Here is a 57,671-nt window from a genome sequence, read left to right as displayed (position 1 = left end):
TATACGGATTCGATTGGAAACTTCCATTCAAAGAAGGAAATCCGCCTGCAAAAGCAATTAGCTCTGTCGCAGCTGTTGCACTAGCTCGTAAATACAATGTTCCGATCCGCTATGATTTCACAGCACAGGCTCCTCATTTTAATTATTTCGATGAAAATGGTGTACAACACGAAGTTTGGTTTGAAGATTCACGGTCTGTTCAAAGTAAGTTTAATTTAATGAAAGAACAAGGTATAGGTGGTATTAGTTATTGGAAGATTGGTTTACCATTCCCGCAAAATTGGCGTTTACTTGTTGAAAACTTTACGATTACGAAAAAGGGCTGACAAAAGTCAGCCCTTTTTGTACATTCTGTTAAGATTCATCTTTGATTTCACTTTTTAATGAGTCAATACTTTCTAAACGTCTTTGATTTTTTGCTTCAATAGCAGAACGGTCTTTTTCATTAGAAAGCTCCGCTGTTTCTTTTGCTTCATTAAAGTTATCAATTGTATTTTGCACCATTTCTTGTAACTTTTCAGCGTTATCACTTCGATTATCTGGATTTGGCATGTACTTTCCTCCTAATATTGTATATACACACCATCTTAAATTACCTATCTTCCCTCAAATTTATACATAAAAAAGGAGAATACAATATTCTCCTTTTCTTTAACCGTTATCAACAATCGGTTGTTTACCCGTTTGGTCTTGCATTTGCTTCCCTTTATTGCCACCAGCTTTTTTTGATTGTGTTCCAATATGATTCGGTGCAAAGTCTTTTGAATTCTTTTTCGGATTACCCATTACTATCGCCTCCTTAACACTAGTATCGTACTAGTGTTAAGAATTATTCAGCTTGCTTAAAAAGTTTCATTTCATAACGTTTTTCAATACGCTCTTCAATACGATCGATTGCATCACGATCGCTTAATAATTGTTGTTTATTTTCTTTCACAAGTTCGTCAAATGATTTGCGACGACTTCTTCTCATGCTGTTCACCCTCTCTCCTTCTCATTCTTACTATACATAGTATGAGCAAAGGAAAAACTCTTTAATCAGATTTGCAAGAAAATTTTATGTTTTAATACTCCTAAAAAAACTCCGTGTACAATAAAACGTACACGGAGTTTTTCATACCATAATATTTAAATACTCTTTTAACTTTTCATCTGCATTCATTTCACTTTGTTTATAATCATGCAGCGCTTGCAGTACGAAATCATACTGTTCTAAAATATAACTTTCTAATTTCAGGACGTCCTCTAAGCAATTAAGCATAATTCTCGTGTTACCAACTTCACTTTTTAACGCCGGTTCACAGGCTAAACTCGTACATATTTCTTTCACATCATCTTCTAATATGTCTGTTAATACGTATTTCTTTCGCCCTTTTACCTTTAATCTCATAACTGGATAAAAAGCTTTTATATCTAAATAGCTTCCTACATTCATGCAACGAATCCATTCAATATCACGTTTATTTCGTACAAGTATCTCTTTTACCGCTTCATATACTGCTGTCTCATCAAGTACTTCTGTATTCGATTTCCTTTTCGCCTCTTCTTCAATAGAGGCACATTTTTGATAAACTGCTGCACACGTAATACAATCATCAAATGCATTATGAGAACTCAAACGAATTCCAAGCATTCGCTTTAACGTTTCAAGTTTATGATTAGGAGCGTGCTTCATATATTTCTTCGCTAAAAATACAGTATCAATCACTTTATTTTTCGGTTCCGGTAAACCAAGCATATTCACATTACTTTTCAAAAAGCGCATATCAAAAGATGCATTATGAGCGACAATTACATTTGTATGTAAAAATGCTAAAAATAAAGGTAACACTTCTTCAATCGTCGGTGCATCCGAAACACGATAATTTGTAATACCTGTTAAACTCGTTATTCGGTCCGGGATTGGACGCTTCGGATTCACATAGGAAACAAATTGATCTACTAGTTCATGATTACGATATTTCACTGCCGCCACTTGAATGATTTTATCATTATAAGGGTTAAATCCTGTTGTTTCAAAGTCAATTACAACATAATCTAACGGTAAGGATATATTCCCCACTTGAACCCCTCCTTTATCTCTAAACGTTTATATTTCTTTTATCATAACATGCTGCTATCACTACGTGAAAAAGAAAAGGCAGAAATGGCTACTTTCCACCTCTACCTTTTCGCCTTTATTTTAATTTAGCAATTCGTTTCTCCATCTCTTTTTGCGTCATCGGTCCAATGAACTTATCTTGAATAACACCTTTCGTATCTATAAAATACGAAGTTGGGATCGTAATGACTTTATAGGCTGTTGTTACATCAATGTTCTTGTCCAATAAGATAGGAAATGTAATTCCTTTTTCCTTCGCAAAATTACTTACCTTTTCTACTCCTCCACCTTTTTCGGAAGGCGTATAATTTATTGCTAAAATTTCTACGTTATCTTTATGTTTTTTATAGAAAGCTTCCATATCCGGCATTTCTTGCTGGCAAGGTCCACACCACGTTGCCCAAAAGTTTAAAATCACCTTTTTTCCTTTCAAATCCGATAACTTTATATTCGTTCCATCTAACTTCGTTAATTCAAAGTCTGGCGCACTCTTTCCTATTTCAATACCGTTACTTGCAATCATTTCTTTCATAGCAGCTTCACTTTTTTCTTGCTCTCCTTGGGCCGCCTGATCGCTTTTACCAAACTGTTCATAAGCTGCATATCCCGCTAAACAAAGTAACACTACAATAATCGTAAGCTTCCGCCACATTTTATATCACCCTAACGTGTTTGTCTTGTAACATATTCACCAAAATGCTATATACCTTATTTTAGCTTATACGGACAAGCTTGGAAATATTCACAGTCGAAATAATTAGAATATTCTCATTTGAAGTGTGGTTTTTTCCTTTTCATCATATAATTAGAAAAACAAATGAAGTATTGTTTTTCTAATTATGGGCCCATTCACCTTTTTACTTTCGTAGTTATACAAACTTCAACAAAAGGGGGATTTTTTATGAATTCATTCGAAAAAATAACATTATATATTCTTAGTTTTCTTTTATACCCAATCGGTATTATTACATGGATCATTTCACTCTTTAGTAACGATCTTGAGAAAAAGAAAGTAGGGCGTATTTGTCTCTACGTTTCTCTAGTCTCATTCGTCCTTTTCTTAACTCTTGGAATTACAACTTTCCTTATGACTGCTACCTTTAACGTTGATCTGAATCATTCAGAATCTATCGAGTATCAAATAAATGACGCTGAATAAAGATAAGAGCAATGCTCTTATCTTTATTCACATCTCTTAAAAAATGAATGACTATTTATTAATTTTTCAGGACTTCCACATGCTACAATACTTCCTTCTTTCATGATAACAACGCGATCTGCTAGTATTACTTTCTCTACATCATGTGTTGCCACAATTCTCGTGACCTCACTTCCTAGTTCTTCTATCATATTCCAAACAAATTCTTGATTGTTCGGATCTAATCCCGCGGTCGGTTCATCTAAAATAATAAGATGAGGATTTGAAACAATTGCTCGCAATAACGCAAGGCGTTTTCTTTCTCCCCCTGAAAACTCTTCACCGCTTTTATGTAGTACAGTTTGAAGACCTTCAGGTAACCCCCTAATAATCGGCGTTACATTGACAAGTTCAGCATTTTTTTCTAACTCGTTTTCTAGCCTCTCTTCCCCAAAATACATATTCTCTTTTACTGTCACCCGAAAGAAACGAGGTTCTTGCCACACTGTAGTCAATTGAGCCTCATTTCCATAATAAGTAATGCTACCGTTAGATGGTTTATACAAACCTGTCATTAATTTTAAAAGCGTTGTTTTTCCTACACCACTTTCCCCCACGATTATAATGAGTTCACCAGGTTGAATTTGCAAATCAATATTATAAATTCTACATTTCTCTTCATCATTTTCCTGAAATGAGACATTTGTTATTGTCATCCCCATCGCTCTTTCTACATTACTATTTGCTACTCGTTTATCTAAAAAGGAAAACACTCTACTTGCCGAAGCAACTGCAACTTGTGACATCATTAATAAATCTCCCACATAACGGACAGGGAAAAAGAGCATCTCTATTGTCGCTAAAACTGCAACAAGTGAACCAACTTCCATTTCGCCCTGCATTATTTTTTGCGCACCGATAATAAGAACAACGATATATGCTCCTGTTTCAATCACTGTTCCAACTACCCCAATGCAGTGCTGCATCATCGTCTTCTTTACTTCCGATTTATAAGATTGTGCCGTTACTCCCTTAAATAAGCGAATGGCCCACTTTTCTTTTTGTAAACTACGTAAATCTTGTGCTCCTTTTACAAACTGTGACATCGTCTCTACAACAGTTGATTGATTTTTTTGAGCAATACTGGCAATATTTCTTACCTTTTTCCCTAAAAGCATTGGAACCATTGCACTTAAAAATAAAAATGGAGTTACCCACAATATAAACTGTATATCTATATGTTGTAGTGCTATGATCGCACCGATAAATTGCGCAATGGCGTGTATATATTCTATTAATATAGAATCATATAACCTGACCCAGTTCGGAATATCAGATACGACTAACGTTTCTAGCTCTCCTTGTTTGATTTTCTCACTCTCTTCAAACGGTAATAGGAAAAAATGGCGCAATACATCTATACGCTTCTCTCGTAATATTCGCTGGCTCGCTTTTGAGCTTACATAATCAAATGAAAGATTGTTCACCCACATCAATAAGCGGGTAACTGTAAACAAAGTAATGTAAAAATACGCTCCCTTCAGCTCTCGTTGAATTAGGTTATCTACAATTAGTCCCATGAATAGTGGACGGGATAGATTTAAAATAGCTGCAAAAATCCCACTGCATACAGCTGCTATTACTAATATTTTTTCTTTCTGTAACGGTAACAAAATTCTTTTATATTCTTTCATAGTATTCCCTCCATTTTTATAGTAAAAAGAAAGGGATGAAACCATTTGGTTTCATCCCTTTCCATAAAATAAGGAAGCTAACAGTTGTTAGCTTCCTTATCATTCATTTCAATTGTTTAGTTCGACACTTTAGACTCTTCAATTTTCTCACGAAGAACCATTTGCAGAATACCACCGTGACGGTAGTAGTCAATTTCAACTTCACTATCGAAACGAGCTACTACTTCAAATTGTTTTTCGTTGCCATCTAGATCAGTTGCAACTACTTTTACAAGATCGCGCGGTCTAACTGTTTTGTCAATTTGAATTTCAAATGACTCGTTACCAACAAGACCTAATGTTTCAGCGCTTTCGCCATCTTTAAATTGAAGTGGTAATACGCCCATTAACACTAAGTTACTGCGGTGAATACGCTCGAAGCTTTCTGCGATTACTGCTTTAATACCTAATAAGTTTGTACCTTTTGCAGCCCAGTCACGAGAACTTCCCATACCGTAATCTTTACCAGCAACAACTAAAAGGCCTGTGCCATCTTCTTTATATTTCATAGCAGCATCATAGATAGATGTTACTTCACCAGTTGGCCAGTATGTTGTATATCCGCCTTCTGTTCCTGGTGCGATTTGGTTTTTAATACGGATGTTCGCGAATGTACCACGCATCATAACTTCATGGTTACCACGACGAGAACCGTAAGAGTTAAAGTCAACTGGTTGTACGCCGTTTTCTAATAAGTAGCGTCCAGCTGGTGTGTGCTTACCGATTGAACCTGCTGGTGAAATGTGGTCTGTCGTTACAGAGTCACCAAATTTACCAACTACGCGTAAGCCCGATAACGTTTCAACTTCACCTGGCTCTTTAGATAAACCTTCAAAGAATGGTGGGTTTTGAATGTATGTTGAATCATTATCCCAAGTATATAAAGCTTCGTTTGAAGTTTGGATTTCATTCCAACGCTCATTGCTGTTAAATACTTGTGCATATTCTTTCTTGAACAGTTCAGATGTAACAACACTTTGGACTACATCTTCAATTTCTTTAGCTGATGGCCAAATGTCATTGAAGTAAACAGCATTGCCATTTGCATCTTTACCGATTTCATCATTTTTCAGGTCAATATCAACAGTACCTGCAAGTGCATAAGCCACAACAAGTGGTGGTGATGCTAAGTAGTTCGCTTTTACAAGCGGGTGAATACGACCTTCAAAGTTACGGTTACCAGATAAAACAGATGTTACTAATAAATCGTTTGCTGCGATTGCTTCTTCTAATTCCGGTGCTAATGGACCAGAGTTACCGATACAAGTCGTACAGCCGTAACCAACTGTTTGGAAACCTAATTGGTCTAAATATGTTGTTAAACCTGATTTATCTAAGTATTCAGTAACAACTTTAGATCCTGGTGCTAATGATGTTTTTACGTACTCAGGTACTTTAAGTCCTTTTTCAATTGCTTTCTTCGCAACTAAACCTGCCCCAATTAATACGTATGGGTTTGATGTATTTGTACAGCTTGTAATTGCAGCGATTGCAATTGCACCTGTTTTCATCGTTACTTCTTTATCTTCTAATGTAACCTTCACTTCTTTATCGAACTCTTGCTCATTAAATCCAAGTCCTTGTGTTCCAACTGGTGCTACAACAGCTTTGTGGAACGCATCTTTCATATCTGAAAGTGGAATTAAATCTTGTGGGCGTTTCGGTCCAGAAAGGTTAGATTCGATTGTATTTAAATCAATTTCAACAAGATCAGTGTAAATTGGATCTTTGCTGTCTGCTGTATAGAATAGGCCGTTCGCTTTACAGTATTCTTCAACAACGCGAATTTGTTCTTCATCTCTACCTGTTAAACGCAAGTATTCTAATGAAATTTCGTCGATTGGGAAGAATCCACAAGTTGCGCCGTATTCTGGCGCCATATTTGAAATTGTCGCACGGTCAGCTAAAGGCATGCTCTTTAAGCCATTACCGAAGAACTCAACGAATTTACCAACTACACCTTTTTGACGTAATACTTGTGTTACTTTTAATGCAACGTCAGTTGCTGTAGTACCACTTGGAAGTGTACCCGTTAATTTCACACCGATTACTTCAGGTACTGGGAAGTATGAAGGCTGTCCAAGCATTCCTGCTTCTGCTTCAATACCACCAACGCCCCATCCAAGAACGCCGATACCGTTAATCATTGTTGTATGTGAGTCTGTTCCAACTAATGAATCTGGGTATGCAACTAAGTCACCTTCAGCATTTTTCACAGCGTGAACAACTGGTGCTAAATATTCAAGGTTTACTTGGTGTACAATACCTGTAGCTGGTGGAACTGCACGGTAGTTATCAAATGATTTTTGTGCCCAGCTTAAAAATTTATAACGTTCTTCATTACGTTTAAACTCTAAGTCCATGTTGAATGCAAGCGCGTCTGCCGTACCCGCTCTATCAACCTGTACAGAGTGATCAATTACAAGGTCTACAGTAATTTCCGGATTAATTTTATCAGGATCCCCACCCATGTCTGCCATTGCTTTACGAAGCGAAGCCAAATCAACAACAGCTGGAACACCAGTGAAATCTTGTAAAATTACACGAGATGGTTTAAATGGAACATCGATATCTTGCACATCTTTCGTTCCCCATTTCGCTAAATTTGTAACATGCTCTTCTGTGATTACACGTCCGTCTACTTGACGAAGTACTGATTCAAGTAAAACTTTCACGGAATATGGTAATTGAGATACGTTGCCAACCCCTGCATTTTCAAGCGCTTTCAAATCATAATAATGATACGTTTTTCCATCTACTTCAAAAGTTGCACGTGATTGAAATGGATTATGTTTGACCATTATGTTTCCCCCCTGTTAAACGTGACTAAGTTGTCTGAATATAAAATGTAGACAAACTTTTCAATACCTTACGATAATATCTTATTACAACTTTCTAAATAAGTAAATAATAAGAAACTTATAGATTATCATAAGTTTTCTTTATGTTTCTAAATTTGAATAGCTTTCATGCTCCTTATGAATACTATTACCATAAAGTAAAGTGCTCTATTAACGCTTTACTTACAGTTCATACATACTATGAACTGCTCATCATTCAACTTACAAAAAAAGTTATAGAGGTGAAATAAAATGGGTAAAAGAAAAGCAAATCATACTATTTCAGGAATGAATGCGGCATCTGCACAAGGACAAGGTGCTGGTTATAACGAAGAGTTTGCAAATGAAAACTTAACTCCTGCAGAACGACAAAATAATAAGAAACGCAAAAAGAACCAGTAACGAAAAATCCCAAAAGGAGCATTCACCTTTTGGGATTTTTTCTAATGTTTATAACGTAATAATTCCGAAACCGTTACAAATCGATAGCCCTGCTTTTTCAGTTCAGGTAAAATTTTTGCTAGCGCTGCTACTGTTTGACTACGATTATTTCCTCCATCATGTAACAATACAATATCGCCACTTTTAGCATTTTTCAATACATGATTTACAATGGATTCAACCCCTGGATTTGCCCAATCACGTGGATCTTGATGCCACGACCATAGAACAGTTTGATAACCAGCTTCTTTCGCTGTTTTAAATACAGCATCGTTAATATATCCGCCAGGTGGACGGAATAGTAAAGGTTCTTTCACCCATTTTTTGAAAAATTTCTTTCCATCTAAAATATCGTTTTCTAATTTTTCATCTGAAGAATTACTCGCATACAAATGGTTCATCGTATGATTTCCAATTTCATGTCCTTCTTTTAACACTTGTTTCACTAAATATGGATTACGCTGAACTCGAAATCCGATCATAAAAAATGTCGCTTCTGCTTTATATTGACGTAATAAATTTAAAATTTGTGGTGTATAAGTTGGATCTGGTCCATCATCAAATGTAATGGCAATAATCTTTTCATTATTAGGTACTTCCCATGTTACATAGCCAGTTGGTTCTAGCTCTTTTCTGAGCAACATTTTCGCTTCCACTTTTTCAACTTGAAATATATGTACTGCGCATAATAAAGAAAAAACGAATAGAAAAATTTTCTGTCTTAACATAACATTTATTAAAGTAATAAGGTTGTCGAATACACAACAACCTTATTTACTTTTCTAATTGATCTACATGTTGCATAATATTTTGAAGATTATTTTCGTATTGCTCAAGTTGTGGGCGTTGTGTTTCCGAAGCTACTTCTAGTGCATTTTGAATCTGTTCATACGCTTCCTGAACCTCTTGGCGTAATTCTTTTAAATCATGACCGTAGTTTGGATCGTTTTTCACAATGTTGTTAAATGCATTTTCCGCTTGTGTAACTCCTTGCTGAGCTGCTTGAAACGCTTGTTGTTTATCTTTATGATATGGCATTATACAATCCCCTTTCCATAATAGTTAGTCCCATTTATCTTTACCTTTTTTTCTAAAAACATTCTCGTATAAATTTGCAAACTTCTCTCATTCTAAAGAGAAAGAGGAGGTGTCACATACAATGGGAAAAAACAATCGTGAAGCGAAAGAAAAAAAAGGACAACCTGAACCATTAAGCGGATCTCATAAAGTAAAAAACCGTAACCATTCACGCCAAAAGAATCATGCGCATCATGATATGTAAAACAAAAAGTGCACACTAGCTACTTTTTCCACATACAATGTTTATATTTTTCCATTTATTCTTCACCCCTACTTCATTCATGCATAACATAGTATGAATTGAGATTTTACGGAGGGTGTCTTACATGGGCAAGAAAAAGAAGGATTGTCTTTTTCATGTTGATGGTTTTGAAGAATGGATGGATCAATTTTGTTCTGATTCTTGTAGTAACTTTAGTTTCCCAAATCAAATTCATATTGATCTTTGTGAAACGGAACAAGAATACATTTTGGAAACAGATGTACCAAATGTAACTGAACAAAATGTAGTTATTAAAAAGATGGAGACAGGCCTAAACATTTGCATACTTCATAAAAATATTTCTTTGCAGCGGAACATTCCTTTACCCGCTACTATTATTTATAAGAAGATGCTAGCCTGCTTAGAGAATGGATTTTTAGCCATTCATATTTCCAAAAACGAAGTAGCTAATAAACATGAAGAGAAAGTTCTTTTTCAAATTGAGAATTAAAATAAATACAAAGATAAGCCCCAGTCATCTACTGGGGCTTATTTTATTTCGCATGTACTTCCATATTAGAATTTCTGTCATATCTTTTTATCAATAAACCTTTTGTAATTAAAAGTACAGGAAATGCTACAGTTGAAAATATAGCTAACGCTGAAAATACTACAAATCCATTTTGGTACCCGTAATAATCAAGAAGTACGCCCCCAAACCATGGACCAATTACTGCTCCAATCCCTGAAAATCCCATTGCTCCAAAATATGTTCCTTTTAAATGTGAAACAGCTATATCATCAATAAATACATCCGTCATTGAAAACATTAATACTTCTCCAATTGTAAAAATAATTGTACAAAAGGATCTGCTTTCTTTCCCTTTTTATACTTGAGATGTTGTTACCCGAGCAGTTCTCGTTATATCCATATCTATGCCATATGTAAACTGTAATTCTTTACAAACATCTTTAATTAAAATTGCAACATTATACTTCTCATTAAATTGTAAAACGATGTTTTCTACTTCTTCATATGTATACTTATATTCCCCTGTAATGACACTTTTTAAATCAAAGCATTCATTTATACAAAGTTGCACAAGTAGCTGGTCATATTTTTCTATTACATCTTCTTTCTTCCACAGTACCTCTTTTACATATAACCGATCAAACTTCACGCTTTCTCGATTACAATCCGTTAAAATCCGGGTCATTTCATTTAATTCTCGATACAATTCAGAAATATTTTTGCTTAAACTAAGCAGTTTATCTACGCCGTTTTCATATAACATATTCATTCCACCCCCGCATTTTCTTCCTCTTATTATAGCAAGAAAATTCTAAAAATAGTTTCTTTCTTCTGAAATATTAGGAAACGAATTTCGATTGCTTTACAATGAAACTAGCGAACACGAAAGGGGAAAGAAAATTGGAGCAAAAATTATATTACACTGACGCTTATAAGCAAGACTTTACTACAAAAGTTATAAAGCAAGATTATGATAAAGACGGTAACTTATACGTTATTTTAAACGAAACGGCATTTTACCCAACAGGTGGCGGGCAACCCCATGATACTGGAACTTTAAATGGCATTGCTGTACTTGGTGTTGAAGAAGTCGACGAAGAAATCCGCCACTTCATTGCAGAACAATTACATACAGAAGAAGTAGAAGGTAAAATTAATTGGGAGCGCCGTTTTGATCATATGCAACAACATGCGGCTCAGCACATTTTATCTGCTGCTTTTTGGGATTACTTTAACATACCTACGATTGGATTCCATCTTGGTAAAGAAACGGTAACAATTGATTTAGAAACAGAAAATTTACATGCAGAAACGGTTGAAAAAGCAGTACAAATTGCGAACAAAATTGTTTTTGAAAATCATCCAATTCTTATTAAATGGATGAACTTAGAAGAAGCGAAAACATTACCACTTCGCAAAGAACCGACTATGACAGAAAATATACGCGTTGTTATGATCGAAAACTTTGATTATAACGGCTGTGGCGGAACACACCCGAAACGTACAGGTGAAGTAGGGCCTATTCAAGTACTAGGATGGGAACGTAATAAAGGCGGCATACGATTAACATTTATCGCTGGTTGGCGCACACTTAAATTAATGGGACAACAGCAACAAATTATGAAGGATGTTTCTAAACAATTAAACAGTAGCGAAGCTGATATTCCAGCAAAAGTAGCACAACTTCTTACTTCTCAAAAAGAAAATGAAAAAGCAATGCAAACAATGACTGAAAAATTATTATATACAGAGGCAAACGAACTACTTCAACAACCTACCAAAATACATGCTGGCATACTTATTTCTAAAGTGTTTACAAATCGTTCTATGCAAGAAATCGCAAAGCTATCCGCTATTATTACAGAACAACAAGAGCATGCCATTACATATTTCGTTATTGAAAACGAGGACAAATTACAATGCATCCTCGCTTGTGGAAAAACAGTCACACTCGATATGAATGCTCTTTTAAAAGAGGCACTTCCTACAATTGAAGGAAAAGGTGGCGGAAATAAAAAGAGTGCTCGCGGCGGTGGGAAAGCGATGATGAGCGGGGATGAGTTTTTAAATCAACTTATTTCTTCTTTACAGTCAGCAGTCTAAAACCTGTTTATGAAGGATAGCTAACGGCTATCCTTCCACTATATTTATAGGCCTATATTTCGTTTTAACCCTTGATAACTCCCTGCATTTAGAAAACCTTCACTTATAAGAGAGATAAAAGTTTCCGAAAAACCATACTGACTTAAATCTTTAATCGGTATCATTTGCACATCATAAATTGGATTATAATCAAACTCGTTAGAAGGTAGCGTAATTTCACCTTCAATCCTTTCAAGCAAAAACGTTATATGTAATAAAGACGGGCGTGCATCTGGTTTATCACAAACATAGAGTAGCTTCTGAATATTAACTTCTAACCCTGTCTCTTCTCTCATTTCTCGAATCATTGCTTCCTCTAACGTTTCGCCATTCTCTACTCTTCCTCCAGGTAAAGACCAATTCCGATTAGCAACTTTTTGCTTTACTAGCAATACTTTTTCATCTTCAATTAAAATTCCAGTAACACGAACTTGCATTACATTTTCCATATACAATCTCCTCTTTCTATTAAATTTACAAATAAATCCTTCCACAAAAGGAACGTATGTTTTATAATTAAAGAAAATTATGGAAGAAAGAAGTTGTTACATTCATGCGTCCATCTTTAACAAAGTCTATATCACTTGAAGATTTCCAAAACTATTATTGGTTAAAAGCAGAACTTCAAACATTTTGTCGTAAGAATGGTTTACCAGCTAGTGGCTCTAAGATTGAAATAACCGAGCGTATCTCACATTATTTACATACTGGTAAAATATTAAAAAACAGCTCTGGTCCAAAAGCGAGTAAAACTTCTCTCTCTTATAAAGACCTTTCTCTTCAAACTGTTATCACTGAAAATCACCGCTGTAGCGAAGAGGTTCGGGCCTTTTTCAAAGAAAAAATTGGAGCAAACTTCCGCTTTACAGTAGCTCTTCAAAAATTTTTCAAAGAGAATATTGGAAAAACATATGAAGACGCGGTAGCTTTTTGGCATGAAGAAAACGAACGAAAAAAAGACCCTACATACAAAACAACGATCAGTGCACAATTTGAATACAATCGCTTTACTCGTGACTTTTTCGAAGATCCAAATAATAAAGGAAAATCAAAAGCTGATGCTATCGCTGCTTGGAATGAAATAAAAGCAAAACCTGGTAGCAATGCTTATGTTCCTCAGAAAGTAGAAAACTAGTTCCTTTCTAGTCTTCTACTTTCTCAAATAATAGTGCAAGACCTACCCCGCCCCCTATTCCTAACGTTGCGATTCCATATTTCATACGCTCTCGTTTCGCCTGATAAAACAAGCGCGTTACAAGCATAGCCCCAGATGCACCGTACGGATGACCAAGCGCAATTGCCCCACCATTTACATTTAATTTTCCGAAAGGAATTTGTAACTCCTTTGCACAAGCTACAACTTTTGAGGCAAATGCTTCATTTATTTCAAAATAATCGATGTCCTCTACTTTCATATTCCTTTCGTTTAATAATTTGTTCACCGCAAATATCGGACCAGTCCCCGGAAGGTTAGGATCCACTCCAACTACAGCACTACGAACGAAACGAAGTACAGGCTTGTATCCTAATTTTCGGGCTTGTCCCTCTTCCATTACAAGAACGGCACATGCTCCATCATTTACACCGCACGAATTACCTGCCGTTACTGTACCATTGTGTAAAAATGCAGGTTTTGTTCTTTTAATGATTCGTTCATAATTCATTTCTGGCTTAATGGATTCATCTACCAATCCATTAAAAGACAATATTTCCTCATGTATATATCCTTTTGCTAATGCTTGCAGTGTTCGTTTATAACTGAGGCATGCATACTCGTCTTGCATTTCTCTCGTGATGTTATAACTTTCTGCAACATACTCAGCCGCTACTCCCATATTAGGATCGCCAATTGTTTCTGGTGAAAATCGCGCCCTATTTTGAAAAGGTGACGTACTTGTACTCTCTACTCCTCCGGCGATATAACACTTACCGCCCCCGCCTTGAATGAAATGACATGCGGTGCGAATCGCTTCCAATCCGGCACCACATTGTCGGTCAATCGTTACACCCGGAATATGATGACCAAGCCCTGCTTCTAAAGCAGATAATCTCGCAACATTCCCTCCTGGCCCAACAACATTCCCTAATATGACATCGTCTATCGCTCTCTCCATTCCTTTACTTAAAAATGTAAGAAGCGGTGCTGCTAATTGCTGAACTTCATAGTCTTTTAACATCCCATTCTTCTTACCAATAGGTGTCCTTTTCGCTTCTACAATAACTGCTCTATTCATATATTTTCTCCTGATTTTCAATGATACTCTTTGCTTCCATACGAGCGATTTTCCCGCTATTTGTATACGGTATTTCATCTACAAAATACCATTCTTTCGGTATTTTAAAAGAGGATAATCTTTGTAAGCAAAAACGCTTTAATTGTTGCCTCGTAGCACTTCCTTTTACAATCGCGACAGGTTTTTCACCCCAGTAACTATCTTCCACACCAATTACAACTATTTCATCAACAGCTGGATGTTCATGTAATACGCTTTCTATTTCTTCTGGGAAAATATTAATTCCTCCAAATAAAATCATATTCTTCTCTCTACCGATAATATAAATAAATCCTTCTTCATCTTCATAACCTACATCTCGCACTGTCATCCAGCCATCTGCATTCAACTCCCGTGCTAAAACCCCATCTATTATGTATCCCATAAAAAACTGATCACTTTTCACATAAACAGTTCCTATCTCACCTTTCTGTACTTCTTTTCCTGCCTCATTACATACTCGAACTTGCACATTGTGACAAGGTTTCCCTACTGAATTTGGCCTTCTTTCGCTCTCTTCATCAACTAATGCTGTTACAAAACTCAGTTCCGATGCACCATAAAATTCATATCTTTTCGCATAAGGAAATATATTCTTTATTTTTTCTTTCGCTCCAGCTTCCCATTTCGCCCCTGACGAAATAATTTTCATTTTATTTTCTATCACTCTATTTTCTTTATATAAAGCTTCAAGCATTGTCGGAACTGTATACATAACTGATATATTTTCAGCTTCTAACTTATCTAGTACTTGATTTGGAATGAACTTTCTCATAATGTGAACCGTTTGTCCTACATATAATGCGCTTATTGCCCCGTATAAGAAAAGAGAATGAACAAGCGTCCCAGCTATTAAAATCGAATCCTCTCTTTTCATATGAAAGTCATGTACATTACAATCAAAACTATGAAGCCACGATTGTTGCGCACGTAAAAACGCTTTTGCTTTCCCAGTCGATCCTGATGTGAATCCCATATAAAAAGGAGCATTTTGTACATTCTCTATAGGGAAATATGTAGGAAGATATTTCTCAATCATCCTTTTCCACTCATCAATTTCAATTACTCTTCCTTCTTCATCCGGTAAATCATTTAACTTATATCTCTCTGTCACAATCATATCCGGATTGCTAATTGCAATTCTTTCTTTGAGCTCATCTTGTTTCCACTTTATATCTAGTGGCACACAAACCCATCCTGCCATAGCAGCACCAGCGAATAGTTGTAAAAACTCTATACGATTTTCTAATACAATTGCTATCGTTTTATTCTTCGATTCTTTTTCATTCAACCAGTTTGCTACTTTATACACTGACTCAAACCACTCTTTATATGTTAAGACTCGATCATTTTCCTTTATTGCTATTTTATTCGGTTGTAAAGAGGCATGTTTTTTATATTCTTTTGTTATTCCCATATGAGATGTCCTTTCTTTACAAAATACTAAAAAGAAACACGCAATAAACGTGTTTCTTCTCTTTCTTATCCCGCATTTGTATATTTCCCATTCTTTAGAGCAGGCGTAATAATATGTTTCAATGAACGATGTAATTTCGTTACAAGAATCGCTGCAATAATAGCTTTTATGCAATCTCCTGGTAAAAACACAGCACTCACTTTCATCGTCTCCCACACGGAAACACCCATTAAGAAAGCTTGTACAGTAATACCAAATACATAAACTACGAAAATACCACCAATTATATTAATGCATAATACTTTTATAATAGAAACTTCACGTAGATGCTCAATTAAGTAACCAATGACAAATGCTCCAACGATATAACCAAGTAAATATCCTGCACTTGGCCCAACAAATACGCCAAAGCCACCACGTCCACCAGCAAGTAATGGCGCTCCAACTCCTACAATAAGTAAAAAAATAAGCTGGCTTAATGCACCAAGACGTGATCCTAACAATCCACCAGCAAGCATAACACCAAGTGATTGTAATGTAATTGGAACTGGTGTAATAGAAAGAGCAATTGGAGGTATTAACCCTAACACTCCCATAATAGAACTAAATAAAGCGACGAAAACTAAGTTTTTTGTATTCATATTTACTTCTCCTATTTGTAAACTTAAAATGGTTTTTAGGTAACATATTATAGGAGATATATTATCTTTCTATTTAGCTTTTGTCAACTCGTTTTCTTTATTAGTTTACAAATATAAATTCAATTATTTTTCTTTATGCAAATGCTCGAGTTCTTTCCGAAGCGCCTGCTTTAAAAACTTCCCAACAGATGTTTTCGGTATTTCTTCCATAAATACAATATCGTCTGGTAACCACCACTTTGCAAACTGTGGTTTTAAAAACTCATATATCTCTTCTTTTGTTACTGTACTATTTTTCTTTTGAACGACACACGCAACTGGTCGCTCTTGCCACTGCGGATGAGGAACGGCAACGACAGCCGCTTCAAATATAGCATCATGTGCCATTAACGCATTTTCAAGGTCAACAGAGGAAATCCACTCGCCTCCGCTTTTAATCACATCTTTCGTGCGGTCGACAATTTTTACGCAACCTTCCTCATCGACTGTGACAACATCTCCTGTATATAACCATCCATCGCGAAAGCCTTCAACAGTACGATCATCGTTATAATAGCTTTCAGCGATCCATGGCGCTCGTAAACATAGTTCTCCCATCTCCGTACTATCCCACTTCACTTCACCATTTGTACCGACTACTTTCATCTCTACACCAGGAACAAGATACCCTTGTTTTGATCGAATTTCTAATTGCTCTTCATACGATAATTCTGTTTCATAACTTTTTAAACGTGCAAGTGTTACGAGTGGGCTTGTTTCGGTCATACCATATGCATGGATGAACGGAACATTATGTTTCTGTTCAAATGCTTTAATAACACTCTTCGGTGCAGCTGCACCACCGCATAGTATTCTCGTCATACTAGATAAATCGTAACTATTATTTTCTAACTCTTGTAATACACCAAGCCAAATTGTCGGCACACCAGCAGCTAACGTCACTTTTTCAGCTTGAATCATTTCTAATAAAATTTTCGGCGTAAACATCGGTCCTGGAAGCACTTGTTTTGATCCAAACCAAGTAGCTGCGAAAGGTAGTCCCCAAGCATTCACATGGAACATCGGTACAATAGCCATTGCCGCATCACTTTCCGATAAAGCAGCTGTATCTGCTAAACCGAGTGCCATACAATGCAGTACAGTACTACGATGCGTATATACAACACCTTTTGGATTTCCTGTAGTCGCTGACGTATAACACATACCAGCAGGTGTATTTTCATCAATATCTTTTACGAATTGGAAATTTGGATCGCCTTCTTCTAATAGTTTTTCATAATGATATATAGGTTCTAGCGTAGTATTTGGAATTTCATCTTTATCAGTCATAATAATGTAAGCTTGTACAGTTGATAATTGTGATTGAATATTTTCAATGAGTGGTACGAGATCTTCATCAATAAGTAGAATTCGATCTTCTGCATGCTGAATAATGTATGAAATATGTTGAGGAGATAAACGAATATTAATTGTGTGCAAAACGGAAGCAATACCAGGAATAGCAAAATACGCTTCCACATGTCGATGATGATTCCACGCTAACGTTCCTATACGCTCGCCTTCTTTAATTCCTAATTTTTTTAACGCACTGGAAAGCCTTCTCGTTCTTTCACCTAACTGCTTATACGTTAATGTCGTAACTGTGTCATGTGTCCGTGAAACAATTTCTTTCTTCGAAAACAGTTTTTCTGCTCTTTCCATCATAGAACTAATTGTTAGCGGTACATTCATCATCATATTGGTTATATCCCCCTTTAAAACGTTTTCATTTTTCGTTTATTATAACAGACTTCTACAAATAATTACGACATTTTTCTGTATTTTCTGAATTATTTCTTTGGAAATAATTCAGAAAATACTAAGAGAAGATCTACTAAAATTCCTTCTTACGATATATAAATAATGAAATAACAAAAGAAAAGATATATATGGTAACGCCAAATATCGTATATAGAATGGAAACATATAAAGATGAATTTAAATTTGATATTGGAAATTGTTCTATTAGATAGCCAATTACACTTTGTAATCCAAAATAAGTAACAAGTCCCCCGCATGCGCCTCCAATTGTAACAATTAAAGGTAATTATTGTTATAAAAAAACAAAAACTCCCTTATTTATTTAAAGGAGTTTTCGATATGAAATATTCCAAGAAGGGCTAATTTTTCTTTCTCATACTCATTCACAATTTCTTCTATACATTTTTGTACGTTGTGCAACGATTAATAAGCATCCCACACAGTATATGTTGTCATCTCTTTATATAAGGCATATTCATATATATGTAAAATATTACTCCTATTAACTTCCTTAATAAAAACACTTTTCAATAATCATAACGGCTTCTGCTTAAACTTTTCATAGTGTCGTACTTTTAATAAAAGGACATTCCCGCAATTTGTACAAATATAGGCATCTACTGGTGAAGATGTGAACATCGTCTCCTTTTTCCGTATTTGTGCATAACCGACAAACTCACCTTCTCCTATGTTATGAGAACCACAATTAGAGCATGTCTGCACATTTTTCTGTTTCATGAGAGCACCACCTTTAATCTGTTTCTACTCCCTTCGACAATCCACTTCCATTTCCCTTCCAAAAAACTTCTAATTCTCTTACATTTCAACAGGAATCTTAGAACATAAAGCGTATATGTACTATGAAATATATTTAATGACGGGGGAATTTTATGAGTACTATTGTGACACTTAATACAGCAAATGAAATTGAAAACGCAGAAATACATATGCTTTCTTCTAGATTAGCGCTACTACAAGCAATAAGTGGAAATCCAATGCAAGTACAAATGAAAAAGTTCGGGAGTGCCACTGCCTATTCATCAAAAATAATTGCTGGTCCTGCTTTTAATACAGTAAAAGGCGTTACCTTTACAAATACAGATGAGATAGATGCGATTCTCTCTTATTATCAATCACTACAAATTCCTTGCCGTTTTGAAATTACACCAGCGCAAGGTACAGCTGAACTATTTCAATACTTATCTCAAAAAGGATTTTACCAATCTAGCTTCCATACCGCTTTATATAGTAAACCGAAAGAAGATCCATCTCTTCTTCCTTCTAACATTTCAGTACGCAAGCTAAAAGAAAATGAGTTTGATATTTTTGCAGATATATATGTACGTGGTTTTAACATGCCATCCTTTACAAAAGATGGCGTGCGCCAAAATAACAAAATTCTTTACAATAAACCAGGATGGCATTTTTTCATAGCTGAAGTTCAAAATACTCCTGCTAGTATAGGAGTTCTCTTTATAAATAACGGTGTTGCCTCATTAGCCGCTTCTGCTACTTTACCAGAATTTCAGCGTAAAGGCTGTCATACTGCATTAATTCAAAAACGAATTGAGACAGCTATTGAATCCAATTGTCATTTAATAGTTGGACAAGCAAGGTTCGGTAGCGGCAGCCAAAATAATATGGAACGTGCCCATATGAAAATTGCTTATACGAAATCAATATGGACTGCAAAAAACATATAATTAACATTCTTTCTCTTTTCATTACACTTTTATACATTTTATTGCAATTTATTTTCTACCCTATTAATCATTTGAATATTCAAACTAGATTTGTTACGCTATTATTAGATACATCATTCAACTTGCAATATGAAAAGAAAATTCTAATCAAACTACAAGGAGGAGAAATGTATGACTAAACATGATCATGGTTTAAAAGAAAAAGTAGAAGGTACAATTGATAAAGTAAAAGGTGAAGTAAAAGAAGTTGTCGGGAAAGTAACTGACAATAAAAAATTACAAGCTGAAGGAAAATGGGATAAAGTAAAAGGCACTGCTAAAGATACTGTCGGTAATGTAAAAGAAAAAGTTCATGAATATAAAGAACATAAAGAGAATAAATAAAAGAACGAAAATGTATGGTTGTGCAAGTAGTAAGTGACTAGGTCTGAAAAAAGAGAATTTGCCCCATAAAATCATTTTAAAACGACAAATAGATGCCTCAAGGCATCTATTTGTCTATAAACAACTATTTTAATTATATAATCACTCTGATCTTTCCTTACTAACCTTTTCTAACATAATGCCTTTGCTACATACAGTAAAGGCTTACTTTGTGAAATTTGGTTTTAGGTCACCTGTATACGGTTCATGCTCAACAAAGATTTTTATATCTTTTCCATTCGCATCTTTCCCCATTCTTGTATACGTAAATTTCTCTTTATTTAATTCTGTAAGTTCAAGAACTGCACCGTATTTATTATTTCCTAACGAAACGTGGGCTCTTATTTTATTATCATGTACAACATCAAAGAAACCATAGTCTCCACGACTTTCTCCTGTATTCACATTAAAAAACTCATATTTATTTGTATTTTTATCATATTTTGCTAGACTGATTAAGTTTGAATTGTATTTTGTTACATTATTACCTTGTTCATCTAATACCACCGTTCCATTCCATAGTGTACTAGATAATATTTTATCTCCATCAACATCCGTAACTATTTTACCCGTCGAGCTCTCTAAATTTTTATCAGGTCGCGTGAAAGATAGCTCTTTTTCTTGATAAGGAATATGTTCAACAAATACTTCTACATCGTTCCCTTTTGCATCTTTCCCCATTCTTTTATATGTAAATTTCTCTTTATCTAATTGCGTTAATTCAACAACTGCTTGGTAATTTTGCGTCTCAGAAATTAGTACTCTTTTCTTTCCATCATTAGTTATAAAAAAGGTACCGCTATCATTACGACTCTCTCCTGTACTTGCATTAAAAAATTCATACCTTGCCGTTTTAGCATCATACTTTGCAAGCCCGATGAAATTCTGATTTTCTTTCGTTACATCATTATGATCTTTGTCATAGACTTTTGTCCCTTGCCAATTTGTTTCACCAAGTATGCTAGCTAATAGTTGCCCTTTCGTTTCTTGAGTTTTCTCAGTTTCTTGTATTGCATTGTATAAAAATTGTGCATACTGTTCACGCGTCACATCCATATTTGGAGCAAAATTCCCTCCGCCTACTCCTTTTGCAATATTATTTGTTTGAACAGCACTAATGGCATTGCTTGCCCATGAGTTCGTTGAAACGTCATTAAAAGTATGATTACTCTTTGCCTTTAAATGAAAAGCATTTGTAAGAACTTGTGCCATTTCTGCACGTGTTAAGGATGCCTTCGGTCTAAAGTTCCCGTGCTCGTCACCCTTAAAAACGCCCATTTCTGTTAAAGACAAGATTTCCTTTATATAGCTTGTCGACTCTTCACTTACGTCCCCATATGGATTCTCATAATTTTTCTCTTCTGCCAAATTAAAATAACGATACAGTAAAGCTGCAACTTGTTCGCGTGTCACATTATCTCCAAAACCAAATCTCCCATCATCATATCCGAAAACGATTTTCTCATCTGTTAATTGCTGAATCGCCTCATATGCCCAGTGCCCCTTTGGAACATCTTTAAATACACCAGTATGATTCGTTTGTGGTGTAATCTCTTCTGCTTTTACTTCTCCATTTTTTTCAGTTAATAGAACTCCACCTAGAACTGCTGATATGATACATGTTTTTAAAATTGTTTTATTCATAGTTTTCCAATCCCTTCCTTCATTTAACAAATAATTACACCACTTTTCTTCCAAAAGAAGACTCTATGTGAGCAATTCATGTTTTAAATTTTCATTACAGCTAATTGGATACAAAGTGTTACACCTCCAAAGTTTTTTTCGTAGTATCCATAGCTGCTATATATAGGAATTATAAATAACAACTATAAATTGCCCATAAACAAATTATTAAAAAAAGATAAAATTAAGATAATATATTTTTAATCTCAATCTTTTTATAAAAAAACGTTCCTTTTGGCAAAAAGATGGTTTGAAATTAAATGTTCATTCCATTTTTTTGTTTATGTTATTATGATAAAAGAAAGAATATTTCGAAATAACAAACCTGAATTTGGACAGAAATGAGGAAAAAAATTGAATATTGAGCAACAATTATATGATGTGGTGAAACAGTTAATTGAACAAAGATATCCAAACGATTGGGGTGGGGCCGCAGCGATTCGTGTAGAAGATGGAACAATTTATACAAGTGTTGCTCCGGACGTAATAAATGCTTCAACAGAACTTTGTATGGAAACAGGTGCAATTTTAGAAGCTCATAAATTTCAAAAGAAAGTTACACATTCTATTTGTCTTGCAAGAGAAAATGAGCATTCTGAATTAAAGGTACTCTCGCCTTGTGGTGTATGCCAAGAACGTTTATTTTATTGGGGACCAGAAGTACAGTGTGCGATTACAAATGCTAAACAAGATATTATTTTTAAACCTTTAAAAGAGTTGCAACCATATCATTGGACAGAAGCATATCATGATGAAATGGTAAAAGAATGGAGTACGAGATAGGGAAATAAGTTCTATTATTTTCCTGATGACAATAAAAAAATGTCACGGCCTTTTTCAAATAAAACATCGGAAAAGGCGGTGACATAACACTTATTTTATAATTGACGGAAGTTTACTTCCCTTCACTTTTTTCTAACACATACAAATCTTCTTCAATATTAGATAGTTTCTCGGTTACAAGCTTTCTAGCATCTCCAATTGCTTGATTGTATGCAAAAGGTCCTACTAATTTAATCATTTCTTCTATTAAACGTTCTGCTTGAAAACGCCCAATTTCATCTAAATCTTCTTCAACGAAAAATTGCTGAATTTGTGCTACAAGCTCTTCTTTTTTATCATTTGGTATTTTTATATTCATCATCATTTATTACTCCTCTATATTTAAGATAGTAAGTTTCTTAACTCTACCATAGAAAAACGATTGCCAGGACAAGTTTTTGTAACACCTTCTAGCTCCCTATGACCAAGTACATTTCCTTTCTCTATAGAAAACTGCTTCATAAACATTTTACATAAAGAATATACTGCATTCATTTGCGGGGGAGTTGGATCATATTTATCAAAATTACCCGTCATACATATTCCAATTGTATCTCTATTATATTCTTTCGCATGTGCTCCAATATGTAAACCTCGCCCTTCGACTACAGTTCCATCTTCTTCAATAAAATAATTGTAACCAATCCCGCTCCACCCTCTTACTTTTTGATGAAATTCATGTGTTTGATACACATCCCATCCATCTTCAGATGTATGGTGGATAATCAGTTTATTTACTTTTTCTAAAGGAACTAATTCGTCTTGAAATGCTAAATTTACACATTTAATTTCCATATGAATTGCCTCCCCTTAAAAATCAATCATTATAATTGTCTTATCATCTGGTCTTATTCTCTTTTCCCCTTCTAACTCTTCGATAATTGCTACATATTCACTTATACTATTCTTTCTTATATATGCAACAGTTTGTTCGAGTGGCCAATCTGGGTGGAATAATCCATCTGAACAAATAAAAATTCCGCTCACTTCATCTATATGTAATTCACCATGTTGTAAATAGTGTATCGCTTCTTTCATTCCATTTGCAACGGAATACCCACCCTGCATATTTGCAAGATAACGATTATATTTTAACTGTTCTCGCACATCTTGAAAAACATATTCTTCTGGTACAAATAACCCTTTTTTACGATCTTCTTCTCTCTTCTTTTTTGCTCGTTTACTAATTCCTTCAACCGTGTCTTTCGTTAATACTTGCATTGTTCCATTTTGAAGTATTGCGACAATCATACAGTCCCCTAACTGTGCGTATTCAATTTTCTCACCATTTATTTGAACTGCCGCAATACATGTGCACCACAAATGTTCTTTTTTTCTCGTATCTACTTTATATGCTAACATTTTACTTTGCAATGCTTCGTTTGCTTTCGCAACAGCAACTTGTAAACTATGATTTTCACGTAAAGAAGCAAAATAACTTGCAAATAAATGTGAAGCGATATATGCTCCATTATGTCCCTTTTCATCACGAAACGGGACGAGCGGTGTTGCACCATCACATACACCATAAATCTTATTTTCCTCATTACAAAAATAAGAATCCTCACATTCTTGCTTCAACGGGCTTTTCTGTTGATATGTTTTTACCTTCACAACTGTATCCCCTTTCAAATGATAAAATACTCAAATTCTTTTGATTAATCTAATTTTCCGAAATAAACTGTTTTTACCCAAAACTTTCAATATCATATATAATCTTGAAATAATATGAATTTTTTAGTGAAGGACGGGAAAGAGATGGTCAGATTTCTTGGTGTTATTATTGGTTCTATTATTATTGCGATTGCCTTTAATCTTTTCCTTATCCCCCACAAAATTTTAAGTAGTGGAATTGGCGGAATTGCTATTATTTTAGGGATTGTAACTCCTGTAAACACAGGTATTATTAACTTTGTATTAAACTTACCTATCCTTATTTTAGGATACATAGGTCTTGGAAAAAAAGTCATTTTTAACACGATTGTCTCTGTTATTGTATTATCTGTTGCATTATACTACGTTCCAGTGAAAGTCGTCGCAACAGATCCACTTTTATCATCTATCTTTGGTGGTGTCATTGCCGGAGCCGGTATCGGTCTTGTTTTTAACTGTAATGGATCAACTGGTGGTTTCGATATTATCGGTATGCTTTTATCCCGCAAGCGAGACATTAAACTTGGCGGATTCCTTATTATTTTAAATGCGGTCGTTGTAATAATTGCAGGATTCTTCTTCACTTGGGATGTTGCTCTTACAAGCTTACTTTCCATTTATGTAACTGGTAAAGTTATCGATGCTATTCATACGAAACATCGAAAAGTTACACTTATGATTGTAACAAATGAAGCAGAAAAAATGAAAAAACAACTTCTTTCAACTGTTGTACGTGGAATTACATTACTTGATGGCGAAGGTGCTTATTCTAGCGAAAAGAAACGTGTACTTATGACAGTCGTTTCTCGTGAAGAATTAGCAAGCATGAAATTAACAATTTCTGAAATTGACCCTCATGCATTCGTTAACATTACCGAAACGGTTGAAGTATTAGGATTGTTTAGAAAAGGTTAAAAAACTAGGTGAATTTCCACCTAGTTTTTATTTTCCATAAATTCAATTCGATTTCCGAACGGATCTGATACGTAAAATCTAATTACATCTGGACGTGCATGGTCATCTATTACTTCAATACCTTGCTTTATTAATTCTTGTTTAAATTCATCAATTTTTAAAACATAAAAAGCCGGATGCGCCTTTTTAGCTGGATTGAAGTTTTGCTCAACTCCAATATGAATCTCTTGATTTCCACACTTAAACCAACATCCACCACGCTTCTTTAATTCCTCTGGCTTCGAGATTTCCTCCATACCTATTGTTTCACCATAAAACGCTCGTGCTTCTTCTTCACACCCTACAGGTGCAGCTACTTGTACATGATCGATCCCTTGAATATAATTTCTCATTTTCTCTCCCCCTCTTCTACCCTAATGTTATACAAAAAACCCACTTTTGTAACTTACAAAGGGTTTATAAAACAATATAAGCTCCCCTTATTACCACCTGGCACTCACTTTGCAAAAAATAAAGAAAACAAAATTTATTATATAACTTCCATTTTTTATAGAAATACACGTTACATCTATATTATAGTTATGAATAGACAAATCTTTTTAGATGCTATTTGTACGGAGGAACTATTATGAGTCGTAAAAAATATTCATCAACTCAAAAAAAACGTCATCCGAGCATTTCTAGACGTTTGCGAAACCATATACAAGATCGTTCATTAACAGAAATGTACGCATCCCTGTTCGAACACAATCCTGATAGTATTATTTCATTAAATTTAGAAGGAGTTATTCTACATATAAATCCTTCTGCCGAAAGAATATTAGGTTACACTTCTTTAGAATTAGAACAGAAAAATATTACCTCTATTTTAGAAGCCCATATTTCTGAGCAAGTATTACAAAATATAAAGAATACTGAAACGGATAATCAACAAGAGTATATTTTATCTATTTGTCATAAAAATGGATTCTTATTAGACGTCGTGACAAAACTAGTTCCTATTTTTGTCCAAAATCGTCTTACTGGCGTATATGCCATTATGAAGCCGCTTGAAAAATCAGAAAGAATTGAGAATATGCTAAAAGAAAGTGAGAAGAGATTACGTACATTAGTGAACTCTATGCCTGCGTTTGTTATATTTAAAGATCATGAAGGACGCTGGCTTGAGGCAAATGACTACGCACTTTCTTGTTTCAATTTCCATCATGTACCTTACCGTGGGAAAAAAGATAGTGAACTCATTCAATATAATGAAGCGTACCGAGAAGCTTTTTTACATTGCGAAGAAGTCGATGAACTAGCATGGCAACAAAGACAAATTCTTCATGGTGAAGAATTTATTATTCATAGAGATGATTTCGACCTAATCTTAAGTATGTCGAAAGTTCCTCTCTATCATCCTGATGGCTCCCGTAAAGGTCTTATCGTAATGGGAAGAGACGTTACTGAGTTAAAAGAAACAGAAAAGTTATTACGAAAATCAGAAAAACTCGCAGTAGTCGGACAACTGACAGCTGGAATTGCCCATGAAATTCGAAATCCACTCACTTCTCTAAAAGGTTTTCTAACATTGCTACTCCCTGAAATAAATGAGGAGCATAAATGGTATATCGATGTTATGTTAAGTGAAATTTCACAGATGGAATCTATTACAAGTCAATTTATGGCGATGTCTAAGCCACAAGTATTATCAATCAAAACTTGTAACATACAAACTTTGATTGAAGAGGTAGTTACATTTATTTTACCAACTGCTATTATGCACAGTGTTCACATCATTATGGATCATTTTGATTACGCACATGATATTCAATGTGACGGTAACCAATTAAAACAGGTTTTTATAAATATATTAAAAAATGCGATTGAAGCGATGCCAAATGGCGGAAATATTTTCATCCAAACAAAACCATTAGAAGATACCTTTATTTTAATACGGATTATCGATGAAGGTTGCGGTATCCCAGAAGATCGTATCTCTCGTCTAGGCGAACCATTTTATAGTTTAAAAGAAAAGGGAACTGGACTAGGGCTAATGATGTGTTACAAAATAATTGAAGAACACCATGGTAAATTACACATTTCAAGCGAATTAAATAAAGGTACGATCGTTGACATTCAATTACCACTTTCTTCATCACATCTTACAATTCAGTCTTAAATAAAAAAGAAGCATCTGCTAATGATTGCAAATGCTTCTTTCTTTATTTACTTTTATAGTACTGTATTTTCATACCATTCTTTTGCTTTTTCTACTTCACCCATTGTTAATTGATGACCTCTATTTTCCCAATGCATTGTTACATTAGCGTTTGCATTTTCTAATAGTACCTTCAATTCCTCTGACTCTGCTGATGAACAAATCGGGTCATTTGTCCCAGCAGCGATAAACACGGATTTTCCTGCTAAATTAGGCAATTGTGTTCCTCTTCTAGGCACCATTGGGTGATGAAGCACAGCGCCTTTTAATGCATTATCGTAATGGAATAATAAACTTGCAGCAATGTTTGCTCCATTTGAATAACCGATAGCTACAATGTTATTTCTATCAAATTCATATGTTTTTGCAGCTCCATCTAAAAATTCATTTAATTCCTTCGTACGGAAAATCAAATCTTCTTCATCAAAAATGCCTTCTGCCAATCGGCGGAAAAAACGTGGCATGCCATTTTCTAATACATTTCCCCTAACACTTAATACAGATGCTTCTGGGTCCATTATTTCTGCAAGTGGTAATAAATCTAATTCATTACCTCCTGTACCATGAAGTAATAACAACACTGGTTTTGACGTATCTTTTCCTTTTTGAAAAACATGTTTCATCATAATCCTTTTCCCCTTTCAATCACTTTAATCTAAATTTCTCACTTCAAATGGTAAAAGCGTTTGTTCAATCTGTTTTCTATGTTGTTCATATTGTTCTGGTAACTTTAATTCCTCACCCATCGTCTCTAACGATTCATCATGAGCGAAACCAGGAGGGTCTGTTGCAATTTCAAATAAAATTTCACCGTGTTCTCTAAAATAAATTGCGTTAAAATAATTTCGGTCTTGTACAGGAGTTACGTGGTATCCAAAACGGGACACGTGCTCTTTCCAGTCTAACTGATCAGCATCATCACTCGCTCTCCAAGCAATATGATGGACTGTACCAACACCCATCTGGCCACGTCCAATTGTCGATAATTTCAAATCAATAATATTTCCAATATCAGCAGAAGAACGGAATCGAACAAATTCTCCCTCTTCCCCAATTTTCTCAAGACCCATAACGTGCTCTAACAATTCAGCAGTTTTTTGAGGGTGCGCTGATAAAAGAACAGCACCACCAAATCCTTTAATTGCTACTTCTGGCGTAACTTCCCCAAAGCTCCAATTATTTAATTCGCCTTCTTCTCTTTCTACTAATTCTATATGCAAACCATGCGGATCATCAAATTCTAAGTACTGTTCTCCAAATCGAGTCATTTTTGTATACGAAATATCGAATTTTTCTAATCTATTTTCCCAAAATTTCATTGCCCCTTTTGGTACAACATAAGAAGTGATTCCTACTTGACCGTCACCAATAATTCCTTGACGAGCACCTGCCCATGGGAAAAACGTAATGATTGTTCCAGGCTTTCCTCCTTCATTACCGAAATAAAGATGGTACGTACCAGGATCATCAAAATTCACTGTTTGTTTCACTAAACGTAACCCTAATACACCAGCATAAAAATCTACATTTTCTTGTGGATGTCCTACGATTGCTGTAATGTGATGAATTCCCATTGTTTTCTTTTCCATTTTCTCCACTCCTTTTTTAATTCATTATGAAAAAATTTTTTACATTAAAATTCATTATTCATTTTGTCCATACCATAAAGTAAAATCCTTAATTATAATTTATCTCGGGATTGAGATATTAACTGTAAAATTACACACAAATAACTAACCTAACAAAATTATCTCGAATTCGAGATAATTCACAAAAAAAATATTTGTTCAATCTGTAAACATAACAAATATTTATTTACCTCGAACTTATTATTTATTATAAGTTACTTACTTTTCTTTGTCAATAAGTTACGGATTTCATTTAAAATGAAAAGAAGGTAAACGCTATTCAGCGTTTACCCTCTTCACTAATTATTTTGTTTCCTCTTCCAATACTGCTTCCATCTCATTAAATTCACGATGTATTGCTTTAACTGGTTCTTTCGTTACTAAACTTACGATAATAACAGCTAATAAGCTACAGAAGAATCCAGGTACCATCTCATACATAGTCGCTTTTAAACTTGGAATTTGTACCCAAGTGATAACAACTAATGCACCGACAATCATCCCAGCAAGAACGCCCCATTTGTTCGTTCTCTTCCAATATAAACTTAATAAAATTGCTGGTCCGAATGCTGATCCAAATCCTGCCCAAGCATATCCAACAAGCGTTAAAATTGTATCACTCGGATGATACGCTAAAACAACTGCAATCATCGCTACTACTAATACTGACAGCCTACCGATAAATACAAGTTCTTTATCACTTGCTTTACGACGGAAAAATGTTTTATAGAAATCTTCCGTTACAGCACTTGAAATAACAAGTAATTGCGAGGAAATACTACTCATAATCGAAGCCAAAATAGCTGATAATAAAAATCCAGTAATGTACGGATGGAATAAAATATTTGAGAATGTTACAAAGACCATTTCCGGATCTTGTAATGTCGCATTATTTTTAGCGTAATAAGCAATACCAACTAGACCAGTAAGCATTGCACCTATAATTGAAATCGTCATCCAACCGATACCAATTCTACGAGAAGTTTTTAAATCTTTAATAGAGGTAATTGCCATAAAGCGGACAATAATATGTGGTTGACCAAAATACCCAAGGCCCCATGCTAAAAATGAAATAATACCAAGTATTGTAGTCCCTTTAAACATATCTAAATGCGATGCATCAACTTGCTTAATTGTATTGAATGTTTCTGTTACACCACCTACATCTGTAAAAGCTACAATTGGAACTAATACAAGAGCAATAAACATAATACAACCTTGCACAAAGTCGGTCCAACTTACTGCTAAAAAACCACCGAATAGTGTATAAGCAACAACGACACCAACAGTTACAAATAAACCTATTTTATAATCAAGGTTAAAAGAATTTTCAAACAAACGTCCACCTGAAACTAAACCAGCTGACGCATAAAATGTGAAAAATACTAAAATGACGATAGCGGAGACAAAACGAAGTATTTTCGTACGATCTTTAAACCGATTCTCTAAAAAATCTGGAATCGTAATTGAATCATTTGCTACTTCCGTATATGTTCGTAAACGCGGCGCAAGAATTAAATAGTTTGCATAAGCGCCTATTAATAAACCTATCGCGATCCATACACTGGACAACCCTGTCGCATACATCGCACCCGGTAATCCCATAAGCATCCAACCACTCATGTCAGAAGCACCGGCTGATAAAGCTGTAACTGCTGGACCGAGTCCTCTTCCGCCTAACATATAATCTGATAAATCGGATGTCTTCTTATAAGACCAATACCCGATATACAACATACCTGCCATATAAATAGCAAGCGAAACCATAATCTCAATCTTCACCAAATCTCTCCCTTAGTTACATAAGCCATTCAAAATTTCGAAAAATGACTTTTTCTATTTTCTTGTTTTCGCTTATGGTTCCCTACCTTACCAAACATTTTTTGTTCTTTCAAGTGAACAAGCACTTTTTCCTATATGTGAAAACCTTTATAAACGCCTTTATCCCAGTGGATTACCCTGTTTTCAAAAGAAATTAAAGTAAAAATATTCAGAAAATAAAATACCTATTTTTTAATAAAAATAAGCCATACAAATGTATGACTTTTAATCTATTAAACATATCTTACTATTTACTAGTAGGAAACAATTCTGAGAGAGGGACTACCCGCCCCATCTCATCTTTAAATACAATATGATCTCTCTTTAAATGACGCGGGCTCTTCACTCCCGCCGCCGCTGCTAACGAAAACAAACTATATCTCATACTAATAATATAATTCATAACTCGCCACTTCTTCTCATACGGATCTAACGCTTTTTGATAGTGCGGATTCGTCGTGGCCACACCAGATGGACATTGGCCAGAATTACATTGAAGCGCCATTATACAGCCGCTTGCCATCATAAAACCACGCGCTGAATTTACAGCATCTGCACCAATAGCTAAAGCGATTGCCACTTTATCTGGTGTAATTAATTTCCCGGCAGCAAACACTTTGAATTTATCCCGAATATCATAATGATTTGCTGTATCAATAAACGTCAATAATGCTGGAATAAGCGGCATTCCCATGCTATCTGCCATCGATTTATACGTTGCTCCTGATCCACCTTCTGAACCATCAATTGTAATGAAATCCGGATAGATGTTTAACTCTTTCATCGTTTTGAATAAATTTTCCAACGGCTCCTGTTGTCCAATCACAATTTTCATCCCAACTGGTTTTCCGCCGTTTTCTTGCAATTGTTGAATAAAATAAAGTGTCTCTGCTGCATTATTTAAAAATGAAAATCGATTCGGTGAATTAATTGTCTCTCCCTCTCGTACATTCCGAACAAAAGCAATTTTCTCGTTTACTTTTTGCCCCTCTAAATGACCACCACGTATTTTCGCACCTTGCCCAAATTTCAATTCAAATGCTTTAATATTACTCTCTTTCGCTTTCCCCATAAATTTCTCCATCGAAAAATTACCGTCCTCATCACGATATCCAAATAACCCTGGGCCAATTTGTGCAACGATATTTGCCCCTGTATGTAAATGTTCTGGAATAACGCCGCCTTCGCCAGTATTAATCCACGAACCGCCAGCCATTTTCGCTCCAAACCCACTCGCTAAAATATAATTTTCACCAATCGAACCGTAAGAAGTTGCTGATGCTCCAAACATGCCATACAGTTTCCATGGATATTTACGATTTTCGCCGATGATAATTGCATCGTCTTCTTCGTATAACCAAAGATCCGTTGTATCCGCTGTCAATTTTTCTCTTCGTGAAAATAATCCTTCTTTATGAATTACATACTTTTTCCCTTCACGTTCTGGCGTTACATTCACACTTAATTCTTCTGTTAATACCGGAAACAACGTATTAGCAATATAATAACCCGATGCTTCAAAATCTCGTTTCGATCCAAAACCAAGTATTTCAGAGCGATACTTCGCTAAAAACATAACACTTTGAAAGTCGTAACGTGAAAAAGGTTTTCCATCTGTATCGTGATCAAACCAATATTGTCGGAATTCCGGCCCTATCTTTTCCAGTAAGTAGCGCATTCTTCCTAAGTATGGATGTAGTTTTAAAATAGAATGATGCGTCCGTTTTTTTATAAAAAATGTAATAATAAAAAAGACGATTAAAAGCAACAGTAATAATAGTAATATACTAATAATAACGAGTAGCGTTTCACTCATCTCGCTTCCCCCTATGAAATCCCATAATAAAAGGAGAACACTCCGTGTGTTCTCCTTTTATCTTTATTCAAATCAATGTAGCAAGATGCTCTTTCGCGTCATATTCAACTAAACTTTCAGCACTTTTAATTCGATGAACAAAATCCGGATTAGCAATTAAAGGTCTTCCGAATGCAGCTACATCAATTGTTCCTTCTTGCAACGCTTCTTCAGCCTCTTTCGGATTCAAATTACCAACCCCAACAATCGCACCATCCCAATATTTTCTTACTAATTGATGAAAATTCTTTCCGTCAGCAATCACTTGCGTATAACTCATCGTTGAAGGGTGAATCATCGTTAATCCAACTTCTTTAAACATATTTACGAATGTTTCAATTGCCAGTTCAGGGTTTTCCCACATATAAGTAGGATTATCACCTTTAAAAGCAGAGAAACGAAGAAGTGTTTTATCAGCTCCAATTGCTTCTATTACAGCCTCAGTTACTTCTTTCATAAACGTTAACCTTTGCTTTAAGTCGCCACCATATTTATCTGTACGCTTGTTTGCAAACTCATAAGTAAATTGATCAATTAAATATCCGTGTGCACCGTGAATTTCTACTCCATCAAACCCAGCTTCGATCGCATTTTTTGCAGCTTGTGCGTATTGACCGATAACTTCTTGTATTTCTTCTAACGTCATTGCTTCTGGTGTATCGAATGGCTTACGAAAACGTGGAACATTTCCCTCTGCAGCGATTGCAGACGGCGCTTGCGGCATTTGCCCACCAATTATTTCATGATGACTCATACGACCAACATGCCATATTTGAGCAATAATTGTCCCGCCTTCTTTATGTACTGCCTCTGTAACAGGTTTCCACGAATCAATTTGTTCTTGTGTATAAATCCCCGGTACTCCCGGATTCCCTTTTGCTCTTGGGCTAATGACGATTCCCTCTGTAATAATCAATCCAACTCCATCAGCTGCACGTTTTCTATAGTATTCCACTACATCAGCACCCACTGCTCCAGTTTCATTGTCTGCAAAGCATCTTGTCATTGGTGCCATTGCTATACGGTTACGAAGAGGCCAAGATCCAATTTGAATTGAATTAAACAACTTCGTTTCTGCAACGTTTTCAAAAGACCCCCAAGCGTTTACATTTGTTCCTTCATAAATACTTGCCGATTTCTTGTTTGAACTTGTCATGTTTCTTCCCCCTAAAAAAATTCTTACTACAATCGCATCATACTTACTTTTAGATAGTAACGTCAATTTATACGCTTTAACCAGAGGTTATTCGAATATTAAACAAATGGGATGCTATAAATAAAAAAGGTTTCCTGAGTAGGAAACCTTTTTTATTTACCATATGTGAATGTCAATTTATTTATCTCTTTTATATAAAGGATATACACATATAAGAAAATCCCTTAACAATAGAAGTGAGAGCGGTTCAATATTCTTATGAAAATAATAACTTATATACCTAAAACAATGAAAGCCCTACCTCTCTTTCATCCTTACGGCTCCTCGTCCGTGCCAGTGTGAATCAGGATTGCAAAAATCAAGTAATTATTTTATCGAAGTATTTAATTAAACTTCGAACATTCGTAAAAGAAATTTAAAAAATAAAAAGCGGATTTGATTGTAGTAATAACAAAAGAGGTTAATGCTCTAAAAGTGGTTTGAAAGAGTTGAATGTCTTTGAAATGATTAATTCTCTATAATTATACTCCCAAAAAATTCAAGATCTTTTTTGGGATGCCATATATTATTTGTAATGAACCTTAACAAAAGCTTTTTATTTGATTTTCTGTGATACCTTCAATTAATCCCAGTTCACTAATCAAAAATTCATGTGCGTTATCTAACATTTTCTTTTCGCTTGCATTAAGTGCCTTTTCTTTCTGTATACGCATTAAATCACGCACAACCTCAGCACCTTCTTGCATTTTACCCGTTTTTATTTTATCAGTGTTCACTTTGTACCTTTGTTTCCATGTAAGTAATCTATCTGATTCTCCATGCTGAAAAATATCTATTATGTGTATTAATGCCTTGATATCTGTAACTGGTCGTATATTTGAATTCAATATTTTCCCTTCAGGAATCATTATTTCCATATTACTAGCCGACATTTTTATAACATAATACTGTTGTTTTTCCCCTGCGATTTCCTTCTCTTCTATGGCTTTAATTATACCTGCTCCTTGCATTGGATAAACAATGTTATCGCCAATTTGAAACAAATAATCCACCTCCATATATGGTAACCTTCTCAAGCTTAACACAACTTTAATTTTTTAGCAAAATTTTTATTTTATCATAAAATTATTTTACACGTCAATACTTCAAAAGCAAGAAATTAAATTCACACAATACACTATAAAAAACCGCAATTTTATTAACGGTTCCACACACATTCATTCTCTTTTAACATAAAAACACATCACTACATTTGAGTAGTAATGTGTTTTTGATAAGGCATAAATAAAAATCTACTTTTCCGTCTATATACTAACCTGCTTACTAACTGTTTCCCTCGCTAAAAGAAAACTCATAATCACTTGCGCTGCTACTCTACTCGTCATATCCCTAAAATCAAGAGTTGGATCAATCTCTACTATATCCATCCCTTGAACGAGCGGTTCTTTACCAAGGAATTCAATCGCATCTAGTAAAGTCGTACTATCCATTCCACCAGGCCCAATTGCTGGACAACCTGGCGCAAACGCTTGGTCTAGTACATCCATATCAAGAGAAATGTAAATAGAAGTCACGCCTTGCCTTCTTAATACTTCAATACTTTCCGTCATAATATCTTTTATTTCTCGCTCTCGTACATCCTTCATTGTATACACTGTCACGCCATGTTCTTTTGCATATTCATGGTACGCACGCGCGTTTGAAAAATTACGAATACCGATTTGAACAAGTTGTTTTCCTGTAATGACACCATTTTCTAATAAACTACGGAACGGCGTACCATTTGACGGACCACCATCATCTAAATTACGTAAATCATGATGGGCATCAAATTGAATAATACCGACCTTCCCTTTACTGTTTGCAAAGCCCGTTATACTCGGAAAACTAATCGAGTGGTCACCACCAAGAACAATTGGTATCATGTTTGGATTTACTTTCGTTACATGACCTACTGTTTTAGCAATTCGGTTATGACTTTCTTTTATATCTGTTACATGCATTGTAATATCACCGCAATCATATAGAACACTTTCTTTCATATCGTGTTCTTCTGTAATTGCGTATGTGCTATATGCATCTAACATCGAACGAATTGTTTTTGGTGCAAAACTTGCTCCTGAATGACTAATAGACGGTTTAGAAAGGGGTGCTCCAATTAAGGCAGCACCGAATATTTCCACGCCTTCCTCCCAATCCTTAATCATCTCACTCCATTTCGTCACTTCACGATCAATAAACTTTGCATTTTTCTTTAAATAGTGGCCGTGCTCCACGATTGTTCACCTCTTGTATATGCGATATTACCATTCTTCCACACTGTATTTACATGACTTACACCGTAATGATACGGTACGTAAGCATAATTGTAAGCATCCCATAAAACTAAATCTGCCTTACGACCCACTCTAATTTTCCCAGCTACATCGCCTCGATTAATAGCATAAGAAGAGTTAACTGTTACAGCATTCCAAACTTCCTCTGGTGTCATTTTCAATTTCAGCATTGCGATGCTCATAATAAGCTGAATGTTTTCAGTTGGGCAGCTGCCTGGGTTAAAGTCTGTGGCTAAAGCTACCGCAACACCTTCATCAATCATTTTACGACCGCGAGCAAAGCTTTCTTTATTTAAATAGAAGGTTGTTCCTGGTAATAAAGTGGCTACTGTATTAGAGTTTGCAAGCATTTCAATTCCTTTATCAGAAGCACCAACTAAATGGTCCGCTGATGCTGCACCAATTTCAGCTGCTGCTTCCGCACCACCAAGAGGATCAATTTCATCCGCATGAATTTTCACATCAAAGCCAAGCTCTTTCGCTTTTAATAAAAACTCTTTTGATTCTTCGACAGAGAACACACCTGTTTCGCAGAAAATATCAACGAATTCTGCTAATTGCTTCTCTTTCATTTCTGGTAGTAGGTCTAACATCCATTGTAAAAATTCTTTTGATCTACCTTTGTACTCCTTCGGAACTGCATGAGCACCTAAAAACGTTGACACTAAATCGATTGGATGTTCTTTTTGTAATTGTGCAGTTGCCTCTAATTGTTTCCATTCCGTCTCATCATCTAATCCATAACCACTCTTCGCTTCTACAGTTGTAACTCCGAAAGATAGCATACGGTCTAAATGGAATTTCGCTTTTTGAACAAGCTCTTCTTTCGACGCTTGTTTCGTTGCATTTACAGTTGAAAGAATACCTCCGCCTTGTTCTAAAATTTCTAAGTACGGAACTCCTTGTAATTTTAGTGCGATTTCATTTTCGCGAGATCCACCAAATACAAGATGAGTATGCGGGTCAACAAGGCCAGGAGAAACCATTTTTCCGCCGCAATCAATAACCTCTTTCGCTTGTAATCCTTTCGCTTCTTCCGCTGTTCCAACGAAAGTGATTACACCATTTTCAATTCCAACCGCACCATTTTCGATAACAGGAAGCGTGTTCATCGCTTCCCGTCTTAACAAGCCATCTTCTTGATCCATTGTTAGTAATTGACCGATATTGATTAGTAAAGTGTCCAGCATGTTTTCTCCTCCTTATTTCATCATTGGAATGTTAACGCCTTTTTCTTTCGCAGTTTCCACAGCTAAGTCATATCCTGCATCAACGTGACGAACAACACCCATACCAGGGTCAGAAGTTAATACGCGCTCAATACGTTTTGCTGCTGCTTCTGTTCCATCTGCAACGATAACCATTCCTGCATGAAGTGAATAACCCATACCAACGCCACCACCGTGGTGAACAGATACCCAGCTTGCACCGTTTACACTATTAATTAATGCATTTAAGATTGGCCAGTCAGCTACTGCATCACTACCGTCTTTCATCGCTTCTGTTTCACGGTTTGGAGATGCTACTGATCCGCAATCTAAATGGTCACGACCGATAACGATTGGTGCTGATAATTCACCATTTGCAACCATTTCATTAATGATGCGGCCAAATTTCGCACGCTCACCGTAACCAAGCCAACAAATACGTGATGGAAGGCCTTGGAATTCAACTTGCTGACGAGCCATACGAATCCAGTTACATAAATGCTCATTATCCGCGAACTCACGTAAAATTACTTCGTCTGTTTTATAAATATCTTCTGGGTCACCAGAAAGTGCTACCCAGCGGAATGGTCCTTTTCCTTCGCAGAATAATGGACGGATAAATGCTGGAACGAATCCTGGGAAATCGAATGCATTTTTCAAACCTTCATCAAAAGCAACTTGGCGAATGTTATTTCCGTAATCAAATGTAATTGCGCCTTTTTCTTGCATAGCAAGCATTGCTTCCACATGTTTTGTCATGCTTTCTTTTGATAATTGTACGTAGCGTTCTGGATCTTCTTCACGAAGTTTTGCTGCTTCTTCTAACGTGTAGCCTACTGGAATATAACCGTTTAATGGATCATGAGCAGATGTTTGATCTGTAACCAAGTCTGGCGTAATATTGCGCTTCACTAGTTCTGGTAAAATTTCTGCCGCATTTCCTAATAAACCAATAGAAATCGGTTCTTTCTTCTCTTTATACTCGTTCGCAACCGCTAACGCTTCTTCTAATGATTCTGTATACATATCACAGTATCTCTTTTCAATACGACGATCGATGCTGCGCTTATCAACATCAATAGCAATAACAACACCGCCGTTCATCGTTACAGCAAGAGGTTGTGCACCACCCATACCACCTAAACCAGCAGTAAGTGTTAATGTGCCTTTTAATGAACCACCGAAATGTTGACGCGCCGCTTCACCAAACGTTTCATAAGTTCCTTGTAAAATACCTTGTGTTCCGATGTAAATCCAGCTACCTGCCGTCATTTGTCCGTACATCATAAGACCTTTTTTCTCTAGTTCACGGAAGTGATCCCAGTTCGCCCACTTCGGTACTAAGTTTGAGTTCGCTAAAAGAACGCGAGGCGCATCTTCATGTGATTTAAAAATAGCAACTGGTTTTCCTGATTGAACAAGTAAAGTTTCATCGCTTTCTAACGTTTTTAATGAATCTACAATCGCCTGATAGCTTTCCCAGTTACGAGCTGCACGGCCAATTCCGCCATATACAACTAATTCTTCTGGTTTTTCAGCAACTTCAGGATCTAAATTGTTCATTAACATACGAAGTGCAGCTTCTTGCACCCACCCTTTCGTTTGTAACTCAGTACCTCTTGGCGCGCGAATTGTTTGTTTAACTTTTTCCATTTCAATCTCTCCCTTTTCTCATTTTATAATGCTGCGTTTACATCTAATCTTTCTTTTATCGAATAATTCGTTTTTAACCAATGCGTAATATTTTCAATATCTGTTGAGAATATACGATCATTTGTAATAGAAGGTACTTGCTGACGACCTTGATGGTAGAAGCTTTTCGTCACTGTACTCATGTTTTCAATTCCGCGATATTCTGCTGCTTGCATCGCACAAATCATCTCAATTGAAAGAACGCGTCTTACATTTTGAATAATTTGATGTGCATGGCGTGAAGCAATTGTTCCCATACTTACGTGATCTTCTTGGTTAGCTGATGACGGGATTGAATCAACACTCGCCGGATGCGCTAACGTTTTATTTTCAGAAACTAGTGACGCTGCAGCATATTGCATAATCATTGCACCAGACTGAAGTCCTGGTTCTGGACTTAAAAATGGTGGTAAATCATTTAACTGCGGATTTACTAAACGCTCAATACGACGCTCTGAAATATTTGCAAGTTCTGCCATCCCTACTTTTAAGAAGTCCATCGCAAATGCAATCGGTTGACCGTGGAAATTACCACCTGAAATTACCTTTTCCCCGCCATCAAAAATAAGTGGATTATCTGTCGCGGCATTCATTTCAATTTCTAATTTTTCTTTTACATAATTTAAAACTTGCCAAGAAGCACCGTGTACTTGCGGAATACAGCGAAGTGAATACGCATCCTGTACACGCAGTTCTCCTTGTTTTGTTGTTAATTTACTATCATGAAGGATGTCACGAATTCTGCTCGCTACTTCCACTTGCTCTTTATAACCACGTGCTTTATGAACATTTTCATCAAATGCATCAATAATGCCTTGTAACCCTTCAATTGTCATAGATGCAATTAATTCAGCTTGATAAGCCGTTGCTTCTGCTTCTATATAAGAAAGAACTCCTTGCGCTGTCATCGCCTGCGTACCATTAATTAACGCCAGACCTTCTTTTGCTTCAAGTTCAATTGGCTCAAGACCTTCTTCTGTAAGAGCAACCATCGCATGAACACGTTTCCCTTTATAGAACACTTCACCTTCGCCTAATAATACGAGCGCAAGATGAGATAAAGGCGCTAAATCACCACTCGCACCAAGTGAACCTTGTTGCGGAACAACTGGGTGAATTTTACGATTTACAAACTCAAGAAGCATATTTACAACGAGCGGTCTAACACCAGATACTCCTTTAAGCATCGTGTTCGCTCGTAAAATTAACATACCGCGTGATACTTCTTCAGGAAATGGATCGCCTATCCCACATGCATGTGACTGAATTAAATTGTGCTGAAGTGCCTTTACATCATCTTTTTGAATTAGCACGTCACTGAACTTTCCAAATCCAGTTGTAATACCGTAAACGACTTTTCCGTTCTCTACAATTTTCTCAACTACTTCGCGGCACTCCGCCACCTTTTGCATACTAGTTGGACAAGCGGTTACACCTTCCCCTTCAAGTAACAACCTCTTCATTTCTTCAATTGTCAATGTATGTCCTGTTAATGTAATCATTCTTTTTCCTCCTTAAAAAGGCAAAAGGGGGCCTTATCTTTTTAAGACAGACTTCTGTCCTAAAAAAAGTAAGGCCCCCTTCTAACTAATAGACTATGGGCAAATCATATGTGATTAATTCCTAAACCAATCGCCTCATGCTCAGATCCTTTTACAGGTGCACCAATCGTTCCATATAATGCAACAGCAACCCATTCGCCTTCTTTTTTTCCGTCGTATGGTGTACCGCGCACAATCGCAAAGCGAAGTCCTACTGTACGAAGAACGTCTGCTAACTGAATTTGACCTCTCGTCACTCCGTACAAAGCTTCCATTATTGCATGATAAAGTGCATGTGTTTCTCTGTAAACGTCTGTTTCAATAACTTGGTTGCTTTTAGCCGCTGTTTCCATTGCTGCGACAACCTTTTGCGAATTCATCGAACCCACTTTCCCCGTACAATATTTCCAACCTTTTGGGATAGATAATACAGGGCTTTCATTCTCATCCGCAAGTGCCAACAGCATGGCCATACGACCAATTCGATGTGTTCCTTGAAGAAGCATGTGACTCTCTCATTTCTTTTAATTATTTGAATATTTCTTAATTTAAGAATATATGAAAACGGTTAAATCGTCAATAGTTTAAACTCACATTCAAACATTTTTTCATCTTCTCCATTTGTGTACACAAATGATTTACACAAATTTTTCAGGCATGCTATAGTCTCACTAACAGATGCAAAGGGGAGAGATTTCAATGAAAAAGCGAAAAGATATTCATTTTCGAATTGAAGAAAAATTACTTGAAAGGTTTGAATCCGCACTTCATTACGAAGGTTTAAAGAAAACCGATGTATTAACACATGCGATTCAACAATTTTGTATGAAAGTGGAATATGAAAAAATGAATGATGTAAAACGGCAATATAGCGTCAGTAACAATTTACAAACACGTATCGATACACATAAACATTACGAAGAAAAACAAGTGAACTTAGATGAAATCGTTATTGAACATTTACAACTTCAAGGGAGAGAAAGAATATTAGAGGTTGGATGCGCTAACGGAAAATTCCTTTCCCTTTTGCAAGCGAATGGCCATAAAGGTCAATTAACCGGTTTTGATCAATCAGAAGCCATGCTTTCTGAAGCCACTAAAACGAATAATTTAATTGAATGGAGACTAGGTGACGCTGGAAAACTTCCTTTTGAAGCTAATTACTACGACTTGATTGTCGCAAGACATATGTTATATCACATGAAAGATGTCGAAAAAACAATTCAAGGATTCCATAAAGTAATTCATCCTGGTGGCTCACTTTTAGCTACAACAAATTCTAACGTTACATTACCTCGTATAGTTGAAATGTGTAACCGCATGCTAGACACATTTGATTTGCCGAAAACAACATCATCAGTCACTCCATTTTGTTTAGAAAATGGTAAAGAGATATTACAGTCTGTTTTTCCAACTGTTGAAGTATCAGTTATTCATAATGCTCTCATTTTTCATCATGCTACTCCGATTGTAAACTATATTTCTAGCATGTTTCCGTCGCTAAATATACCGGATAACACACTTCTTCACGCCGAAATGAAGGACTGGCTAAAAGAAGAAGTAGAAAATGAATTGTTACTTCATAACGGTATATGGCGCGATCCAAAAACGTTAGCCATTTATCGATGTCAAAAAGAAAAAAGCTAGCATTAGCTAGCTTTTATACATTCTCAGGCAAAAACTTCTCCATCATCACATTCCCCTTACCACTGTAAAAATTTATATTATGTTCATTTGTTACTCCAAAATAAGAGGCAATTGCTATTCCAAATGGCACAAATGCATGCCCCTGTGCTGTAATAATATTTGAATGTTGCACAACTTCTTCATACACAAAATTTTCTACTGGAAAACAATCTAATTTTCTATAATCCATAGTTACTGTATACGAGTTTTCTTTGAATAAGCCTGCTTTTGCTAGCGCATACGGTCCAGCACAAATAGCAGCTACTAATTTTTCTTGTTCGTGAAATTGACGAATGACCGAAAAGAGTACTTCTGCATCCTCCATATGTATCGCATCTCCGCCTGGAATAATAATCCCCTCATATTCTTCTACACGCACTTCACCTAATTCTATATGTGGTTGTACTTGCAAACCTGTTTCACTTATAATCATTTCTTTTGTTAAACCTGCTGTAATGATTTCATATTTATTTCTCAACAATGCCGTTGCTACCGTAATTTCAAACTCCGCAAATGTTGGATATACGAATAATAGTATTTTTTTCATAGCCCTCTCCCCTTTAACCACTTCATAAAATATACCCCTAATGTGTCTGCTGATAATCTATTCGTGTCCACATAAGTTACAGGAAATTGTTTATACCAGTCTTTTTCAGTTTCTACTAATTTAAATTGCTCCTCAAATGTACTTCTGTTTCTTGTTCTATCATTATTTTTTCTATCATATAAATTACTTTCCGATACATCCAAATAAAAAATAGCATCTGAACGACATTCTCTTAATTTATATAATTCATCTTTTAATTCAGTTTCTATATCCCACTCTTTTCCTATAGTTGTAGGATAAAAGATTGTATAGAACTCAATATCTTCTGGTCCACGATCAAAAATTACGACTGAACCCTTCGCATTTTGAAACTCTTTTATTTTAGCTTCTATAAACATTTTTTGATTTGCTATAAACCCTTCTTTTGAATTCATATCCAAATTTAATTGTTTTCGCTTTTCTACAATTGGATATGGATTTTCATATATCACCGATAACCCATGTAGCTCTAACTTTTTAGCTAAAGTGGTTTTTCCACTTGCCATCGGTCCTTGGAGTGAAATTACATATGCCATTCCTCTCATTCCCTTGCGCTTCAGTAAAACTATAATATACAGAATCTTGAAAACTATCAACAAAATATATATCATCTTGTTTCTTATTCTTATCTAACTTATAATAAAAAATAGAGATTATGACGGACGCATCAATAATGTAAGCTTGGAAATCCAAGCTTACATTATTTTTTGCTTTCCCTTTTCTAATAAAAAGAGTATACTAAATTAGAACGTATGTTCTTAATGATTACATACAGTAAGGAGATAGAACAATGGTATACGACACAAAAGCAATTTCTTGGAATGAGTCTTTAAAACAACTTCAACGCCGCTATACAAACAAACAAGTTGACCGAAAAGAATTTGAGGATATTGAACTAATGGAATTCTTCCGCGATAACGACTACATTTCTTTACCTACACATATAAGCGGCCTATCAACAGCACGTTTTACTTCTTACTCTATTTTCACAACTGAAGATAAAGATCGTAAAGTTGGCACATTAATCATTGAATATGTAGAAGATGATAATAATAATTTATGTGTTGAACAACTATACTTTGTTTAAATGATAACGCTTGGTCAAAATGACCAAGCGTTCTTGCTTTCTATGAATCTCACTGTTTATAATATGAATAAAAGAAAACCGCAATCATTAAGGGGGGATACGCTTGCTCGAAGGATGGTTCAGTTGGTTTATTGTGCTATGGACTGTTATTTTATTAGGACTTATGTCTATCGGTGGATACTTTATGTTCAGAAAATTTTTAAAACGATTACCAAAAGAAGATGGTATGTCCATTTTAGATTGGGAAGAGCACTATATTAATAAAACGAGGCATTTATGGGATGACGAACAAAAACAATTGTTAGAAGAGCTCGTCAGTCCTGTTCCAGAACTATTTCGCGATGTTGCTAAATCAAAAATTGCTGGCAAAATCGGTGAACTAGCATTACAAGAGAAAGCCTCTCAAATTACACAAGATTTAATTATTAAAGGGTATATTATTGCTACACCGAAGCGTGATCATAAATTTTTAGTAAAAAAACTACAAGAAAAAAAGATTGATTATTCTCATTATCAATCTTTACTAACAAAATCTACCTCATAAAAAAGATTGCTAGCTTATAGCAATCTTTTTTAACTTACAGTTACTGATTTTGTAGCAGTTAAACGTGCCTCCGCTAAATCTATTTGTAAACCGACAGCACCAGCGTAAATATAATCAAATGTATTTGGGATATTCACGGTAGTAGAAGTAGATCCAGCTGTTAACACGCCATTTGCAGGTACATTTGTCACATCAAACTCTGCACGTCGATTAGTCGCAGAAGTACCAATTGGCATATTTCTATCCCCAAAACTTCCGACTGTATTTAAATTTCCCAAATAATTATTTACTTGTGAAGCAAAAAAGTTATTTATTAAATTATTAGGTCCTGAAAGTCCCGTACCGTTTAAGTTAAATCTATCACCTGTCGCATCAGTATCACCATTAATTGCCATTGTAAATACACGAGCATTAACCGGCGCTACAGCTGGAGTGATAAAATTTGAAATCGTTGCTGTCTCACCCAATGTAGAAATGAGTAAACCAGTATATAAACTAACATTCCTAATAGGATATGAATTATCGCGATATACAACAACCAATGCCCATCCTACACCTGTCCCTTGCGTCGGAGGATTTGCCGTGGGAACCCTTTCTACAAAATAATCCCCCGCTGCTCGATTTGAAAGCCCTTGTAGAATATTTGTTACATTTGCAGCACGTGTATAAATGGTACCTTGAAATGTTCCGCTTGATCTCGTCTCTCCCCATGCAGGAATACTCGTAATTGTATGAGTGACCCCATCCGGTGTTTGTAAAGTAGGTATATTGTTATTTACCACCGTTTCTGTCACAGTTGCACTCAATGTTCCTTGCCATACTAGCATTGCAAAGTCTACAGTTGCTGTTGCTGGTACATCTGTTACTGAAGGATTAAGCCTTGCCCAAGAACCATTTAATGTCCAATCATTTGTCGTTCCCGCAAAAGTTAATGGATCTACCGAAGAAGGAACCCCTGCAAAACTTAAATTTGTATCTCTTGTTATTAATGCATTGTATTGATACGCCGTCGCTGTTGTAATACCACGCATGCCAACTGTATTCCCTGTGTGTACCATAAATAAAGAGTCCGTTTTCGTATATGTTTGTACAAAAGCCAACAATTCCACTCCCCTTCCATATAAGATAAATATTTATTCGCTATTTCATTTAATGCAAACGAGTAAAAAAAGTTCCATTTGTATATGCACAGACTAATTTGGGCAAAAAAAAAGCCTTTGCCTATTCCTATTCATTTAAATTTGAATAGGATGCAATGACGAGCTCATTTTATACCAATATTTATAAATCATATTATTTCCAAATCATTATATAATACTAGTTGTAAATATTTAATCCCTTGACCGGATTTAAATTTATACAGAAAGGACGAATCTAATGGCAATAGCAACAATAGGAAGTCGTTTAACCTATACAATCGTTGTCCAAAATACCGGAACACTTCCTGCCCAAAACGTTACATTTACAGACCCCATACCCGCTGGCACTACTTTCGTTCCAAACAGCGTTACAGTTGATGGCGTTGCAACAGCTGGAAATCCTGCTACTGGTATTCCCATTAGCAACATTCCTGCTGGCGGCTCTGTTACAATTACCTTTCAAGTAGATGTTACAAGTGTCCCTACCCCACCAGTTGCAAGTAACGTGGCATCCTTTGGATACACATTTCAACCAGCACCTAATGTACCCACTATTAGTCGAACAACAACAAGCAATATAGTTAATACAGATATTTTCACAGCTAATGTTGCATTAGTAAAAACGGTTGAAAAAACAATTGCTACCATCGGTGATACGATTACGTATACCATTACCGCAACGAACCAAGTACCATTAGCTGCAAATAATGTTATCATTACAGATATACCTCCTGCTGGCACTACTTTTGTACCAGGTAGTGTTACAGTTAATGGTACGCCTACTACAGACAATCCTGCTACTGGTATAAACATTGGAACGATTGCAGCTAATGGAAATGCAACCATTACTTTTCAAGTTCAAGTTAACAGTTTACCTGTGCAAAATCCAATTCGAAATAGCGCTTCATCAAGCTTTCAATATAATCCACCTGGTCAACCTCCTATTAATAGAACGTCAACTAGTAATATTGTAGAAACATTAATTAATGCCGCTATCATTAATCCATCAAAAACGGCAAACCAACAAATTGTAAATATTGGTGACATTATTACTTACACGATCACAATCCCAAATAACGGTAACACTTCAGCAACGAATGTTTCAATTACTGATCCGATTCCTACAGGTACTACTTTTATTCCTAACAGCGTTACAGTTAATGGCACTATACAAACTGGCGTAACCCCGACAAATATTCCAATCGGTACTGTTGCAGCTGGTCAAACGACGACCGTTACTTTTCAAGTTCAAGTCACTTCCCTTCCAGCCAACGGAACGATTACGAACGAAGCAAACGTAACCTATACGTCACAACCGAACCCGACTGAACCTCCAACAACTACTACAACTACCCCACCTCCAACTAACACTTCTATACGAACTGCAATTGTAAATCCTACAAAAACTGTTAGCCCACAAGTTGCTGACATCGGTGATATTATTACGTATACGATTACATTGCCAAACACGGGAAATATCTCTGCTACAAACGTCATTGTGACCGATCCAATCCCTGCTGGTACTACTTTCATTCCAAATAGCGTAACAATTAATGGTGTTTCACAGCCTAATATTAATCCTGCTGGCGGGATACAAGTTGGAACGATTAATGCCGGTTCAACAACAACCGTTACTTTCCAAGTCCAGGTAACTTCCCTTCCACAAAATGGGGTAATTCGAAATATAGGAAATACAACATTTACTTATCAGCCTGATCCAACTAAACCTACGATTACAACAACAAATCCTACACCACCTACTACCGTTCCTATTAATACCGCTATTATTAATCCTATAAAAACAGCTGATAAAACCGCTGTTGATATTGGTGACATTATTACGTATACGATTACATTTAATAATGACGGAACTGTTCCTGCTACTAACGTAATATTTACTGATTCAATCCCTGCTGGTACTACTTTCATCCCAAATAGTGTAGTTTTAAATAATAATCCTATTCCAAATTCGAACCCTGCATTAGGGATTACTGTTGGTACATTGAATCCAGGCGAAACAAAAACACTATCATTCCAAGTTCGTGTTACACAAATTCCTGCTGGCGGTACTATTACAAATGAGGCTTCAACAACTTATACGTACCAACCAGATCCTACCTTGCCACCAGTAACAACGACTGAACCAACGCCACCTACAAGAGTAACTGTCAATACAGCAACAGTGAACCCAACGAAATCTGCTGATCGAGCTTTTGCTGATATTGGTGATATTATTACGTATACCATTAGTTTACAAAATAACGGAACTGTTCCTGCTACTAATATCGTCCTGACAGACCCTATTCCAAATGGAACTACTTTCATTCCAAATAGCGTGACTATTAACGGGATTTCACAGCCGAATACAAATCCTTCCACAGGTATAACAGTAGGCACATTAGATCCTACTGAAGCAGCAACTATAACCTTTCAAGTGCAAGTTATTAGTGTGCCACCAAATGGATTGGTTGAAAACCAAGGTACTGTTTCATTTACTCATACTGTAAATCCTAATGAGCCGCCTGTGACAAAAACAAGTCCTACCCCCAAAACAGAAACAGCCGTTAATACTATTATTTCAACTCCAACTAAAACTGCCGACAAACAACTTGCTGATATAGGTGATACCATTACGTACACAATTACATTTCGAAATGGAGGAACTGTTCCTGCCACTAACGTGACACTTATAGATTCTACCCCTAGCGGAACCACCTTCATTCCAGATAGTGTGACCATTAATGGAGTTACCTCTCCGGGATCAAACCCAGCACTTGGTATTCAATTGGGTACTGTAGCTGTTGGAGAAACAAAAACAATCACCTACCAAGTCCTCGTTACAAATTTCCCACCAAATGGAATAATTGAAAATCAAGCATCGTTCACTTATCAATATCAACCAAATCCAAATGAACCCCCTGTCACTTCAACTACACCAACACCTAATGTGAACGTATCTATTAATAATCCAAATCCAACAACTACAAAATCCGCGGACCTTCAAATAGCTGATATAGGCGATATAGTTACTTTTACTGTTACTTTCCAAAATAAAGGAACCGTTCCTGCAACGAATGTTACTGTGCAAGATTCGCTTCCGCAAGGTGTTTCATTCGTTCCAGGTAGCGTTGTTATTAATGGAATATCTCAGCTTGGCGAAAATCCCGAAATTGGCATACCGATTGAAACTGTCAATCCTGGTCAAAGTATTACAGTTACGTTTCAAGGTATCGTAAACAGTATCCCACCTGGTGGAGTCATTAGAAATAAAGCAAATATCACATTCACATATGAACCAAATCCTAACGAGCCTCCTGTCACAACTACCATTATAACTCCTGAAACGGAAACAACTGTCAATACAGCTACATTAGAACCACAAAAAACAGCAAATCGTTCCTTCGTTGCATTAAATGACATTATTACCTATACTCTTTCTTTCCAAAATGTTGGAACTGTACCAGCTACGAACGTAACTATAACAGACTCGATTCCAGCTGGTACTACATTTATTCCAGATAGCGTAACTATTAACGGTGTTCCTCAAGCAGGAATAAATCCAGCATCAGGAATTCCAATCGGTACGCTAACACCAACTGAAAGAGTTACTATCACTTTTCAAGTTCAAGTCATTAACATTCCACCGAGCGGAACCATAAATAACCAAGGAAGCGCTACATTTAATTATCAAACGGATCCGACTTTACCTCCTGTGACAAAAACAGAAACAACACCAGAAACGAATACTCCGATTCAAACCGCAGTAATCAGCCCAACAAAAACTGCTAATTTAACATTTGCAGAAATAGGAAACACTGTAACTTATACTATTACATTTACAAACCAAGGTACAATCCCTGCTACAAATGTAACAATTACAGACGCTTTACCTCCGGGTACTTCTTTTGTTACGAATAGCGTTACTGTAAACAATGTTACTCAACCTGGCGCCAGTCCAGTGACAGGTATTCTTGTCGGTACAGTTAACCCAGGCGAAACAGTTACAGTTATATTCCAAATTCAAATAAATGCTATTCCTCCTAGTGGAAAAATAGAAAACACAGCAAGTGTTACCTATACTTCTCAACCTAATCCGAATGAACCTCCTATCACAACAACAGAAACGACTCCGACGGTAACAATACCTGTTCGTACCGCTAACCTGAATCCACAAAAAACAGTAGATCGTGAGTTTGCAAGTATTGGTGATACGCTCACCTATACGATCACCCTTCAAAATACTGGTAATATACCTGCAACTAATGTCATTATTACAGATTCTATCCCTACTGGAACTACATTTATTCTTGGTAGCGTTACGGTTAATGGCATTCCACAACCTAATTTGAACCTTGAAACAGGAATCCCGGTTGGCACATTAAACCCTAGACAAATAGTAACTGTTACTTTCGAAGTACAAGTAACAGCTTTACCACCAAATGGAATTATCTCAAATGAAGCAAATGTCACTTACACATCCCAACCAGACCCTACTCTTCCGCCTATTACAACAACAACACCTACTCCAATCGCAGAAACAATTGTACAAAATGCAGAGTTAGAGTCAGCTAAAATAGTAGATTTACCAGTCGCTAACATTGGAGATGCACTCACGTATACGATTACTCTTGAAAACATCGGAAATATTCCTATGACAAATGTATCTGTCATTGATCCACCACCATTAGGTACACAATTTATTGTGGATTCCGTTACAGTAAATGGTATTTCACAACCAGGTATTGATCCAAGTATTGGAATACCTATCGGTACAATACAACCGAATCAAATAGTAACCATCACATTCCAAGTAACGATTACGAATATACCGCCTAACGGGGTTGTTACAAATGTTGGTTCAGTCAACTTTACATCTCAGCCTAATCCAAATGAACCTCCTGTTACAGAAACAGAGACAACACCACCAGTTAATACTGAAATCATTAATAGCATTATTAATCCATCGAAAACAGCTGATCGAAACAACGTTGATATAGACGATATCATTACGTACACCGTTACATTCCAAAACTTACAAACTGTCGAACTAACAAATATCATTTTCACAGATCCAATTCCTGTTGGTACGACTTTCATTCCAAATAGTGTAACAATTAATGGTATCCCAACTAGCGATGTTGATCCAGCTCTTGGGATTCCTCTTGGAACATTAAACCCTAGTCAATCAGTTGTTGTAACTTTCCAAGTTCGTGTTGTTTCCATACCACCTAACGGAATTATTGTAAACGAAGCTACTATCACCTACACCTTCCAACCCAATCCTGGAGAACCTCCAGTAACAGTGACTACTCCAACGCCTCCTACTACTACCAATGTCAACACGGCAACAACAAACCCTACAAAATCCGCTGATAAAGTATTTGCTTTATTAGGTGACACAATCACCTATACAATCTCCTTACAAAATACAGGAACTGTCCCTGCAACAAATGTACTTGTAACCGACCCTATTCCAGCTGGCACTACTTTCATTCCGAATAGTGTTACGATAAACGACGTTACACAGCCAGGTATTGTTCCTAGTTCTGGAATTCTTATCGGTACATTAGAACCTAACACTTCCGCCGTCGTAACTTTCCAAGTTCAAGTAACATCGATACCACCAACAGGCTTTATCGAAAATCATGGGACAGTTTCATTCCAATACCAGCCAGATCCTACTAGACCACCTGTATCTGTTACTACGCCTACACCTACTACAAAGACGCAAGTAAGTGAAGTCACTATTAATCCTAACAAACAAGGTAACCCTCAAACTATTAATCTTGGTGATACTGTCACATATACAATTACGTTCCAAAATGTCGGGAATATTAATGCGACAGATGTTATTATTACAGACCCTACTCCAGCTGGTACTACTTTCATTCCGAATAGTGTTACGATTAATGGCGTTTCTTCGCCTGGAGCAAATCCAAATAGTGGTGTAAACGTTGGGACTGTTACTCCAGGACAAATTGTTACGTTAACTTATCAAGTTACTGTAACCGCACTACCGCCAGATGGTATTATTAAAAACACTGCAACTGTCACTTACACATTCCAGCCAAACCCTGGCGAACCCCCTATTACCATTACAGATCCTACTCCAACTGTTGAAGTATCCGTTATTACGCCTACACCTAACCCAAATAAACTAGCAGACAAACAAATTGTAGATATAAATGAAATTATAACGTATACTGTAACCTTCCAAAATCGCGGGTCAGTCCCTGCAACTTCCGTTATCGTTACTGATCCGTTAGCAAATGGGCTAACATTTGTTCCAGGTACCGTTATATTAAATGGTATTCCTGATCTTGGAGCAAATCCTGTAGAAGGTATACCTGTAGGTACAGTCAATCCGAACGATACAATTACTGTTCAATTCCAAGCGAGAGTAACAAGTGTACCACCTGGTGGTATCATTCGAAATCAAGCAACTGTTACTTTCACATATGAACCAATTCCTGGTGAACCACCTGTTACTATTACAGACCCTACTCCAATTAACACGACGGACGTAAATACAGCTATATTAAATCCACAAAAAACAGCTACGCCGGAAACAGTTACATTAGGTGATATTATTACGTATACAATTTCTCTCCAAAATACAGGTACCATTCCTGCCAACAATATACTCGTAAGCGATCCTATACCAACCGGTACTTCATTTATCCAAAATAGCGTTACGATTAATAATGTATCTCAGCCAACTGCAAATCCAGAAACAGGTATTCAAATTCCAACACTTTCTCCTTCTGAATCAGCAACGATTTCTTTCCATGTCCTAGTTACTTCAATTCCACCAAGTGGAGAGATCCAAAACCAAGGTAACGTTTCATTCCAATACCAACCAGATGCTACTAAACCACCGGTATCCGTTACTACGCCTACACCTACTACAATTACTCCTGTAAATGTCGGGACTATTAATCCGATAAAAACTGCTGATAAATCCATCGTTTCAGTAGGTGATACAATTACGTTTACTATCACATTCCAAAACGAAGGTACCATTCCTGTCACTGACATTTCTGTTACTGATTCACTTCCTGCAGGTACATCATTCATTCCAAACAGTGTCACAATTAACAACATTCCAGTTCCAAATGCAAATCCATCTACAGGAATTCTAGTTGGAACTCTTAATCCATTAGACTCAGTAACAATTTCATTCCAAGTACAGGTTATTACCCTTCCACCTAATAGAATGATTACAAATATCGCATTCATTACGTCTACTTCTCAACCAGATCCTACTAGACCACCCGTCACAACAACGATTACAACACCACCAATTACAGTAGAAGTAAACCCTAATGAGCCAAACACATTTATTAAGACTGCAAATGTAAATAGCGCCCATCTTGGTGATTTCATCACATATACACTTACCTTTACTAACAATGGTGCTATCCCAGCAAATAATGTACTCATTACCGACCCACTTCCACCTGAAGTTACTTTCTATCCGAATTCAGTAACAGTAAACGGAGTAGCACGTCCTGGAACTAACCCAACTATTGGTATTCTTATCGACACTGTTAATCCAGGTGAATCCGTTGTTATCCGTTTTATCGTCCAAGTAACAGCAGAGCCACGAGGCGGTCTAATTCGCAATACTGCTCGCATTCGCTATACATTAAGACCTGATCCTACTCAACCACCGATTTCTGTTGACGAAACTTCAGAGCCAAACATTATTCCGTTTATCGGTCCATTCGTATCACCAAATTTAACTTGCTTTTTTGATGGTACACGTTTTATACGTCGTGGCTGGGATAGAAGGTGTTAACAATATAAATAAAAAGACAGCGTCAAAAAACGCTGTCTTTTTATTTTATACATATACAGTTTTTAAGTTAGTTTCATATCTTTTTCATTATAAAAACCGTCTTCTTTTTCCATTTCCTTCTGTAATTTCGTAAAGGAACGGTACATCGCGATTCTCCATGACACTATCATTGCGAATGCAAGTAAGAAGAACATACCACTAAGTTGTCCTAAGTCAAGAGATTGACTTAAATATGTTTTAAATACAATACGCACTACAAGTAATCCAATTAAAATAAAAACAAATGCTTTCGAACGCTTTAAATAAATCTCTTGTCCTCTAATTTCAAATTTAGATGTTTTAATAAGAAAAATAGAGAAAAACAAACCAACACCAATTGCTTCTAACATTTCTGCTGGAGTTAATCGAAATTCAGGAAAAACATACATCAATGCCCCCGTGCTCATAAAGAATGGCGGAAGTATAATTTTTTTCAATGTTGCAGGTTTCTTAGCTGCTTTTAAACGAATAAACATCGCACCAACAGCCATACAAACAGCAACGATACTGGATAAAACAACTATGTTCATATTTTCTCATCCTTTTTTGTGGCTATATGCAAAATATACTTTCATTATATGCTTTTCCGTTAGTATTTCCAACATTTTCACAGAATAATACTAAAAACCAGTAAATCCACCAAATAAACTTGAGAAATATACGATAATTTTCGTCATCCAGTTAAAATATAGGAAGATACCCATGACAATCATAACGTATCCCCCGATTTTCATGAACTTCATACTATTTCTTTTAATCCAAGACATTTTCGTAATAAAGAATGATAGCACGAAGAACGGAATAGCGAATCCAAGTATATATGCGATCATATAAATCATTGCTGATTCTGGATTTGTTGCTGCTAATCCGATTACAGACACTAAAATAGGTCCTGTACAAGGCGTCCACCCTGCAGCAAATGCCAACCCAATTAAAACAGATCCAAAATAACCACTCGGACGATTTTTAAACGTAAATTTACGATCTTGCATTAAAAACTTCGGCTTAAACACACCGACAATAATAAGACCGAACACGATGATAAATATACCACCTAACTGTCTAATTAAATCTTTATAATTTGTAAAGATGCCTCCAATAAAACTTGTACCAAATCCAATTGCAATAAATATAATTGAAAATCCAAGTAAGAAAAACGCTGTATGTATCATACTTCTTTTGCGAAGCATTGCATTTTCTTCTTTCAGCTCAGAAACCGACATACCTGTTATATATGATAGAAATGCCGGATAAAGCGGCAAGCAACATGGGGAAATAAATGATAAAAACCCGGCGCCAAACGCTAAAAAAATACTAATATCTTGCATTGTTCCACTCCTCTCCTTACATATTGTAGCAAAAACACGTAAAAATACTATGAACAATTCGTGAAATCACTTTTCCAACGTGATAATAAGAAAAACTACCCTTTCACGCTTTTTCAAAAAAAACGTTTTCAGTTCCTTCTATTATATAGAAAAATCTCAATTAAACTACAAAAGCTCTCTAATGTTATTAACATAACAAAGGTAACATAGTTTCTCAAATGATTAGCATATTATTCGTATGTCTATATACGTGTTGATTAAAAAATATTTTTTTCAAATGCTGTCTTTATACAATAGAAAGCTGATTTTACAATACTTCTATTATTACTAATTTCAAGATTATGCATAAATATCATACTTTTATTATTATTCTATAAAATGTCACACTTTTCTTTTATTTGACCCTTCATTTTTAATTTTGTATACTTCCCTCTAGTTATATATGTCCGTTATGGAACAATTTCATATAGATGGGAGGAATTTTTCATGCTTCGTTATTCTCTTTTAGTTTTATTAGGAGCGTGTAGTTATGGGATTTTAGCTATTTTCGTTAAACTTGCATATGCAGAAGGATTTTCACTTGGAGAGGTAATTGGCAGCCAATATTTGTTCGGTTGGATTATTTTGCTTGCTATTACACTTCTATTTTCTAGACATCGTGTTCCATTAAAACAAGCATTAATTTTATTCGTTGCAGGTACATCTGCAAGTTTCACTGGAATTTTTTATTATGCTTCATTAAAAACTGTACCAGCATCTATTGCAATTATACTTTTATTTCAATTCGTTTGGGTCGGAATTATTATTGAAGCAGTCGCAACAAAAACATTACCTTCAAGAGAAAAGGTTATTTCCGTTATTTTCTTACTTGCAGGTACATTTTTATCAAGTGGTTTACTAGAAAAATCAGCGGGTGATTTCGATACGACAGGAATTATACTAGGCCTGTTATCTGCTGTTACATTTGCAACATACATTTTTGTGAGCGGAAAAGTTGCTGTTGAAGTACCTTCATTACCACGTGGTGTTCTTTTAATGGCTGGTGCTTTAACTTTAGTAATGATCGTATTCCCTCCAACATTTATTTTTAACGGTGCAATTTCTGAGGGTCTTTGGAAATACGGTTTAGGTTTAGGAACATTTAGTATCGTTATTCCTTCTATCGCCTTTACAATTGGTATTCCAAAGATTGGTTCTGGCTTAGCAACCATTCTTGGTGCAGCAGAACTACCCGTTACTACAATTATGTCTGTATTCGTTTTAAAAGAAGCTGTGCTCTCTTCACAATGGTTCGGTGTATCACTTATTTTAATCGGTATTGCAATCCCGCAAATTGCCTATGCAATGCGTGGACGTTATCGTAAACATCATACACACAAAAAATTGGCAGCATAAACGAGAGAGGATTTTCATTTGAGAATCCTCTCTTTTAATATTGTATACTTAATGTAAATACTTTATTTAAGAAAGAAGGCATTATACGTGGCTGCAAATCTAGAGCAATTAACTGAGACGCTAATTTCTATTCGTCGAAATTTACATGAGCATCCAGAACTATCATACGAAGAATTTGAAACGACGAAAGCTATAAAGAATTGGTTGGAAGAAAAAAACATTACCATTATACATTCTAATTTAGAAACAGGCGTTATTGCTGAAATTTCTGGAAATAGTAACGGACCACTTATAGCAATCCGTGCCGATATTGATGCCCTACCTATTCAAGAAGAAACAAATTTGCCGTACGCTTCAAAAATTCACGGTAGGATGCATGCTTGTGGGCATGATTTTCATACAGCTGCTATTATAGGGGCTGCTTATTTGCTAAAAGAAAAAGAATCTTCTCTTAGCGGAACTGTACGCTTTATATTCCAGCCAGCTGAAGAAAGTAGTAATGGTGCTTGCAAAGTAATTGAAGCCGGGCATTTACGTGGTGTACAAGCTATTTTCGGTATGCATAATAAACCTGATTTACCAGTAGGTACAATCGGTATTAAAGATGGTCCACTGATGGCCGGAGTTGATCGATTTGAAATTGAAATTCACGGAGTTGGTACACATGCAGCTGTACCAGATGCTGGGGTAGACCCTATTGTCGCATCTTCTCAAATTGTGATAGCACTCCAAACAATTGTAAGCCGAAATATAAGTTCTTCACATAATGCCGTCGTTAGTGTCACAAACATCCACTCAGGAAATACGTGGAACGTTATTCCTGAAAAAGCAACGCTGGAAGGAACTGTACGTACATTTCAAAATGAAACACGTGAAAAGATCCCTGCGCTAATGAAACGTATTATTCAAGGGGTTTCTGATGCATTAGGTGTAAAAACAGAATTTCGTTTTTATGCAGGTCCTCCTGCTGTTCATAACGATACATCCCTAACAAACTTATCGACTCAAGTTGCAGAAACTATGAATTTAAATATCGTCTCTCCTACCCCGTCAATGGCCGGAGAAGATTTTTCTTTTTATCAACAAGAAA

55 protein-coding genes and 3 pseudogenes (2 of these 58 cut by a window edge) are annotated in these 57,671 nt (G+C 36.0%); 18 read left to right on the top strand and 40 right to left on the bottom strand.

Annotated features, from left to right (window positions below; genetic code table 11):
- Positions 1 to 326, top strand: the 3' end of a protein-coding gene (locus AC0L0O_RS06500) for a glycoside hydrolase family 18 protein (protein ID WP_000614849.1). Its footprint begins 967 nt before the window's first position; 326 of the gene's 1,293 nt are visible here — the last part of the coding sequence; the start codon falls outside the window, past its left edge; the stop codon is at positions 324 to 326.
- Positions 327 to 354: 28 nt separating this feature from the next.
- On the opposite strand, the gene tlp is transcribed toward AC0L0O_RS06500, so the two are convergent.
- From tlp to AC0L0O_RS06475, 5 genes are all read right to left on the bottom strand, one after another.
- A complete protein-coding gene (gene tlp, locus AC0L0O_RS06495; RefSeq protein ID WP_001133509.1) occupies positions 355 to 552 on the bottom strand; it encodes a small acid-soluble spore protein Tlp in 198 nt (65 codons plus the stop codon).
- 99 nt (positions 553 to 651) lie between these two features.
- Positions 652 to 786 carry an acid-soluble spore protein SspN gene (gene sspN / locus AC0L0O_RS06490; RefSeq protein ID WP_000527987.1) on the bottom strand — a complete coding sequence of 45 codons (135 nt, stop codon included), beginning with the start codon at positions 784 to 786 and terminating at the stop codon, positions 652 to 654.
- 43 nt (positions 787 to 829) lie between these two features.
- Positions 830 to 973: an FbpB family small basic protein gene (locus AC0L0O_RS06485; protein WP_001254697.1), complete on the bottom strand. Its 144-nt coding sequence runs from the start codon at positions 971 to 973 to the stop codon at positions 830 to 832.
- A 141-nt stretch (positions 974 to 1,114) separates the two neighbouring features.
- A complete protein-coding gene (locus AC0L0O_RS06480) occupies positions 1,115 to 2,062 on the bottom strand; it encodes a 3'-5' exonuclease (RefSeq protein ID WP_000526925.1) in 948 nt (315 codons plus the stop codon).
- 115 nt (positions 2,063 to 2,177) lie between these two features.
- On the bottom strand, positions 2,178 to 2,753 hold the full coding sequence (locus tag AC0L0O_RS06475) for a TlpA family protein disulfide reductase (RefSeq protein ID WP_000269072.1): 576 nt from the start codon (positions 2,751 to 2,753) through the stop codon (positions 2,178 to 2,180).
- Between the two features lie 249 nt (positions 2,754 to 3,002).
- Here AC0L0O_RS06475 and AC0L0O_RS06470 point away from each other — a divergent pair, with 249 nt between their 5' ends.
- Positions 3,003 to 3,260, top strand: a complete 258-nt coding sequence (locus AC0L0O_RS06470) for a hypothetical protein (protein ID WP_134188414.1) — start codon at positions 3,003 to 3,005, stop codon at positions 3,258 to 3,260.
- 23 nt (positions 3,261 to 3,283) lie between these two features.
- Here AC0L0O_RS06470 and AC0L0O_RS06465 read toward each other — a convergent pair whose 3' ends face one another.
- On the bottom strand, positions 3,284 to 4,933 hold the full coding sequence (locus AC0L0O_RS06465; RefSeq protein ID WP_000666351.1) for an ABC transporter ATP-binding protein: 1,650 nt from the start codon (positions 4,931 to 4,933) through the stop codon (positions 3,284 to 3,286).
- A gap of 116 nt (positions 4,934 to 5,049) precedes the next feature.
- Positions 5,050 to 7,773: an aconitate hydratase AcnA gene (gene acnA, locus AC0L0O_RS06460; protein ID WP_000238573.1), complete on the bottom strand. Its 2,724-nt coding sequence runs from the start codon at positions 7,771 to 7,773 to the stop codon at positions 5,050 to 5,052.
- Between the two features lie 291 nt (positions 7,774 to 8,064).
- On the opposite strand from acnA, the gene sspO reads away from it, so the two are divergent.
- A complete protein-coding gene (sspO, locus tag AC0L0O_RS06455; RefSeq protein WP_000518052.1) occupies positions 8,065 to 8,214 on the top strand; it encodes an acid-soluble spore protein SspO in 150 nt (49 codons plus the stop codon).
- Between the two features lie 41 nt (positions 8,215 to 8,255).
- On the opposite strand, the gene pdaB is transcribed toward sspO, so the two are convergent.
- Both pdaB and AC0L0O_RS06445 read right to left on the bottom strand, forming a co-directional pair.
- Positions 8,256 to 8,981 (bottom strand): polysaccharide deacetylase family sporulation protein PdaB, encoded by a 726-nt coding sequence (pdaB, locus tag AC0L0O_RS06450; RefSeq protein ID WP_000945995.1) that lies wholly within the window; start codon positions 8,979 to 8,981, stop codon positions 8,256 to 8,258.
- 46 nt (positions 8,982 to 9,027) lie between these two features.
- A complete protein-coding gene (locus tag AC0L0O_RS06445; RefSeq protein ID WP_001146294.1) occupies positions 9,028 to 9,291 on the bottom strand; it encodes a hypothetical protein in 264 nt (87 codons plus the stop codon).
- Positions 9,292 to 9,412: 121 nt separating this feature from the next.
- On the opposite strand from AC0L0O_RS06445, the gene AC0L0O_RS06440 reads away from it, so the two are divergent.
- Positions 9,413 to 9,535, top strand: a complete 123-nt coding sequence (locus AC0L0O_RS06440) for a small acid-soluble spore protein P (protein WP_000517650.1) — start codon at positions 9,413 to 9,415, stop codon at positions 9,533 to 9,535.
- A 124-nt stretch (positions 9,536 to 9,659) separates the two neighbouring features.
- The gene (locus tag AC0L0O_RS06435) at positions 9,660 to 10,046 is read left to right on the top strand and encodes an Hsp20/alpha crystallin family protein (RefSeq protein WP_000516742.1); all 387 of its coding nucleotides are present in this window, start codon (positions 9,660 to 9,662) and stop codon (positions 10,044 to 10,046) included.
- A gap of 43 nt (positions 10,047 to 10,089) precedes the next feature.
- Here AC0L0O_RS06435 and AC0L0O_RS06430 read toward each other — a convergent pair.
- Positions 10,090 to 10,398, bottom strand: a pseudogene (locus AC0L0O_RS06430) (MDR family MFS transporter); the annotation flags it as partial.
- Between the two features lie 24 nt (positions 10,399 to 10,422).
- Positions 10,423 to 10,830, bottom strand: coding sequence for a hypothetical protein (locus tag AC0L0O_RS06425; protein ID WP_000965141.1), 408 nt, complete (start codon positions 10,828 to 10,830; stop codon positions 10,423 to 10,425).
- 137 nt (positions 10,831 to 10,967) lie between these two features.
- Here AC0L0O_RS06425 and AC0L0O_RS06420 point away from each other — a divergent pair, with 137 nt between their 5' ends.
- Positions 10,968 to 12,170, top strand: a complete 1,203-nt coding sequence (locus AC0L0O_RS06420; RefSeq protein WP_000435893.1) for a serine-tRNA(Ala) deacylase AlaX — start codon at positions 10,968 to 10,970, stop codon at positions 12,168 to 12,170.
- 44 nt (positions 12,171 to 12,214) lie between these two features.
- Here AC0L0O_RS06420 and AC0L0O_RS06415 read toward each other — a convergent pair whose 3' ends face one another.
- Entirely contained in the window at positions 12,215 to 12,658 is a 444-nt protein-coding gene (locus AC0L0O_RS06415; protein ID WP_000432574.1) for an NUDIX hydrolase, read from the bottom strand.
- 104 nt (positions 12,659 to 12,762) lie between these two features.
- Here AC0L0O_RS06415 and AC0L0O_RS06410 point away from each other — a divergent pair, with 104 nt between their 5' ends.
- Complete coding sequence (locus AC0L0O_RS06410) at positions 12,763 to 13,344, top strand: DUF6434 domain-containing protein (RefSeq protein ID WP_001247880.1); 582 nt, start codon at positions 12,763 to 12,765, stop codon at positions 13,342 to 13,344.
- A 7-nt stretch (positions 13,345 to 13,351) separates the two neighbouring features.
- On the opposite strand, the gene AC0L0O_RS06405 is transcribed toward AC0L0O_RS06410, so the two are convergent.
- The 7 genes and pseudogenes from AC0L0O_RS06405 to AC0L0O_RS06375 all read right to left on the bottom strand — a co-directional run bounded on the left by AC0L0O_RS06405 (position 13,352) and on the right by AC0L0O_RS06375 (position 19,078).
- Positions 13,352 to 14,443 (bottom strand): acetyl-CoA C-acyltransferase, encoded by a 1,092-nt coding sequence (locus tag AC0L0O_RS06405; protein WP_134188416.1) that lies wholly within the window; start codon positions 14,441 to 14,443, stop codon positions 13,352 to 13,354.
- Positions 14,436 to 15,899, bottom strand: a complete 1,464-nt coding sequence (locus tag AC0L0O_RS06400) for an acyl-CoA synthetase (protein WP_000513167.1) — start codon at positions 15,897 to 15,899, stop codon at positions 14,436 to 14,438. Before AC0L0O_RS06400 ends, AC0L0O_RS06405 begins: the two co-directional genes overlap by 8 nt.
- A gap of 65 nt (positions 15,900 to 15,964) precedes the next feature.
- A complete protein-coding gene (locus tag AC0L0O_RS06395) occupies positions 15,965 to 16,540 on the bottom strand; it encodes a biotin transporter BioY (protein ID WP_001093325.1) in 576 nt (191 codons plus the stop codon).
- A gap of 123 nt (positions 16,541 to 16,663) precedes the next feature.
- A complete protein-coding gene (locus tag AC0L0O_RS06390; protein ID WP_000980181.1) occupies positions 16,664 to 18,277 on the bottom strand; it encodes a long-chain fatty acid--CoA ligase in 1,614 nt (537 codons plus the stop codon).
- A gap of 136 nt (positions 18,278 to 18,413) precedes the next feature.
- Positions 18,414 to 18,614: pseudogene (locus AC0L0O_RS06385) on the bottom strand (ABC-2 transporter permease); the annotation flags it as partial.
- Between the two features lie 71 nt (positions 18,615 to 18,685).
- Positions 18,686 to 18,871 (bottom strand): annotated as a pseudogene (locus AC0L0O_RS06380) (GNAT family N-acetyltransferase); the annotation flags it as partial.
- A 3-nt stretch (positions 18,872 to 18,874) separates the two neighbouring features.
- A complete protein-coding gene (locus AC0L0O_RS06375; RefSeq protein ID WP_000810863.1) occupies positions 18,875 to 19,078 on the bottom strand; it encodes a hypothetical protein in 204 nt (67 codons plus the stop codon).
- A 152-nt stretch (positions 19,079 to 19,230) separates the two neighbouring features.
- On the opposite strand from AC0L0O_RS06375, the gene AC0L0O_RS06370 reads away from it, so the two are divergent.
- Together AC0L0O_RS06370 and AC0L0O_RS06365 are read left to right on the top strand one after the other, a co-directional pair.
- Complete coding sequence (locus AC0L0O_RS06370) at positions 19,231 to 20,043, top strand: GNAT family N-acetyltransferase (RefSeq protein WP_000104596.1); 813 nt, start codon at positions 19,231 to 19,233, stop codon at positions 20,041 to 20,043.
- Between the two features lie 171 nt (positions 20,044 to 20,214).
- Positions 20,215 to 20,427: a CsbD family protein gene (locus AC0L0O_RS06365; RefSeq protein ID WP_000160420.1), complete on the top strand. Its 213-nt coding sequence runs from the start codon at positions 20,215 to 20,217 to the stop codon at positions 20,425 to 20,427.
- 204 nt (positions 20,428 to 20,631) lie between these two features.
- Here the strand turns inward: AC0L0O_RS06365 and AC0L0O_RS06360 are convergent, their stop codons facing one another.
- Entirely contained in the window at positions 20,632 to 22,110 is a 1,479-nt protein-coding gene (locus AC0L0O_RS06360; RefSeq protein WP_001044082.1) for a DUF4822 domain-containing protein, read from the bottom strand.
- 393 nt (positions 22,111 to 22,503) lie between these two features.
- On the opposite strand from AC0L0O_RS06360, the gene AC0L0O_RS06355 reads away from it, so the two are divergent.
- Complete coding sequence (locus AC0L0O_RS06355) at positions 22,504 to 22,932, top strand: cytidine deaminase (RefSeq protein ID WP_001019670.1); 429 nt, start codon at positions 22,504 to 22,506, stop codon at positions 22,930 to 22,932.
- A 112-nt stretch (positions 22,933 to 23,044) separates the two neighbouring features.
- Here the strand turns inward: AC0L0O_RS06355 and AC0L0O_RS06350 are convergent, their stop codons facing one another.
- Genes AC0L0O_RS06350 through AC0L0O_RS06340 form a run of 3 tightly spaced genes read right to left on the bottom strand, consistent with a single transcriptional unit; the run spans position 23,045 to position 24,603 of the window.
- A complete protein-coding gene (locus AC0L0O_RS06350) occupies positions 23,045 to 23,296 on the bottom strand; it encodes a DUF2164 domain-containing protein (RefSeq protein WP_001983516.1) in 252 nt (83 codons plus the stop codon).
- 17 nt (positions 23,297 to 23,313) lie between these two features.
- Positions 23,314 to 23,766, bottom strand: a complete 453-nt coding sequence (locus AC0L0O_RS06345) for a peptidoglycan recognition protein family protein (protein WP_000402953.1) — start codon at positions 23,764 to 23,766, stop codon at positions 23,314 to 23,316.
- A gap of 15 nt (positions 23,767 to 23,781) precedes the next feature.
- Positions 23,782 to 24,603, bottom strand: coding sequence for a protein phosphatase 2C domain-containing protein (locus AC0L0O_RS06340; RefSeq protein WP_473785672.1), 822 nt, complete (start codon positions 24,601 to 24,603; stop codon positions 23,782 to 23,784).
- Positions 24,604 to 24,729: 126 nt separating this feature from the next.
- Here AC0L0O_RS06340 and AC0L0O_RS06335 point away from each other — a divergent pair, with 126 nt between their 5' ends.
- Complete coding sequence (locus AC0L0O_RS06335; RefSeq protein WP_000251336.1) at positions 24,730 to 25,539, top strand: YitT family protein; 810 nt, start codon at positions 24,730 to 24,732, stop codon at positions 25,537 to 25,539.
- A 20-nt stretch (positions 25,540 to 25,559) separates the two neighbouring features.
- Here the strand turns inward: AC0L0O_RS06335 and AC0L0O_RS06330 are convergent, their stop codons facing one another.
- On the bottom strand, positions 25,560 to 25,931 hold the full coding sequence (locus AC0L0O_RS06330; protein ID WP_473785671.1) for a VOC family protein: 372 nt from the start codon (positions 25,929 to 25,931) through the stop codon (positions 25,560 to 25,562).
- Positions 25,932 to 26,167: 236 nt separating this feature from the next.
- Here AC0L0O_RS06330 and AC0L0O_RS06325 point away from each other — a divergent pair, with 236 nt between their 5' ends.
- Positions 26,168 to 27,700: a BA3702 family sensor histidine kinase gene (locus tag AC0L0O_RS06325; RefSeq protein ID WP_000087683.1), complete on the top strand. Its 1,533-nt coding sequence runs from the start codon at positions 26,168 to 26,170 to the stop codon at positions 27,698 to 27,700.
- A 53-nt stretch (positions 27,701 to 27,753) separates the two neighbouring features.
- On the opposite strand, the gene AC0L0O_RS06320 is transcribed toward AC0L0O_RS06325, so the two are convergent.
- The 11 genes from AC0L0O_RS06320 to hutP all read right to left on the bottom strand — a co-directional run bounded on the left by AC0L0O_RS06320 (position 27,754) and on the right by hutP (position 41,482).
- On the bottom strand, positions 27,754 to 28,365 hold the full coding sequence (locus AC0L0O_RS06320; RefSeq protein ID WP_000975478.1) for an alpha/beta hydrolase: 612 nt from the start codon (positions 28,363 to 28,365) through the stop codon (positions 27,754 to 27,756).
- Positions 28,366 to 28,389: 24 nt separating this feature from the next.
- A complete protein-coding gene (locus AC0L0O_RS06315) occupies positions 28,390 to 29,328 on the bottom strand; it encodes a ring-cleaving dioxygenase (protein ID WP_000412735.1) in 939 nt (312 codons plus the stop codon).
- 342 nt (positions 29,329 to 29,670) lie between these two features.
- Complete coding sequence (gene putP / locus AC0L0O_RS06310; RefSeq protein ID WP_000687603.1) at positions 29,671 to 31,149, bottom strand: sodium/proline symporter PutP; 1,479 nt, start codon at positions 31,147 to 31,149, stop codon at positions 29,671 to 29,673.
- A gap of 286 nt (positions 31,150 to 31,435) precedes the next feature.
- On the bottom strand, positions 31,436 to 33,004 hold the full coding sequence (locus AC0L0O_RS06305) for an FMN-binding glutamate synthase family protein (RefSeq protein ID WP_000005182.1): 1,569 nt from the start codon (positions 33,002 to 33,004) through the stop codon (positions 31,436 to 31,438).
- Positions 33,005 to 33,071: 67 nt separating this feature from the next.
- Positions 33,072 to 34,199: an alkene reductase gene (locus AC0L0O_RS06300; protein WP_000204387.1), complete on the bottom strand. Its 1,128-nt coding sequence runs from the start codon at positions 34,197 to 34,199 to the stop codon at positions 33,072 to 33,074.
- Positions 34,200 to 34,780: 581 nt separating this feature from the next.
- On the bottom strand, positions 34,781 to 35,242 hold the full coding sequence (locus AC0L0O_RS06295) for a CarD family transcriptional regulator (RefSeq protein WP_003160944.1): 462 nt from the start codon (positions 35,240 to 35,242) through the stop codon (positions 34,781 to 34,783).
- 261 nt (positions 35,243 to 35,503) lie between these two features.
- Entirely contained in the window at positions 35,504 to 36,475 is a 972-nt protein-coding gene (hutG, locus tag AC0L0O_RS06290) for a formimidoylglutamase (RefSeq protein ID WP_000399855.1), read from the bottom strand.
- On the bottom strand, positions 36,454 to 37,725 hold the full coding sequence (gene hutI / locus AC0L0O_RS06285) for an imidazolonepropionase (RefSeq protein WP_000887529.1): 1,272 nt from the start codon (positions 37,723 to 37,725) through the stop codon (positions 36,454 to 36,456). The genes hutG and hutI overlap by 22 nt, the downstream gene beginning before the upstream one ends.
- Positions 37,726 to 37,737: 12 nt before the next feature.
- Positions 37,738 to 39,396: a urocanate hydratase gene (gene hutU / locus AC0L0O_RS06280; protein ID WP_000416714.1), complete on the bottom strand. Its 1,659-nt coding sequence runs from the start codon at positions 39,394 to 39,396 to the stop codon at positions 37,738 to 37,740.
- Between the two features lie 23 nt (positions 39,397 to 39,419).
- Positions 39,420 to 40,937: a histidine ammonia-lyase gene (hutH, locus tag AC0L0O_RS06275; RefSeq protein WP_000631853.1), complete on the bottom strand. Its 1,518-nt coding sequence runs from the start codon at positions 40,935 to 40,937 to the stop codon at positions 39,420 to 39,422.
- A 104-nt stretch (positions 40,938 to 41,041) separates the two neighbouring features.
- Positions 41,042 to 41,482: a hut operon transcriptional regulator HutP gene (gene hutP / locus AC0L0O_RS06270; protein WP_000926516.1), complete on the bottom strand. Its 441-nt coding sequence runs from the start codon at positions 41,480 to 41,482 to the stop codon at positions 41,042 to 41,044.
- A 193-nt stretch (positions 41,483 to 41,675) separates the two neighbouring features.
- Between hutP and AC0L0O_RS06265 the strand changes: the two genes are divergently transcribed.
- Positions 41,676 to 42,623, top strand: a complete 948-nt coding sequence (locus tag AC0L0O_RS06265) for a class I SAM-dependent methyltransferase (protein WP_000746257.1) — start codon at positions 41,676 to 41,678, stop codon at positions 42,621 to 42,623.
- A gap of 13 nt (positions 42,624 to 42,636) precedes the next feature.
- On the opposite strand, the gene AC0L0O_RS06260 is transcribed toward AC0L0O_RS06265, so the two are convergent.
- On the bottom strand, positions 42,637 to 43,209 hold the full coding sequence (locus AC0L0O_RS06260; protein WP_000722222.1) for a type 1 glutamine amidotransferase family protein: 573 nt from the start codon (positions 43,207 to 43,209) through the stop codon (positions 42,637 to 42,639).
- Positions 43,206 to 43,784 carry an AAA family ATPase gene (locus AC0L0O_RS06255; protein WP_072180093.1) on the bottom strand — a complete coding sequence of 193 codons (579 nt, stop codon included), beginning with the start codon at positions 43,782 to 43,784 and terminating at the stop codon, positions 43,206 to 43,208. The genes AC0L0O_RS06260 and AC0L0O_RS06255 overlap by 4 nt, the downstream gene beginning before the upstream one ends.
- Before the next feature lie 254 nt (positions 43,785 to 44,038).
- Between AC0L0O_RS06255 and AC0L0O_RS06250 the strand changes: the two genes are divergently transcribed.
- Together AC0L0O_RS06250 and AC0L0O_RS06245 are read left to right on the top strand one after the other, a co-directional pair.
- Positions 44,039 to 44,335, top strand: a complete 297-nt coding sequence (locus tag AC0L0O_RS06250; RefSeq protein ID WP_000262403.1) for a hypothetical protein — start codon at positions 44,039 to 44,041, stop codon at positions 44,333 to 44,335.
- A 103-nt stretch (positions 44,336 to 44,438) separates the two neighbouring features.
- The gene (locus tag AC0L0O_RS06245) at positions 44,439 to 44,879 is read left to right on the top strand and encodes a DUF2621 domain-containing protein (RefSeq protein ID WP_000889384.1); all 441 of its coding nucleotides are present in this window, start codon (positions 44,439 to 44,441) and stop codon (positions 44,877 to 44,879) included.
- 29 nt (positions 44,880 to 44,908) lie between these two features.
- On the opposite strand, the gene AC0L0O_RS06240 is transcribed toward AC0L0O_RS06245, so the two are convergent.
- Complete coding sequence (locus AC0L0O_RS06240) at positions 44,909 to 45,979, bottom strand: hypothetical protein (protein ID WP_000896244.1); 1,071 nt, start codon at positions 45,977 to 45,979, stop codon at positions 44,909 to 44,911.
- Positions 45,980 to 46,256: 277 nt separating this feature from the next.
- Between AC0L0O_RS06240 and AC0L0O_RS06235 the strand changes: the two genes are divergently transcribed.
- Positions 46,257 to 53,819: a DUF7507 domain-containing protein gene (locus tag AC0L0O_RS06235; protein ID WP_428889391.1), complete on the top strand. Its 7,563-nt coding sequence runs from the start codon at positions 46,257 to 46,259 to the stop codon at positions 53,817 to 53,819.
- A 62-nt stretch (positions 53,820 to 53,881) separates the two neighbouring features.
- Here the strand turns inward: AC0L0O_RS06235 and AC0L0O_RS06230 are convergent, their stop codons facing one another.
- On the bottom strand, positions 53,882 to 54,388 hold the full coding sequence (locus AC0L0O_RS06230) for a CcdC family protein (protein WP_001028639.1): 507 nt from the start codon (positions 54,386 to 54,388) through the stop codon (positions 53,882 to 53,884).
- Between the two features lie 90 nt (positions 54,389 to 54,478).
- On the bottom strand, positions 54,479 to 55,186 hold the full coding sequence (ccdA, locus tag AC0L0O_RS06225; RefSeq protein ID WP_001152684.1) for a cytochrome c-type biogenesis protein CcdA: 708 nt from the start codon (positions 55,184 to 55,186) through the stop codon (positions 54,479 to 54,481).
- Positions 55,187 to 55,672: 486 nt separating this feature from the next.
- Here ccdA and AC0L0O_RS06220 point away from each other — a divergent pair, with 486 nt between their 5' ends.
- Positions 55,673 to 56,581: an EamA family transporter gene (locus AC0L0O_RS06220; protein WP_000947030.1), complete on the top strand. Its 909-nt coding sequence runs from the start codon at positions 55,673 to 55,675 to the stop codon at positions 56,579 to 56,581.
- Between the two features lie 87 nt (positions 56,582 to 56,668).
- Positions 56,669 to 57,671 carry the 5' portion of a M20 peptidase aminoacylase family protein gene (locus tag AC0L0O_RS06215; RefSeq protein ID WP_428889389.1) on the top strand. Its footprint extends 143 nt past the window's final position, so 1,003 of the gene's 1,146 nt are visible here — the first part of the coding sequence; its start codon is at positions 56,669 to 56,671; the stop codon falls past the right edge of the window.

It is taken from the genome of Bacillus sp. GS3m_15504 (genome assembly GCF_055825275.1).
This window is presented reverse-complemented; position numbering and strand designations above follow the sequence as displayed.

Coding starts and splice junctions, on each gene's coding strand:
- AC0L0O_RS06330 (WP_473785671.1), bottom strand. CDS start 25,931: ATGAGAAATTATATTCAAGGGATCGATCATGTACAAGTAGCTGCACCT.
- AC0L0O_RS06400 (WP_000513167.1), bottom strand. CDS start 15,899: ATGGGAATAACAAAAGAATATAAAAAACATGCCTCTTTACAACCGAAT.
- sspO (WP_000518052.1), top strand. CDS start 8,065: ATGGGTAAAAGAAAAGCAAATCATACTATTTCAGGAATGAATGCGGCA.
- hutU (WP_000416714.1), bottom strand. CDS start 39,396: ATGGAAAAAGTTAAACAAACAATTCGCGCGCCAAGAGGTACTGAGTTA.
- AC0L0O_RS06405 (WP_134188416.1), bottom strand. CDS start 14,443: ATGAATAGAGCAGTTATTGTAGAAGCGAAAAGGACACCTATTGGTAAG.
- acnA (WP_000238573.1), bottom strand. CDS start 7,773: ATGGTCAAACATAATCCATTTCAATCACGTGCAACTTTTGAAGTAGAT.
- AC0L0O_RS06220 (WP_000947030.1), top strand. CDS start 55,673: ATGCTTCGTTATTCTCTTTTAGTTTTATTAGGAGCGTGTAGTTATGGG.
- AC0L0O_RS06255 (WP_072180093.1), bottom strand. CDS start 43,784: ATGGCATATGTAATTTCACTCCAAGGACCGATGGCAAGTGGAAAAACC.
- AC0L0O_RS06320 (WP_000975478.1), bottom strand. CDS start 28,365: ATGATGAAACATGTTTTTCAAAAAGGAAAAGATACGTCAAAACCAGTG.
- AC0L0O_RS06360 (WP_001044082.1), bottom strand. CDS start 22,110: ATGAATAAAACAATTTTAAAAACATGTATCATATCAGCAGTTCTAGGT.
- AC0L0O_RS06230 (WP_001028639.1), bottom strand. CDS start 54,388: ATGAACATAGTTGTTTTATCCAGTATCGTTGCTGTTTGTATGGCTGTT.
- hutP (WP_000926516.1), bottom strand. CDS start 41,482: ATGCTTCTTCAAGGAACACATCGAATTGGTCGTATGGCCATGCTGTTG.
- AC0L0O_RS06395 (WP_001093325.1), bottom strand. CDS start 16,540: ATGAATACAAAAAACTTAGTTTTCGTCGCTTTATTTAGTTCTATTATG.
- AC0L0O_RS06425 (WP_000965141.1), bottom strand. CDS start 10,830: ATGTTATATGAAAACGGCGTAGATAAACTGCTTAGTTTAAGCAAAAAT.
- AC0L0O_RS06435 (WP_000516742.1), top strand. CDS start 9,660: ATGGGCAAGAAAAAGAAGGATTGTCTTTTTCATGTTGATGGTTTTGAA.
- AC0L0O_RS06250 (WP_000262403.1), top strand. CDS start 44,039: ATGGTATACGACACAAAAGCAATTTCTTGGAATGAGTCTTTAAAACAA.
- AC0L0O_RS06440 (WP_000517650.1), top strand. CDS start 9,413: ATGGGAAAAAACAATCGTGAAGCGAAAGAAAAAAAAGGACAACCTGAA.
- AC0L0O_RS06325 (WP_000087683.1), top strand. CDS start 26,168: ATGAGTCGTAAAAAATATTCATCAACTCAAAAAAAACGTCATCCGAGC.
- AC0L0O_RS06350 (WP_001983516.1), bottom strand. CDS start 23,296: ATGATGATGAATATAAAAATACCAAATGATAAAAAAGAAGAGCTTGTA.
- AC0L0O_RS06345 (WP_000402953.1), bottom strand. CDS start 23,766: ATGGAAATTAAATGTGTAAATTTAGCATTTCAAGACGAATTAGTTCCT.
- AC0L0O_RS06365 (WP_000160420.1), top strand. CDS start 20,215: ATGACTAAACATGATCATGGTTTAAAAGAAAAAGTAGAAGGTACAATT.
- AC0L0O_RS06465 (WP_000666351.1), bottom strand. CDS start 4,933: ATGAAAGAATATAAAAGAATTTTGTTACCGTTACAGAAAGAAAAAATA.
- hutI (WP_000887529.1), bottom strand. CDS start 37,725: ATGCTGGACACTTTACTAATCAATATCGGTCAATTACTAACAATGGAT.
- pdaB (WP_000945995.1), bottom strand. CDS start 8,981: ATGTTAAGACAGAAAATTTTTCTATTCGTTTTTTCTTTATTATGCGCA.
- AC0L0O_RS06335 (WP_000251336.1), top strand. CDS start 24,730: ATGGTCAGATTTCTTGGTGTTATTATTGGTTCTATTATTATTGCGATT.
- AC0L0O_RS06375 (WP_000810863.1), bottom strand. CDS start 19,078: ATGAAACAGAAAAATGTGCAGACATGCTCTAATTGTGGTTCTCATAAC.
- AC0L0O_RS06260 (WP_000722222.1), bottom strand. CDS start 43,209: ATGAAAAAAATACTATTATTCGTATATCCAACATTTGCGGAGTTTGAA.
- AC0L0O_RS06415 (WP_000432574.1), bottom strand. CDS start 12,658: ATGGAAAATGTAATGCAAGTTCGTGTTACTGGAATTTTAATTGAAGAT.
- AC0L0O_RS06305 (WP_000005182.1), bottom strand. CDS start 33,004: ATGAGTGAAACGCTACTCGTTATTATTAGTATATTACTATTATTACTG.
- AC0L0O_RS06300 (WP_000204387.1), bottom strand. CDS start 34,199: ATGACAAGTTCAAACAAGAAATCGGCAAGTATTTATGAAGGAACAAAT.
- AC0L0O_RS06390 (WP_000980181.1), bottom strand. CDS start 18,277: ATGATGATGAATGTACCGCTAACAATTAGTTCTATGATGGAAAGAGCA.
- sspN (WP_000527987.1), bottom strand. CDS start 786: ATGGGTAATCCGAAAAAGAATTCAAAAGACTTTGCACCGAATCATATT.
- AC0L0O_RS06315 (WP_000412735.1), bottom strand. CDS start 29,328: ATGGAAAAGAAAACAATGGGAATTCATCACATTACAGCAATCGTAGGA.
- AC0L0O_RS06445 (WP_001146294.1), bottom strand. CDS start 9,291: ATGCCATATCATAAAGATAAACAACAAGCGTTTCAAGCAGCTCAGCAA.
- ccdA (WP_001152684.1), bottom strand. CDS start 55,186: ATGCAAGATATTAGTATTTTTTTAGCGTTTGGCGCCGGGTTTTTATCA.
- AC0L0O_RS06475 (WP_000269072.1), bottom strand. CDS start 2,753: ATGTGGCGGAAGCTTACGATTATTGTAGTGTTACTTTGTTTAGCGGGA.
- tlp (WP_001133509.1), bottom strand. CDS start 552: ATGCCAAATCCAGATAATCGAAGTGATAACGCTGAAAAGTTACAAGAA.
- AC0L0O_RS06265 (WP_000746257.1), top strand. CDS start 41,676: ATGAAAAAGCGAAAAGATATTCATTTTCGAATTGAAGAAAAATTACTT.
- AC0L0O_RS06235 (WP_428889391.1), top strand. CDS start 46,257: ATGGCAATAGCAACAATAGGAAGTCGTTTAACCTATACAATCGTTGTC.
- AC0L0O_RS06485 (WP_001254697.1), bottom strand. CDS start 973: ATGAGAAGAAGTCGTCGCAAATCATTTGACGAACTTGTGAAAGAAAAT.
- AC0L0O_RS06370 (WP_000104596.1), top strand. CDS start 19,231: ATGAGTACTATTGTGACACTTAATACAGCAAATGAAATTGAAAACGCA.
- AC0L0O_RS06410 (WP_001247880.1), top strand. CDS start 12,763: ATGCGTCCATCTTTAACAAAGTCTATATCACTTGAAGATTTCCAAAAC.
- AC0L0O_RS06470 (WP_134188414.1), top strand. CDS start 3,003: ATGAATTCATTCGAAAAAATAACATTATATATTCTTAGTTTTCTTTTA.
- hutH (WP_000631853.1), bottom strand. CDS start 40,937: ATGATTACATTAACAGGACATACATTGACAATTGAAGAAATGAAGAGG.